A 57,671-nucleotide genomic window follows, 5' to 3' on the forward strand; every position below is an offset into this window, starting at 1 on the left:
GTGGGCGCCCCGCGGGCCCGCGCGCGGTCCCCCCGCCCCCGCCCCGCGCGCGGGCGGGGGGGGGGGGGCGCGGCCCCCCCCCCCCCCCCCCCCCGGCCCGGGGGCGCTTCCTTGACGGGACGGCTCCCCCGGGCCGGGCAGCCGGAACACCTATGGTGCCGACCGGGGCTGAACGGCGGGCGCGGCGCGCCCCTCCGGCCCTGATGCGGCGGCCGGTCGAACGTCGGGTGCGGGGTGCCCCTCCGGGCCCGAGCCGTCGGCCGGTCCGGACGCGCGGGCACGGGGCACCCCGCCGGCCCGAGGCGCGGGCCGGGCCGGATGCCACGTGTGGGGCATCCCCGAAACGCCGACCGGGCCGCTCCCTCCGGCCCCGAGGCGTCGCCCGGTCCGGGCCCCGCCGGGTGCGCCGCGGCTCTCCTCCGCCCCCTCCCCAGCCACCCCGCGTCCTCCCGCCCCACCCGAACACCTGCGGCACCCCCCTCCCACGAACGGGTGGAACGTTCGCCACCGGTGGCTACGCACCGTACCGGGAAAGTAACTTAGGGCTGCCTAATGGCTGTCCGTCGCGACGACGGAACGGCCGCTCTCACCCCAACTCTCCACATGGAAGGGCACGTTCATGCCTGTGCCCGCCGCCGACGCCGCCCTCGCGGGCGGTATCGAAGGCCCCCGCGCGCTCCGCCCCCTCCTCGGCACCGTCCTCGACGCCCTCGCCAACGGCGCCGCGGACCGCGCGGGCCCCCTCCCCGCCGGTGGACCGGACGCCGTCGCCCGTACCGTCCGCGCCACCTGCGCCCCCCTCCTCCCCGACGACGGCGACGGCGCGCACGCCGCGCTCGCCACCCTCGTCCGTACTCTGGCCGCCGGCGCCGCCGACCCGGCCGACCCGCGCTGCGCCGCCCATCTGCACTGCCCCCCGCTGGCCGTCGCCGCCGCGGCCGACCTCGCCGCGTCCGCCCTCAACCCCTCCATGGACTCCTGGGACCAGGCCCCCGCCGCCTCCGCCCTCGAAGCCCTCGCCACCCGCGAACTCGCCGCCCTCGTCTTCCCCGACGCCCCCCGGCGCGCCCGGACACCGGACGACACCTACGCACCCGGCGACGGCCCGGATGCCCTGCTCACCACCGGCGGCACCGAGTCCAACCAACTCGCCGTCCTCCTCGCCCGCGAGGCCGCCCGCACCACCCGGCACACCATGGGGTACACCGCGGGGGAGCGGCACGCCCGGGGAGAACGTCCCGCGGCAGCCGTCCGTACCCGCGCCGCCCACGCCGCGGGCCCCGCGCCGGTCGCCACCCTCACCCCGTTCATCGGCGCACCGCGCCGGCCCGCCGACGATCTCCCGCCCGTCACCGGCGCTGCGCCGGATGCGCCCCCGCTCCGTATCGTCTGCGGCGCCAACGCCCACCACAGCATCCACCGCGCCGCCTGGCTCCTCGGGCTCCCCGCGCCCGTCACCCTCCCCACCCCCGGTGGCGTGCTCGACCCCGCTGCCGTCGACGCCGCCCTCACCCGCCTCCACGGCCCCGTCCTCCTCACCGCCACCGCCGGTACCACCGACTCCGGCGCCCTGGACCCCCTCCCGGCCCTCGCCGACCTCGCCGCCCGCCACGGCGCCCGCTTCCACGTCGACGCGGCGTACGGCGGCGCACTCCTCTTCAGCGACGCCCACCGCGCCCTCCTCGCGGGCCTGGACCGCGCCCACACCGTCACGCTTGACCTGCACAAACTCGGCTGGCAGCCCGTCGCCGCCGGACTCCTCGCCGTCCCCGGCACCGCCGACCTCGCCCCCCTCGACCACCGCGCCGACTACCTCAACGCCGACGACGACACCGAAGCGGGCCTGCCCGACCTCCTCGGCCGTTCCCTGCGCACCACCCGCCGCCCGGACATCCTCAAGGCCGCCGTCACCCTCAAGGCCCTCGGCCGCCGCGGCATCGGTGACCTCGTCGACCGCACCCTGGCCGCCGCCGCCACCCTCGCCGACCTCATCGAGGACCACCCCCACCTCGAACTCCGCTCCCGCCCCACCCTCACCACCGTCCTCTTCCGCCCGATCGGCGTGGACGACGCCACCGTCGCCGCGATCCGCCGCACCCTCCTCACCGACGGGCACGCCGTCCTCGGCCGCGCCGCCACCCCCACCGGACTCTGGCTCAAGGCCACCCTCCTCAATCCGCACGCCGACGCCGGTGACCTCGCCCACCTCCTGAAACTCGTGGAAGGCCACATCCCCCGATGACCTCCGAGCACCCCACCGCCACCGCCCCCACCGACCCCCTCGACCTGGCGGGCATCGGCATCGGCCCCTTCAACCTCTCGCTCGCCGCCCTCGCCCAGCCCCTGACCGGACTGCGCACCGCCTTCTACGACCAGCGCCCCGCCTTCCACTGGCACCCCGGCCTCCTCATCGACGGCGCCACCCTCCAGGTCCCGTTCCTCGCCGACCTCGTCACCCTCGCCGACCCCACCAGCCCCTGGTCGTTCCTCAACTACCTCCGCAGCCGCGACCGCCTCTTCCCCTTCTACTTCGCCGAGCGGTTCCACACCCACCGCGCGGAGTACGACGCGTACTGCCGCTGGGTCAGCGAGAACCTCCCCGGACTCCACTTCGGCCACCAGATCGACGCCGTCCGCTGGAACGGCTCCCACGCCGTCTTCGAGATCGACTACACCCACCTCGACGCCGACGGCGAAGCCGAGGCCCTCGGCCGCGGATACGCCCGCAACCTCGTCCTCGGCGTCGGCACCGCCCCCCATGTCCCGGACGCCCTGTGCCCCCTCGCCGAGGCACCCGCCACGCCCGTCCTCCACTCCGCCGACTATCTCGACCACCGGGAACGGCTGCTCGCCGCCGACCATGTCACCGTCGTCGGTGCGGGCCAGTCCGGCGCGGAGATCTTCCTCGACCTGCTGCGCGCCCGCCCCGAGGGCCGCGAACGCCTCCACTGGCTCGCCCGTACCCCCGCCTTCGCGCCCATGGAGTACAGCAAGCTCGGCCTCGAACACTTCACCCCGGACTACACCCGCTACTTCCACGCCCTGGCCGAACCGGTCCGCGACGCCCTCGTCCCCGGCCAGTGGCAGCTCTACAAGGGCATCGACCACGACACCCTCGCCGCCATCCACGACGAGCTGTACCGCCGCACCCTGCACGGCGGCTGGCCGGATGCCGTCCTCACCCCCGGCGTCCGCGTGGAGGCCGCCGACCGCGCCCCCGGCGGTGGCGTCGAACTCCACCTCGCCCACGCCGAACAGAACGGCCGCACCCGCCTGACCACCGATGCCGTCGTTCTCGCCACCGGCTACCGCGAACGCCGCCTCGACACCCTCCTCGCCGCCCTCGACCCGCACCTGTGCCGCGACGCCGCGGGCCGCCCCCGCGTCGACGCCGATCACCGCCTGGTCCTCGACCCCGCCGTCACCGGCTCCGTTCACGTCCAGAACGCCGAACGCCACAGCCACGGCGTCGGCACCCCCGACCTCGGCCTCGCCGCCTGGCGCAGCGCCACCATCCTCAACTCCCTGACCGCCGCCACCCCGTACCCGCTCCCCGACCGCACCGCCTTCACCACCTTCGGCCTCCCGCACCCCACCGCCTCCGCGATGGCCGCCCCGCCCCGCCCGGCACCCGCCCAGCGCACCTGACGCAGCGTCATTCGAGGTCCGCACGCCCCGCCCGCCGCTCATCGGAGCGGCGGGCCGCGCATTTCCCTACTCGTCAACAACCTTTAAATCAGCGGTCGTTGAGGAGTCACCGCACCGCCGTTCTCTACCAGTGGGTACGGCATAGGGTCGCCCCATGCGCCGAGCAAAAATCGTTTGCACACTGGGACCGGCCACCGATACGTACGAGCAGATCAAAGCCCTCGTCGACGCCGGTATGGACATCGCACGCTTCAACCTCAGCCACGGCACCTACGCCGATCACGAGGCGCGTTACGCACGGGTCCGCGAGGCATCCGAGGACACTCACCGCAGCGTCGGCGTCCTCGCCGACCTTCAAGGCCCGAAGATCCGCCTGGGCCGATTCCGTGAAGGGCCCGTACTTCTCGAACGCGGCGACGCGTTCACCCTCACCGTCGAACCCTCCGTGGAGGGCGACCGTCACCTCTGCTCCACCACCTACGACGGCCTCGCTGCCGACGTCACCACCGGCGAATGCATCCTCGTCGACGACGGCAAGGTCGCCCTCGAAGTCACCGGCGTCGACGGGCCCCGCGTCCACACCCGGGTCATCGAGGGCGGCATGGTCTCCGACCACAAGGGCCTCAACCTCCCCGGCGTCGCCGTCTCCGTCCCCGCCCTCTCCGACAAGGACGAGGAGGACCTCCGCTGGGCGCTGCGCACCGGCGCCGACCTCATCGCCCTCTCCTTCGTCCGCAGCGGCCGCGACGTCGAGGACGTCCACCGCATCATGGGCGAGGAGGGCCGTTTCCTCCCCGTCATCGCCAAGGTCGAGAAGCCGCAGGCCGTCGAGAACATCGACGACATCGTTGCCGCCTTCGACGGGATCATGGTCGCGCGCGGTGACCTCGGCGTCGAAATGCCGCTGGAGGCCGTGCCGATCGTCCAGAAGCGCGCCGTCAAGCTGGCCAAGCGCAACGCCAAGCCGGTCATCGTCGCCACCCAGATGCTCGACTCGATGATCGACAACTCCCGGCCCACCCGCGCCGAGGCGTCCGATGTCGCCAACGCCGTCATCGACGGCACGGACGCGGTGATGCTCTCCGGCGAGACGAGCGTGGGGAAGTACCCCGCCGAGACCGTCCGCACCATGAGCCGCATCGTGGAAGCCGCCGAGGAGGACATCCTGGCCAAGGGCCTGCCGCCGCTGACCGACCGCAGCAAGCCCCGCACCCAGGGCGGCGCCGTCGCCCGCGCGGCCGCCGAGATGGGCGACTTCCTCGGCGCGAAGTTCCTCGTCGCCTTCACGCAGTCCGGCGACACCGTCCGCCGCCTGTCCCGCTACCGCTCGCCCATCCCGCTGCTGGCCTTCACCCCCGCCCCGGCGACCCGTTCGCAGCTCAACCTCACCTGGGGCGTGGAGACCTTCCTCGGCCCGACCGTCGACTCCACCGACGAGATGGTCGCGCAGGTCGACGAGCAGCTGCTGAAGATCGGCCGCTGCGAGAAGGGCGACCTGGTGATCATCACCGCCGGTTCACCGCCCGGAGTCCCCGGCTCCACCAACCTCGTCCGCGTCCACCGCATCGGCGAGGACGACGGCGACAGGTAGCGGGGATTCAGCAGCTCACCGAAGGAAAGAGCCGCCCGTGTACGGGCGTTGATGCCGGGCCGAGGTTCTGACTGCCGTTCCTGTCAGCACTTCGGCCCTCTGCGTGCCGTCACCGGCAGCCGGGGCGCGTACGTGGGCGTGGTACGAAGCGGGGAGCGCCGGTGCCTTGAGAAGAAGGGCTACGGGGCGCGATCACCATGACGGGTGAAGATCACCGATCGGCGGAGCGAGGTCCGGCCTTCGAAAGTGAGGCGAAGTGCCCTGGGTGGGATTCGAACCCACACTGTCGGTGGTTTGAGCACCGTCCCTCTAACCGGTTGGGGTACCAGGGCCTTGGGAATCGAAGGCTGAGAGGCCCCCGTCGTGCTCCCACCATACAGGAGCTGGGTAGGCTAAAGGGGCACCACCTGCCTGAACGAGGAGACCCGTGAGCGCCGCCGAGCCCGAGCAGCCCGCCGCCGATGATGACCGGTCGCACGTCCCCCCGCTGACCACGCGCGTCGTGATCGCCGAGGACGAGGCCCTCATCCGTCTCGACCTCAAAGAGATGCTGGAGGAGGAGGGCTACACCGTCGTCGGTGAGGCCGGTGACGGACAGAAAGCCGTCGAGCTGGCACGCGAGCACCGACCGGATCTGGTCATCCTCGACGTGAAGATGCCGATCCTGGACGGCATCTCCGCCGCCGAGCGCATCGCCGAGGAGAGCATCGCGCCCGTCCTGATGCTGACCGCCTTCTCCCAGCGCGAGCTGGTGGAGCGCGCCCGGGACGCGGGCGCGATGGCGTACCTCGTCAAGCCGTTCTCCAAGACCGACGTCGTCCCGGCCATCGAGATGGCCGTCAGCCGCTTCACCGAGCTGAAGACGCTGGAGAAGGAGGTCGCCGACCTCACCCAGCGGCTGGAGACCCGCAAGCTGGTCGACCGCGCGAAGAGCATTCTGCAGACGCAGTACGGGCTGACCGAACCGGCCGCGTTCCGCTGGATCCAGAAGACCTCGATGGACCGCAGGCTCTCCATGCAGCAGGTCGCCGAGGCGGTCATCGAGGACGCCGAGGAGAAGAAGCAGAAGGAACAGAAGGAACAGAAGGATCAGCCGGGGCAGTAGCCCGGCCCGTTCGCCTGCGTGGCCCCGTACCGGCGCACGGTACGGGGCCACGCGCGTACCCGGTGGGCGACACCGGTGCCGGGCGCGCGGGCGTGGGCAAGCGGGTCGGCACCGCCGCGGGGGCCGGGCGGGCGTGGCCTCAGCCGCGGTAGGCGTCCGCGGGCGCGTCCCGGAGCATGCAGGTCAGCCGCGCGGTGCAGACCCGCTTGCCCGCCTCGTCGCTGATCACGACCTCGTACGTCGCGGTGGAACGCCCCCGGTGCACCGGGATGGCGACGCCGGTGACCAGGCCCGAGCGGACACCGCGGTGGTGGGTGCAGTTCAGGTCCACGCCGACGGCCAGCTTCGACGGGCCGCCGTGCAGCATCGCGCCGACCGAGCCCAGGCTCTCCGCCAGCACCGCGGACGCGCCGCCGTGCAGCAGCCCGTACGGCTGGGTATTGCCCTCGACCGGCATGGTGCCGACGACGCGGTCCGGCCCGGCCTCCAGAAGCTGCACGCTCATCCGGCTGCCGAGGTGCCCGGCGGAGAAGAGCGCCGGGAGGTCGACGCCTAGCCCGGCCCATTGGCCGAGGACCTCCTGCGGAAACGTGGTGGTCTGCTGCGTGCCCAAGTGCTCGCTCCGTTCGCTCGTCGGTGATCGTCGGTGATCGTCGGTGATCGTCGGTGATCGTCGGTGATCCGGATGTTCTTATCAGCCCACCCCGGCGCCGCCGGCACGGGGTCACCCCTCCGCCGCCGCACCGTCCTCCTGCGGCCGCTCCAGGCGGATCACCACGGACTTCGACGCCGGGGTGTTGCTGGTGTCGGCGGTGTGATCGAGCGGGACGAGCACATTGGTCTCGGGGTAGTACGCGGCCGCGCAGCCCCGCGCGGTGGGGTAGTGCACCACCCGGAACCCGGGGGCGCGCCGCTCGCTGCCGTCCGTCCACTCGCTGACCAGATCGGCGTAGGTGCCGTCGGCGAAGCCGTGCTCCTGGGCGTCCTCGGGGTGGATCAGCACGACCCGGCGGCCGTTCCTGATGCCCCGGTAGCGGTCGTCGAGGCCGTAGATCGTGGTGTTGTACTGGTCGTGCGAGCGCAGCGTCTGCAGCAGCAACCGGCCCTCGGGGACGTGCGGATACTCCACGGGCGCGGCCGTGAAGTTGGCCTTCCCGGTGGAGGTGGGGAAGCTGCGGCTGTCCCGGGGGGCGTGCGGCAGCGTGAAGCCGCCGGGGCGGGCGACCTTGGCGTTGAAGTCCTCGAAGCCGGGGATGACACGGGCGATGCGGTCCCGGATCGTCCCGTAGTCGCGGGCGAACTCCTCCCACGGCGTACGGCTCTGCGCGCCGAGGACGCGGCGGGCCATCCGGGCCACGATCGCGGTCTCCGACAGCAATTGCGGACCGGCAGGCGCCAGCCGCCCCCGGGAGGCGTGCACCATCCCCATGGAGTCCTCGACCGTCACGAACTGCTCGGCGCCGCCCTGCACATCGCGCTCCGTACGGCCCAGCGTCGGCAGGATCAGCGCCCGCGCGCCGGTCACCGCGTGCGAGCGGTTGAGCTTGGTGGAGACGTGCACCGTCAGCCGGGCGCGCCGCACCGCCGCCTCGGTGACGTTGGTGTCGGGGGTGGCGGAGACGAAGTTGCCGCCCATCGCGAAGAACACCTTGGCGTCGCCGTCGCGCAGCGCCCGGATGGCCCGGACGGCGTCGTAGCCGTGCTCCCGGGGCGGCGCGAAGCCGAACTCCTTCTCCAGGGCGTCGAGGAAGGCGGGAGCGGGCCGCTCGAAGATGCCCATCGTGCGGTCGCCCTGGACATTGCTGTGCCCGCGTACGGGGCAGACCCCGGCGCCGGGACGGCCGATGTCGCCGCGCAGCAGCAGGAAGTTGACCACCTCACGGATGGTGGGCACCGCGTGCTTGTGCTGCGTCAGGCCCATCGCCCAGCACACGATGGTGCGCCGCGAGGCGAGCACCATCTCCAGCGCCGCATCGATCTCCTCCTGGCGCAGACCGGTGGCGCGCAGCGTCTCCTCCGGGTCGGCGCCCCGCGCAGCGGCCGCGAACTCCTCGAAGCCGTGCGTGTGCGCGTCGATGAACTCCTGGTCGACGGCGCCCTCGGTCTCCAGGATGCGGCGGCACAGGGCGCGGAAGAGCGCCTGGTCGCCGCCGATGCGCACCTGGAGGAAGAGGTCGGTCAGCGCCGTACCGCCGCCCGCCAGGCCACGCGGCGTCTGCGGGTTCTTGAACCGCTCCAGTCCGGCCTCGGGCAGCGGGTTGACGGAGATGATCCGCGCGCCCCCGGCCTTCGCCTTCTCCAGCGCGGTCAGCATCCGGGGGTGGTTGGTCCCGGGGTTCTGCCCGGCGACGATGATCAGGTCGGCCTTGTAGAGGTCCTCCAGCAGCACGCTGCCCTTGCCGACGCCGAGGGTTTCGGTGAGCGCCGAGCCGGACGACTCGTGGCACATGTTGGAGCAGTCGGGGAGGTTGTTCGTGCCGAACTCGCGGGCGAAGAGCTGGAAGAGGAAGGCCGCTTCGTTGCTGGTGCGGCCGGAGGTGTAGAACACCGCCTCGTCGGGCGAGGCGAGGGCCGTCAGCTCGTCGCCCAGGATGTCGAAGGCGTGCTCCCACGAGACCGGTTCGTAGTGCTCGGCGCCCTCCGCGAGGTACATGGGGTGGGTCAGCCGGCCCTGCTGGCCGAGCCAGTAGCCGCTGCGGTCGGCGAGGTCCGCGACGGGGTGCGCGGCGAAGAACTCCGGGGTGACGCGGCGCAGCGTCGCCTCCTCCGCGACGGCCTTGGCGCCGTTCTCGCAGAACTCCGCGGTGTGCCGCTGCTCGCCCTCGGGCCAGGCGCAGCCGGGGCAGTCGAAGCCGCTCTTCTGATTGACGCGCAGCAGCGTCAGGGCCGTGCGGCGGACGCCCATCTGCTGCTGCGAGATGCGCAGCGCGTGGGTGATCGCCGGGACGCCGACGGCGGAGTGCTGGGGCGCGCCGACCTCGGGCGCGTCCTGTACCGGATCAGATGCGGGCGGCTTGCCTGCCATGGCGATCTCCCTAGCTAGGGCCGTGTGCCACCCGGCGCACGAGGGCCGGGCCGGATCGTTGCCGTGCACATCGGATCCTGTCATGGACCGCGGCGGGCGGGCAGGGGCCTGTGGACAACGCCGCGACGGCCGGGCGGACGCCTGTGGAAAACACCGCGCCGGGGCCGCCGTGCGCGCGGTGGGGCCGCGTGCCGCCGCCCCTCTCCCGGCCGCCCGCCCGCCGCCCGTCACCGTCGCGGCGGGGATTGTCGGTGGGGCGTGGCAGGATCGGGGGCGTGGCAGCAAAGGCAGCGAAGAAGAGCGAAACGACCGGCACCGCAGCGGCGGGGGACGACCGTCCCCGCCTGCTCCTGATGGACGGGCACTCCATGGCCTACCGGGCGTTCTTCGCCCTGCCCGTGGAGAACTTCACGACCGCCACGGGGCAACCGACCAACGCGGTCTACGGCTTCGCGTCCATGCTCGCGAACACCCTGCGTGACGAGGCGCCCACCCATTTCGCGGTGGCCTTCGACGTCTCCCGCAAGACCTGGCGCTCCGAGGAGTTCCCCGACTACAAGGCGAACCGCTCCAAGACGCCCGACGAGTTCCGCGGCCAGGTCGAGCTGATCGGCGAACTGCTCGACGCGATGCACGTCAAGCGCTTCGCCGTCGAGGGCTTCGAGGCCGACGACGTCATCGCCACGCTCACCCAGCAGGCCACCGCCGAGGGCTTCGCCGTCTCCATCGTCACCGGCGACCGCGACTCCTTCCAGCTCGTCTCCGACGACGTCACGGTCCTCTACCCGACCAAGGGCGTCTCCGAGCTGACGCGCTTCACCCCTGAGAAGGTTGTCGAGAAGTACGGCCTCACCCCCGCCCAGTACCCGGACTTCGCGGCGCTGCGCGGAGACCCGTCGGACAACCTCCCCGGCATCCCCGGCGTCGGCGAGAAGACCGCCGCGAAGTGGATCAACCAGTTCGGTTCCTTCGCCGAGCTGGTGGAGCGGGCCGAGGAGGTCAAGGGCAAGGCGGGCCAGAACTTCCGCGACCACCTGGAGTCCGTCAAGCTCAACCGCCGGCTGACGGAGATGATCCGCGACGTGGAGCTGCCGTGCGGCCCCGGCGAGCTGGTCCGCGAGGCGTACGACCGCGACCAGCTCACCGCGTTCCTCAACGGCCTGGAGATCCGCAACCAGGGCCTGCGCGACCGGCTGCACGCCGTCGACCCGGGCTCCGGCCAGGGTGCGGAGGAGGCCGTCGCGGCGGGTGGCGTCGAGGTCGACGGCACCGTCGCCACCGCCGGTGAGCTGGCCCCCTGGCTCGCCGAGCACGGCACCGCCCCGCTGGGTGTCTCCACCGTCGACGTCTGGTCGCTGGGCAGCGGCAGCGTCGCCGAGATCGCGCTGGCCACGGCCGACGGACCGGCGATCTGGTTCGACCCGGCGCAGCTCGACGAGGCCGACGAGCGGGCCTTCGCCGCCTGGAGCGCCGACGCCGACCGCCCCAAGGTCATGCACAACGCCAAGGGCCTGATGCGGGTCTTCGGCGAGCACGGCTGGCGGATCGACGGCGTGACGATGGACACCGCGCTCGCCGCCTACCTCGTCAAGCCGGGCCGCCGCTCCTTCGCCCTCGACGCCCTCTCCGTCGAATACCTCGGCCGCGATCTGGCCCCGGCCGCCGAGGCAGGTGGCCAGCTGGCGTTCGGCGCCGACGAGGAGGCCGAGGCCGACGCCCTGATGGCCAAGGCCCGTACGGTGCTGGATCTCGGCGCCGCCTTCGAGACCCGGCTTGCGGAGGTCGGCGCCGCCGAGCTGCTGCGCGATGTCGAGCTGCCCACCAGCACCCTGCTGGCCCGTATGGAGCGCGACGGCATCGCCGCCGACCGCGGCTGGCTGGAGCGGATGGAGCAGCAGTTCGCCGGGGCGGTGCAGCAGGCCGTCCAGGAGGCGCACGCCGCGGCGGGTCACGAGTTCAACCTCGGCTCGCCCAAGCAGCTCCAGGAGGTCCTCTTCGGGGAGCTGGGCCTGCCGAAGACGAAGAAGACCAAGACCGGCTACACCACCGACGCCGACGCCCTCGCCTGGCTCGCCGCGCAGACCGAGAACGAACTCCCGGTGATCATGCTGCGCCACCGCGAGCAGTCCAAGCTGCGCGCGACGGTCGAGGGCCTGATCAAGACCATCGCCGCGGACGGCCGCATCCACACCACCTTCAACCAGACCGTCGCGGCCACCGGCCGTCTCTCCTCCACCGACCCCAACCTCCAGAACATCCCGGTGCGCACCGACGAGGGCCGCGCCATCCGCCGCAGCTTCGTTGTCGGCGAGGGGTACGACACCCTGCTGACGGCCGACTACAGCCAGATCGAGCTGCGGGTGATGGCGCACCTCTCCGAGGACGAGGGCCTGATCGAGGCGTTCACCTCCGGCGAGGACCTGCACACCACCGTCGCCTCGCACGTCTTCTCCGTCGCCAAGCACGAGGTCGACCCGGAGATGCGCCGCAAGATCAAGGCGATGTCGTACGGCCTGGCGTACGGCCTGTCGGCGTTCGGCCTCTCGCAGCAGCTGGGCATCCAGCCGGACGAGGCCCGCAAGCTGATGGACAACTTCTTCGAGCGGTTCGGCGGCGTACGGGACTACCTCCAGCGCGTGGTGGAGGAGGCCCGCGCCACGGGTTACACCGAGACGATCCTCGGCCGCCGCCGCTACCTCCCCGACCTCAACAGCGACAACCGCCAGCGCCGCGAGATGGCCGAGCGGATGGCGCTGAACGCCCCGATCCAGGGCACCGCCGCCGACATCGTCAAGATCGCGATGCTGAAGGCCGACGAGGCGCTGCAGGCGGCGGGGCTGACGTCCCGGATGCTGCTCCAGGTGCACGACGAAATCGTGGTCGAGGTGGCACCCGGCGAGCGCCAGCAGGTCGAGGAACTGCTCCGCCGCGAGATGGCGGGCGCGGTCGAACTGCGCGCCCCGCTGGATGTCTCCATCGGCGTGGGCGCGGACTGGGAGTCGGCCGCGCACTGACGGAACGTCGGCCGGGGGAGGGGCTCCGGCGGCCGGCGGATGATGAGTCCGCTGCTGCCGAACTCGCGGTGGTTCCGGGGCCGTACGCCGTGTGCGTACGGCCCCGGCGCGTATCCGATGGCGACGGGGGAGGGGCAGGGCGGATGCCGGGTGAGCGGGGTGCCGCACCCGCCCCGTTCGGCGTCGGTGGGATCGCCCACAGCAGGCCCGAGAGTGAACGATAAGCGTCTTTTCCCGACCGATACGGTTCACCATCTCGGCCGATGATGGCGGTAGATGTGCGTCTCCAGGTGTCGTAGTGTCGCGTGCGTTGGCGCGCAGCGGGGCACGCAACGGCGGCTCCGGCGCGGTGGTCCACCGCGGAGGGGAAGGCACGCATGGCAGCCACGTTCGGGCGACGGCTCCGCCGAGGAGCCGGGTCGGCGGCGATCGCGGCCCTGGTGGTGGCCGCCCTGACAGCCTCTCAGGCGCCGGGCGGCGCCGACCGCGCCCAGGCGGCCCCGGACCGCACCCCCGGGCCGCCCGCCGACTCCACCGTCGACGGCGGCTCGCCCTATTACACGGACCTGCCGCCCCTCAACAGCCCTGTACCGCCCGGTGGTTCACCGAAGAAGCCGGGCCGCCAGGCCGCCATCGGGCCCGCCGAAGCCGGAATCCCCGCCACCGTCCTCGCCGCGTACCGGAAGGCGGAGGCGAACGTCGCCGCCACCGACCCTGGCTGCCGACTGCCGTGGCAACTGCTCGCCGCGATCGGCCAGGTGGAATCCGGCCAGGCGCGCGGCGGCGCCGTCGACGCCGAGGGCACCACCCTGCGGCCCATCCTCGGCCCCCAGCTCAACGGCAAGGGCTTCGCCCGTATCACCGACACCGACCACGGCCGGTATGACGGCGACCTCACCCATGACCGCGCCGTGGGCCCGATGCAGTTCATCCCGTCGACCTGGTCCCAGGGCGGACCCGACGGCACCGGATGGGGCGCCGACGGCAACGGCGACGGCAAGAAGGACCCCCACAACGTCTTCGACGCGGCGCTCGCCGCCGGTCACTACCTCTGCGGCGGCGGCCGTGACCTGTCCCTCGCCCACGACCTGGACCGCGCCGTCCTCGCCTACAACCACTCCGAGGACTATCTGCGCACCGTCCTGTCCTGGTACGCCTTCTACCGCAAGGGCACCCACGAGGTCCCGGACGGCACGGGCGTTCTGCCCGTCCACCGCGGCGGCGGCACCGTCTCCCGCCGCGGGGTCGCCCCGGCGAAGCCGGGCCGCCCGGGGGACGACTCCGCGAAGGACGGCGGGAAGGGGGCCGGGAAGAACACCGACAAGGAGCAGGGGAAGAGCCGGCCAGGCGGGAACGGCCCCTCTTCGGGCGGCACTTCGGGCGCCACCGACGGCGCGCCGGGTACGGGCGGTACGGGCGGTACGGGTTCCACGGGCGGAACCGGCGGCTCCGGCACTGGCGGCTCCGGCGGCACCAAGCTCCCCACCGACCCGACCGACCCCACGGACCCCGCCAACCCCACCCCCCTCACCGTCCTCGAACGCACCGGCGACAAGGACCTCACCGCCACCACGGGCGACACCTTCACCACCCCGCCCCAGGTGCGCGCCAAGGACGGCGCGGGCAAACCCGTCGCCGGTGCCCCCGTGCGGTTCGCCGTCACCGGCACCACCGACGCCCGCTTCCCGGACGGCGCCACCGATGTCACCGTCACCACCGGCAAGGACGGCCTGGCCACCGCCCCGGCGCTGCGCGCAGGCAAGAGCACCGGCACCTTCACCGTCCGTGCCACCGCCGTCGGCCGCACCGTCCCGCCCGTCGATTTCTCCGCCACCGTCGAGGCCCCGCCCGCCCCGAAGGCCGACACCCTCACCCGCACCTCGGGCAAGGAACTGACCGTGACCGCGGGCGACAGCTACGCCGCCGACAGCATCGAGATCAAGGCCGGCCACCAGGGCGAGGCGGCCGCGGGCGTCCCCGTCATCGCCACCATGGTCACCGACGACCCGGACCACCCGGCCCCGAACACGGCCGGACCGTCCTTCACCGACCCGCGGACCACCGGCGCGGACGCGGACACCCCGCAGCGCACCCTGACCGACCTCACCACCGACGCCCACGGCCTGCTGAAACTCCCGGAGATCTTCACCGACGCCGACCACACCGGCACTTTCCGGCTCCGCCTCACCACCGCCGACGGCGCCGTCCTCACCCTCGAACTGAAGGTCACCGCCCCCACCGCCTGACCGTCACCGCGCCGTCCCGCCGTCCCGCCGTCCCGCCCGCCCCGGGCAGGGCGGCGGTGCCACGTGTTCTCATCTCGGCCGCCCGTTGCTACGGTGCCCCCTCCCTGACGAACCATCAGCTCTCCGGGAGCCGCCCATGCGCGCCCTCACCGCAGCCGCCACCGGCCTCGCCGCCGCCCTCCTCCTCGTCCTCACCATCACGGCGATCGGCGCCCCCAGCGGCACCACCTCCCCCAAGCCGCTGCGGACCACCGTCCCCGCACACCCCTGACGGCGGGGGCGCAGCACACCCCGGAAGAGAAGGGACGCACCGCCATGCGCCGCAAAGCCAGCCTGATACTCCTCGCCGTCGCCGTCTTCTTCACCGCGCTCTCCCCGCTGCTGCGCTGGTACGCCTTCCCGCGCCTCGCCAAGGTCCCGCCCAGCCAGTACCAGGACACCGTCCTCGTCGCCGAGCCCGCCACCCTCGTCGACTACAGCACCATGAAGGCCAAGAAGGTCCCCCGGCTCACCGTCGTCCAGACCCTCAAGGGCGACGTCGCCGCCTCCGACCGCATCGAGCGGACCGCGGACCGCGACGTCGTCGTCTGGGACGCGCTCACCTACGTCGCCGGGCCCGACGGCAAAATGGTCTCCCAGATTCCCGAGCGCTACATCTTCGACGCCCACAGCCAGGAGCCGGTCCACGCCACCGGCGAAAGCGTCGACGGTGACGCCGTGCGCCGCGACGGCATCGAGTACAAATGGCCGTTCCTCGTCGAGAAGCGCGACTACTCCTACTACGACCCGCAGACCCGCGCCTCCGCCCCCATCCACTACAAGGGCACTCGAACCTTCCACGGCCTGGAGGTTTACTACTTCGAGCAGACCATCCCCTGGACCAAGGTGCCGCTGCCCAAGAAACTGCCGGTCAAGGGCATCACCGCGGAATCCGTCCGGAAGATGGGCACCACCCGCTGGTACACCACCAAGCGCATGTTCTGGGTCGACCCCGTCACCGGCGCCCCCGTCAACGGCGAGGAGATCCACCAGGAGGAACTGCGCGGCGGCGACCTCCTCCCCGGCGGCGGCAAGGTCACCGCCTTCGCCGGACACGTCAAGATGCGCCCCGACTACGTCGAAGCCGTCGTCGCCCTCGTCTCCTCCCAGCGCACCCTGGTCCTGCTCCTCACCAGCTACCTGCCCTGGGGCTTCCTCACTCTCGGCGCCGCACTCCTCGCCCTCAGCCTCACCCTGGAGGCCCGCTCCCGCCGTCCGCGCCCCATCGGGCCGACGCCCGCCGCGCGGCCCGTTGTCAGTGGGGGACCGTAAGGTGAGAACAGGGCTGAACGAGCCGCCACCGCCTACGAGTTGACCCCGACCACGCCAACCCCACCACCTCATCCCCGACCGTCCGACCCTGTCCCTTGCCTCCCCCTCGCCCGTCTCCGCCCGGCCCTGCCCCGTCAGCCTCCCGCCCCACCCCGCACATCAGCTCCGGTCCCTCTTCAGCCGTGCCGTCGTATACCGAGTCGGCTCCGCCGTCGACGGATCCTCGGGCCACGGATGCTTCGGATAGCGGCCCCGCAGCTCCGCCCGCACGGACCGGTAGCCGTCCCGCCAGAAGGACGCCAGATCCGCCGTCACCGCGGCCGGGCGTCCGGCGGGGGAGAGCAGGTGGACGAGGACCGGCACCCGCCCGTCCGCCACCCGCGGCGATTCCTGCTGCCCGAACATCTCCTGCAGCTTCACCGCCAGCACCGGCTGCGCACCGCCGTAGTCGACCCGTACCCGCGAACCGCTCGGCACCTCGATACGCTCCGGCGCCAGCGCGTCGAAGCGCACCGCGTCACCGGAAGCCCACGGCAACAGCCGCCCCAGCGCCGCCCCGGCGTCGATCCGCTCCAGATCCGCCCGCCGCCGCGCCCGGCCCAGCTCCACGCCCAGCCACTCCCCGGCCCGCTCCAGCAGCGCCGCATCCGACACCTCCGGCCACGGCTCCCCCAACTCCCCGTGGAGAAAGGCCATCCGCTGCCGCAACGCCACCGCCCCCGCCGACCAGCGCAACAGCCCGACGCCCTCCCGCCGCAGCCCCTCCGCCACCGCCTCGCGCACCGCCCCCGCGTCCGGCGCCGCCAACGGACGCGTCACCAGCTCGATCGCCCCCAGCCGCGCCACCTCCCGCGCCACGACCTCACCGTCCGCCCACCGGACCTCCTCGCCCCGGGAGTACAGCGCCCCCGCCGCCGCAACCGCCGTCGCCTCGTCGATCACCGCCGCCAGCCGCACCCGCGCGGACGCCGACGCCACCGGACGGTCCGCCACCGCGACCGCCAGCCACCGCGCCTCCCGCAACCGCGAACCCGCCTCGCCCGACTCGGCCCGCGTCCCCGACGCCATCAGAAAACTGCCGCCGCCCCGTGCCCGCGCCACCCGCTCCGGGAACGCCAACGCCGCCACCAGCCCGGCCACCGCATCGTCGTCCCCCGCACCACCGGCACCCGACACCGCACCACCGGAGCGCCCGCGAACCCCCGCGGACCCGAACCCGGCCCCTGCCTCAGCGTCCCCGGCGTCCTCCGGCCCGAGCCCCGCCACCGCCGACGCCAGCCGCCGGGCCTCCTGCCGCCACCGCCCCGCATACGCGTCGCCGCCCCGCCGAGCCTGCCGCCACGCGGCCGCCAGATCGTCCCCGTACGACCGCGGCGGCTCCTCGCTCAGCAGCGCCACCACCTCGGCCGCCCGCCGCACGCCCACCTCCCGAGCACCGTCCAGCAACGCCCGCGCCAGCCGCGGATGCACCCCCAGCCGCGCCAGCCGCTGCCCCCGCTCCGTCACCCGGCCGTCCGCATCCACCGCGCCGACCGCGCCCAGCACCTCCCGCGCCGCCGCCATCGCACCCGCGGGCGGCGGATCCAGCAACGCCAGCCCCGCGGCCGACGGATCGCCCCAGCACGCCACTTGCAACGCGAACGCCGACAGCTCCGCCACCTTGATCTCCGGGTCGGGGAACCGCGGCAGCCGCCCGTCCTCCCCCTCCGACCAGCAGCGATACACCGCCCCCGGCGCCTCACGCCCGGCCCGCCCGGCCCGCTGCCGGGCCGCCGCCCGCGACGCCCGCACCGTCGCGAGCGCCCCCAGTCCCCGCGCATGATCCGTCCGCGGCACCCGCGCCAGCCCGCAGTCCACCACCACCCGGACCCCCGGAACCGTCAGACTGGACTCCGCGACCGCCGTCGCCAGCACCACCCGGCGCGCGACGTCACCACCGGCCAGCACCGCGTCCTGCACCTCCGCCGGGGCCCGCCCATGGACCTGCAACACCTCCGCGTCCACCCCGGCCAGCAGCCCCGCGACCCGCCCGATCTCCCCGGCGCCCGGCAGAAAACACAGCACATCGCCCGCCCGCTCCCGCAGCGCCCGCCGCACCACCCCCGCCACGTGCGAAAGCAACGCCGGATCCACCCGCATCCCGTGCGCCGGCCGCACCGGACGCTCCGGAGGCACCCACACGACCTCCACCTCGTACGAGACGCCCTCCGCCGTCACCACCGGAGCCGGTCCCTCCGCACCGCCCAGCAGCGCCGCCCACCCGGCCGCGTCCGTCGTCGCCGACGCCGCCACCAACCGCAGCTCCGGCCGCAACGCCGCTCGTACGTCCAGCAGGAACGCCGCCGCAGTGTCCGCGTCCAGATGCCGCTCATGGCACTCGTCGAGCACCACCACATCGACGCCCGCCAGCTCCGGATCCCGCTGCAACCGCTGCAGCAGCACCCCGGTCGTCACCACCTCCACGGCCGTACGCGGCCCCACCCGCCGCTCCCCGCGCACCGTGAATCCCACCCGCTCACCGACGCGTTCACCCAGCAGCCACGCCATCCGCCGCGCCGCCGCCCGCGCCGCGATCCGCCGCGGCTCCGCCACCAGCACCCGCCGCCCCGGGCCCGGCCCCACGAGCCCCGCCAGCTCCAGCGGCACCAGCGTCGTCTTGCCCGTACCGGGCGGCGCACACAGCACCGCGCTCCCCGGCCCGTCCAGGGCCTCACGCAGCGCGGGCAGCGCGGACCGGGCGGGCAGCAGACTCAGTACGTCATCGCGGATCACCCGCCCAGTCTGCCGCCCCGCCGACCGGGCGGGCCCGCCCCTGTCAGCGCCGTGGACTCACTCCGCCACACACACGAAGATCGCCGTCCCCGGGATCAGATGCCCGCGCAACGGCGACCAGCCGCCCCACTCCTGCGTGTTCTCGTCCGGCCACTCCGGCTCCACGAGATCCACCAGCCGGAACCCGGCCGCCACCACGTCCCGTACCCGGTCACCCACCGTCCGGTGATGCTCGACGTACACCGCGCGTCCGTTCTCGTCCTGCTCCACATACGGCGTCCGGTCGAAGTACGACGCGGCCACCGACAGCCCCTCGGGCCCCGGCTCGTCCGGGAAAGCCCAACGGATCGGATGCGTCACCGAGAACACGAACCGCCCGCCCGGCCGCAGCACCCGCCGCACCTCGCGCAACACCCGCACCGGGTCGGCGACGAACGGAATCGCGCCATACGCGGAACACGCCATGTCGAATGCGCCGTCCCGGAACGGCAACGCCCCCGCGTCCGCCTCCACCAGGTCCACCGCACCGCCCGCGGCCGCACCGTCCGCCCCGTCCCCGATCCGCAGCGCGTGCTGCAACTGCCGGTGCGAGAGATCCAGGGCCACCGGGCGCGCCCCCTGCGCCGCCAGCCAGCGCGCACACTGCGCCGCGCCCGCCCCGATCTCCAGGATCCGCAGGCCCGTCAGCCCCTCGGCCGGACCGAGCAGCCCGGCTCGCTCCTCGTCCAGCCCCTCCGGCCCCCAGATGAAACGGTCGTCCCCGAGGAACGCGCCGTGCTCGCTCTGGTACTCGTCGGCGTTGCGGTCCCACCAGCCGCGGCTGGCCTGGCTGCTTTCCGTTGCCGAGGCATGACGTCGGGTCGCCTCCGGCTCGTACTCTTGGTTCATTGCGCCCGTCGTCGTAGTCTTCGCTGAGCTTGCAGCAGTAAGGGACGTCGGGGCCCTGGGCCCCGCGGAACATCACGCGTGCCGGTAATCGGGCGGTCTGCCCTGGGTGTGCGGCTTCGCGCATTGACCCTGCCCGGCTGCCCCCGTATGCTACAAGTTGCGCTGCGGGCTTGTGCGCCTCAGACGGAGCAGGTCGCGCTCGCATCTGTATGTATGTCCCCTCGGTTTTCGAGGCGTTTCGGTTGGCTCTGGTCTGTACGGAGCTTCCAGGGAAGCGCCTTTGACGCTGTCCGGCTTGTGCAGAAGCGATAACGGCTCTCGGCGTAGCAGTACCTACGACTTCAATGTCCGTACCGGAGCCCTTTCCCACATGACGAGCAGCACCGAGACCACCGCCACCACCCCGCAGGTTGCGGTCAACGACATCGGTAACGAGGAAGCCTTCCTCGCCGCGATCGACGAGACGATCAAGTACTTCAACGACGGCGACATCGTCGACGGCGTCATCGTGAAGGTCGACCGGGACGAGGTCCTGCTCGATATCGGTTACAAAACCGAAGGCGTGATCCCCAGCCGCGAGCTGTCGATCAAGCACGACGTTGACCCCAACGAGGTCGTCGCCGTCGGCGACGAGATCGAGGCCCTTGTTCTCCAGAAGGAGGACAAGGAAGGCCGCCTCATCCTGTCCAAGAAGCGCGCTCAGTACGAGCGTGCCTGGGGCACGATCGAGAAGATCAAGGAAGAGGACGGGATCGTCACCGGTACCGTCATCGAGGTCGTCAAGGGTGGTCTCATCCTCGACATCGGCCTCCGCGGCTTCCTCCCGGCCTCCCTGGTCGAGATGCGCCGCGTCCGCGACCTCCAGCCCTACGTGGGCAAGGAGCTCGAGGCCAAGATCATCGAGCTGGACAAGAACCGCAACAACGTGGTCCTGTCCCGCCGTGCCTGGCTGGAGCAGACCCAGAGCGAGGTCCGCCAGACCTTCCTCACCACCCTCCAGAAGGGCCAGGTGCGCTCGGGCGTCGTCTCCTCCATCGTCAACTTCGGTGCCTTCGTGGACCTGGGCGGCGTCGACGGTCTCGTCCACGTCTCCGAGCTGTCCTGGAAGCACATCGACCACCCCTCCGAGGTCGTCGAGGTCGGCCAGGAGGTCACGGTCGAGGTCCTCGACGTCGACATGGACCGCGAGCGCGTCTCCCTGTCGCTCAAGGCGACCCAGGAAGACCCGTGGCAGCAGTTCGCCCGGACCCACCAGATCGGTCAGGTCGTCCCGGGTAAGGTCACCAAGCTCGTTCCGTTCGGTGCGTTCGTCCGCGTCGACGAGGGCATCGAGGGCCTGGTCCACATCTCCGAGCTGGCCGAGCGCCACGTGGAGATCCCGGAGCAGGTCGTCCAGGTCAACGACGAGATCTTCGTCAAGGTCATCGACATCGACCTGGAGCGTCGCCGGATCTCGCTGTCGCTGAAGCAGGCCAACGAGTCCTTCGGCGCCGACCCGACGGCCGTCGAGTTCGACCCGACCCTGTACGGCATGGCCGCGTCCTACGACGACCAGGGCAACTACATCTACCCCGAGGGCTTCGACCCGGAGACCAACGACTGGCTGGAGGGCTACGAGACCCAGCGCGAGGCCTGGGAGAACCAGTACGCCGAGGCCCAGCAGCGCTTCGAGCAGCACCAGGCGCAGGTCATCAAGTCCCGCGAGGCCGACGAGCAGGCTGCGGCCGAGGGCGCTGCGGCCCCGGCGGCCGGTGGCGGCAACGCTGGTGGCGGCAACGCCGGCGGCGGCTCGTACTCCTCGGAGTCGGCGGACAACTCCGGCGCCCTGGCGTCGGACGAGGCCCTGGCCGCGCTCCGCGAGAAGCTGGCCGGCGGCCAGAGCTGAGAAGCTCCCCGTTAGGCACTAGCCGATAGGCGAAGGCCCGCCCCCTCTCGGGGCGGGCCTTCGTCGTACCCGCACGGTGTGACGGAGCCCAGGGCCGAGCATCGTATGCCGGGGCCGCTGCTGCGGTCACGACCTGGTGCCACGGTGAGCGTACGGTTGCCGCAGGTCAGCCCACCGGAATGCCTGGGTTGGCGACGCCGCGTCCGCCGGTCACGGTGTTGTCGCCCGCGATCGTCACAGGGCACTTCTTCGCGTCGTAGTTCGTGACGTTGAAGCCGTAGCGGCCCTCGCCGGAGGCGCCGCTCAGGTCGGACTTGTTGCCCTTGAAGACCGTGCCGCAGCCCCAGCCGGACTCCTGGGTGTGCGTCTCGTAGCCGTTGTTGCTGGTGTGCCGACCGGTGTTCTTCTCGACCAGGACGTCGTTGCCCTTCACATCGACCCAGGAGTCGTCGAAGTGCGTGCCGGTCAGCCCGCTGCCGTCGAAGGTGTTGCCGACGATCTTCGTCCCCGTCGTGCCCTCCTTCACGTCGACGTTCTCGCCGCCGACGCCCGGACCGATGGTGTTGTCGAGGACCTGAACGTTGTCGCTGTGATCGTCCGTGCCGCCCGCGCTGCCGACGTACACGCCCTCGCCCATTCCGCTGCCGCCCTTGCCGGTGTCACGGATCGTCGAGTTCTTGATGACCCCGTTCTTGCTGGACTTACGGAAGTGGACGCCTTCCATGTCCAGATCGTGCACGGTCACCGAGTCGATCACGACGCCGTTCGCGCCGTCCATCATGATGCCCTTCTGTCCGCCGGCGACGGTGATGCCCTTGAGCGTCCAGTACGAGGCGCCGTTCAGGTGCAGGCCGTAGCCGCCCCCGGCGGTGAGGACCGCCTTGGACGATCCGGTGAGCGTGATCCGCGATCCCGAACTGCCCGCGGCCGACGTCTTGAAGTTGCCTTTGTACGTACCGTTGGCGAGCTGGATCGTGTCGCCCGGCTTCGCGTCCGTCAGCGCGGACTTGAGCTGCGAGGCGTTTGAGACGTCGATGACGCGGGTGGGGGAGGCGGCGGGCGAACCCGCGGGGGAGGCGCCCGCCGTGCCGGTCAGGGCCGCGCCGACGGCCAGTCCGAGAGCGGCCGAGGCGGTGAGGAGGGGTCCGGTGCGCATTCATCTGCCTTTCCGTATATGAACGTGGGGCGGAAATATGAATCGCGAGGGTGGTCGAGAAGCTAGGGGCGCAACAGTTCGAGCGTCAAGAGTCCTGCATGGGCATAGCTGGAGAAGCAGTTCATAAGAGTGAACGTAAGATGATGTGCGGGTGCACACGCCGCAGTCCGGTGCACCTTGTGGTTACACCGGTGCACCTTGTGGATACAGGGGTGCGCCGTGCCCTCGGAGGATGGGAGACTCCGGACCCTCCGTGCCCCTCCGGGGCGTGGTGATTCCCTGGCCGGAGCGCCGGATGCCTGAGTGAGGGAGCGCTGGAGCGCGTTGATCCGACGACTCGGAAGGCCGGCCCCGGCGCGGAACGATGGCGGGCACATCCTGGCCGGATGCTGTCGGGCCCCCGATCGCAACCGGGAATGTGGCATCCCGGCCGGACGTTGTCCCAGACGGACACAAGGAGGAGCGGACACTGTGTTGGATCCCCAGAGGTTGTACGAATGGGAGGCGAGCGGGCTCGCGGAGGTGGAGGCCATCGCCGCCGATGACTCCGCCGGACTGGTGCTGCTGTACCACTTCGACGGCTACATCGATGCAGGTGAAACCGGCGACCAGATCGTCGAACGGCTCCTTGACGACCTGCCGCACCGCGTCGTCGCCCGCTTCGACCACGATCGCCTTATCGATTACCGCGCCCGCCGCCCCCTCCTGACCTTCGACCGCCATCGCTGGACGGCCTACGAAACGCCGCGCATCGAACTGCGGCTCGTCGAGGACACCACCGGCGCGCCCTTCCTGTTGCTGGCCGGGCCTGAACCGGACGTCGAATGGGAGCGGTTCGCCGCCGCGGTCCAGCAGATGGTGGAACGCCTCGGCGTACGACTCTCCGTCAACTTCCACGGCATCCCGATGGGCGTCCCGCACACCCGCCCCGTCGGCATCACCCCGCACGGCAACCGCACCGACCTCATGCCCGGCCACGCCGACGTCTTCGAAGAGACGAAGGTCCCCGGGAGCGCCGAAGCCCTGATCGAGTTCCGGCTTGCCGAAGCGGGACACGACGTGCTGGGCGTGGCCGCGCATGTACCGCACTACATCGCCCGGTCGCCCTACCCGGACGCCGCGCTCACCGCGCTGGAAGCTGTGACCGCCGCCACCGGCCTGGTCCTGCCCGGCGCCGCGCATTCGCTACGCACCGAGGCGCTCCGCACCCAGGAGGAGATCGAACGGCAGATCTCGGAGGGGGACGAGGAACTGGTCGCGTTGGTCAGCGGGTTGGAGCACCAATACGACGCGGTGGCGGGCGCGGAAACCCGCGGCAACCTCGTGGCGGAAGCGGTCGATCTGCCGTCCGCCGAGGAGATCGGTGACGAACTCGAACGCTTCTTGGCGGAACGCGAGGCGGAGGGGGGGAGTGCTTGACGGGGAGGGGCGCGGCGCGGGGGTGGTTCGAAAGTCCGGACTTGGTCCGTGTGACCCCCGATCCAGGCGGCTCGCGGCGCAGGCGGTCCCGGATGCTGACGGCCCCCGAGCGGGCCGGTGAGCCCTGCGTATAGCGTGGGCCCATGGTGAAGGTGGGACTGACAGGCGGAATCGGAGCCGGTAAGAGTGAAGTCTCGCGGTTGCTGGCCTCCTACGGTGCGGTGATCGTGGACGCCGACAAGATTGCACGCGAAGTCGTCGCACCGGGGACACCCGGACTGGCGGCGGTCGTGGCGGAGTTCGGCGACGGCGTGCTGACGAAGGACGGAGCCCTCGACCGCCCCAAGCTCGGCGGCATCGTCTTCTCCGACCCCGCCAAACTGCAGGCCCTCAACGCCATCGTGCACCCCCTCGTCGGAGCCCGCTCCGCCGAACTGGAGGCCGCGGCCGGGCCCGATGCCGTCGTCATCCACGACGTACCGCTGCTCACCGAGAACGGCCTGGCCTCCCTCTACGACCTGGTCATCGTCGTCGACGCAGCCCCCGAGACCCAGTTGGACCGGTTGGTACGCCTGCGGGACATGTCCGAGGACGAGGCGAAAGCCAGAATGTCCGCCCAGGCCACCCGCGAACAACGCCTCGCTGTCGCCGACGTCGTTATCGACAACGATGGGCCACTGGATGCTTTGGAGCGGCAGGTTCGTGAGGTTTGGGAGCGGTTGGGGGAGGGGTGAGGGGGAGACGTTCTTCGGGGGCCTCCCCCACCCCCGCCCCTCCACTCCCTCCCCTCACCCTGCTTGTATCAGCGCCGCGTCCCTCTTCGCACTGCGCCGCCCACACCGAGGCGGCGACGCGATGACGACGGCGCCATGGTCTCCCTCGCCGACCTCACACCGGGAATGCAGTGGCGGGCGTCGTCGTTGTGCGATGTGAATCTGACCGGGTGGCCCAGGAGGACCGCTCGGTCCGCATCGGAAGGAGGCGGCCGTGCAACAGCGCAGCCCCGAAACCTATGTCATCGACTACCGTGCCGCGGAGCAGTTGCTGGATGCCCGCGACCCTCGCGGCGCGATCCGGCTGCTCGATTCGGTCATTGCCGCGCATCCGGAAAACACCGCTGCCCGGCTGCTGCGTGCTCGCTCCTTCTTCCTCGCGGCTCAGCTCCGCCCGGCCGAGCTGGAGTTCCAGATTGTGCTGGAGCGTGAACCGGACAACGCGTTCGCGCACTTCGTCCTGGGCCGTACCTTCGAGCGGGCCGGCCGTCCGGAAGAGGCGCAGCGCCATTTCCGTCTCGCCGCGGCCCTCGAACCGAGGCCCGACTTCCTCCAGGCGGCCCGCTTCGACACCGGCACCGACGACACCGGCACCGACGACGCGGGCCCCGATCTGCCGCCTGCTCCCGCTGCCTGATCCTGCGCTCCTGGTGCCCTGGGACGGGCCCGGACCCCGGGCCTTTCCTCCTTTCGCGGGTGACGACGTGGCTGGGGGCATCGGGGCGAGGGGCTACGGGGGACGCGCTCTGCCCCGTGGCCCCGACGGCCGAGGCCGGGTGATGGCATTGTTCCGCCCATGGTCGGGCTCGTAGGGCGGTATGTCCTTGCCCGGTTGGTAGTGGGGGCCCTGGTGGAGGTGCCGGATGACCATGGCCAGGTCCATGAGGGTCACCACGGCCAGGGCGGCGCAGGCGGCCGCCCAGCCGGGTCTGCCGACCATGACGAAAGCCACGGTTCCGGCGACAGCCCAGGCCAGCCCCCAGATGATCAGGCCGAAGCGGATCTTCAGCGGGCTACGTGCGTGAAGGGGCTCATTTCCCGTGCGCATTGCCATCCATCTCCCGCCTCCATGGTCCTCCCGAATCGTGGCGTCGTCACTCACCAATCCGTAGCGTCATGCCACCCTGCACAGCAGGTCGGAGTCCGTACGAGGGAGGGCTGGCGAGGCGCGGGCCGGTGATTCTCCGTATGCGGTTGGTTCGCTCTTCATGTCCTCCGGCGCACTCTCCGTGTCCGTCCACGCGGAGCACGGATGGGTGTCAGATATGGGGATCACCCGCCGGGCGTCTGTTGATCCAGGACAGGCCACCGATGTCGAGCCGGGAGCCTGCCCGGGGCACTGCTACGTAGGCGAGGCGGGACTCGTCGGGATCGACGGGGCCGGGGAGCGGTATCACCTCCCTCATCGCGCCCGCGTTGGACCGGCAGAGGATGGCTTGAGGGTCGTGGACCGCGGTGAGCTCCGTGGTGCGCCACGGCGCTCCGGTGAGGCGTAGTGGTGCGTTCGCCAGGGCCAGCCAGCGGTTCGCTTCGTGTGCGAGTGCCGGGCCGAAGTGGAAGGAGCGGGAGAGGCGGAGGAGTCGGCCGGGGGATCCGGTCATGATGTCGCGGGCTCCGCGCCAGCCGTAGACGGCCTGTGCGGAGTCGCCGACCAGCACCACCTGGGCGTGGTCCCGCTGTGCGTCAAGGACGCGTTCCACGACCGGGTTGGTGTCCTGGGCCTCGTCCAGGAGGAGAAAGTCGGCGGGGATGACGGGCTCCCGCAGCGCCCACATCTTGAGGTAGTGATCGTGAAGGAACCGCACCGCACCCCGGTCCGGATTCTGCAGGTCGGCCCAAGCCTTGCGGGTGTAGGGGAGGACGGCGCCGGCGAGTCGGCTGTGCAGCGGCTCGGCCTCGGCTCCGCGCATCGGAGGGACGTGGTGGTACGCGTGGCCGGGATCCGTGCACTGGCAGAAGCGGTTGACGGTGCGCAGCGCGGCACAGGACAGGGCCCGGTTGCTGATCTTGCGGAGGCCGAGGCGTAAGGACATTCCGGAGTCGATGCCGCGAGCAGCGCCGGTCCGCCATCCGGAGCGCCGGGGAGCGTCCATCCGGGCCCGGTATTTTCTGCCGACTTCGGCGTAGGCGAGGGCGCGCGCGGTGGTGCAGGCGGTCTCCGCGGGGAAGGCATGGGCGGCGTCCCGGACGATGGATCTGTCGAAGGCGAGGTAGCGGCCGCGTCGGCCTTGGGCTCGTGCCTCGTGCGCCAGCATCCCGAGCGTCGTGGTCTTGCCCGTCCCGGCGTCTGCCTGGATCACGAGGTGCGAGCCGGTCCGGAAAGCCTCCGCCGCCGCGGACTGTTCGGTGGTGGGCGTGGTGGTGCGGTGGGCGCGCATGAGCGTCTCCTCAACGGAATGGGTAGGTCACAGAAAGTAACTTCGTGACTCACTGTAACTCCTCGGTCGTCGTGGTGCGAGATCTTTCGCGAGCTGTGGACGACTCCCGCGAGGGAAGGCATGGCGTGGCGGGCGCGCGTGGAAGCTGATAGGGGAAATCGCAGCTCAGGGGCGATTGTCAGTGGCGTCTGGTTCCATCGGCGGTGGATCGACCGAATCGATCCGCGGACGGAGGATGCTCGCGTCGGAGCGGCGGAGAGCGGAAGGAAGTGGGGGCGGAGGGGCAGTGCGGACGACCGTAGACTCGCAGGCCGAAGCCGGGTGGCGGACCGAGGCCACCGAACCGGCGAGGTACGTGACAGCGAGTGATCAGTGGGCAGGGGTAGGCGTGGCGGCGGACGGCGAGCGGGCGGGACGCGCTGATTCTGCCGACAGTGCCTCGCCGAGCGCGTCCTCTCCCGTCGGGGGCGTGGCGCGCAGGGACTTGGCGGCGTGCGCCGCGCTCTTCCTGCCCGGTTCGCCGCCGCGTGCCGGGACCGTCGCGTTCTGGCAGCCGGACGGGGCCCCGCTCCCGTGCGGGGAAGCCGACGGAAGCGGAGAAGGGGGAGCCGGGGCGGCCACCGGCGGCGGTCCGCCCGGCGGCATCGCGCAACTGACCGTCGCCCGACGCCACGGCAACGGCGCGCGGAGCCGCACGGTCCCCGCCGTTCTCCTGCCGATCGCTGATGCGCTTCCCCTGCTGCTCGACGCCCGTAGCGACCCAGGGGCCCACCCGGCGACCGCCTGCTGGGGCGCCGCCGTCCTCCACACGCTGCACCTCGCGGCGCGTGGACGGCTGCTGCCCGGCCTCACCGAACAGGACATCGACGCCTGGCGCGCCGGGCCGCTCGACCCGGACGACGCCGCCCACCTCGCTGCCATCGCCGCGGCCATGCCCGGCGAGGCATACGCCACACCCCTGCCCGGCACCCGCCCGCTGCAGCTCCCCGACCCGGTCGCTCTCGTCCGGCTCTTCGTCGATGCCGTCACCGACACACTGCCGCGTACGCCGGGCGCCGCACTCCTCGCCGGACCCGCCTTCGCCGCCCGGGAGCCGCAGGCGATCCCCGGCATGCGGGAATGGGCGGCCGAAACCGCGGCCGGTGCGGACGCCGGAGTGCGCCTCTCCCTCCGGCTGGACCTTGCCCCGCACCGGCTCTTCGACGGCCCCGAGGCGCCGCTGCCCGCCACCGGAGGCGACACGGGCGGCCCGGCGCCGGAGCGGAATGCCGCCGCGGCCATCCTCCAGATCCACAGCCTCACCGACCCCACCCTGGTGACCGACGCGGCGGACCTGTGGGACGGCGCCGGGGCCGACCGCTTCGGCCCCCGCGCCCGCGTCGACACCCTCCTCGCGCTCCGCCGGGCCGCACGGATCTGGGCCCCGCTCGGTCGGCTCCTCGACCGGCCGGTCCCCGACGTCCTGCCGCTCGGCGAAGACGAACTCACCACCTTGCTGGGCGCGGTGGCGCCCCGACTGAAGGCCGCCGGAGTGGCCGTCCACTGGCCCAGAGAGCTGGCCCGCGGCCTCACGGCCACCGCCGTACTGCGCCCCGCCCCCGGCACCGCCGCCGACGGATTCGGCTTCTTCGACACCGACCAACTCCTGCAGTTCCGCTGGCAGATGGCCATGGACGGAGTGCCGCTCACCGAGGCCGAGATGGACGAACTCGCCGAGGCGCACCGCCCCATGGTCAGACTGCGCGACCGATGGATCCTGGTCGACCCCGCCCTCGTCCGCAAGGCCCGCAAACGTGAACTCGGCCTTCTGAAGCCGACCGATGCCCTCGCCGCCACCCTCAACGGCACCACGGACATCGACGGCGAAGAGGTGGAGGTCGTCCCCCTCGGGGCGCTCGCCGCGCTGCGCGACCGCCTCACCGACCCCACCCACATCCTGCCGCAGCCACCCGCGCTCCGCGCCACCCTCCGCGACTACCAGCTCCGCGGCGTGACCTGGCTCGACACCATGACCTCCCTCGGCCTCGGCGGCTGTCTCGCCGACGACATGGGCCTGGGGAAAACCGTCACCGTCATCGCCCTGCACCTCCACCGGCGCCCCACCGACCCGGTGCTCGTCGTCTGCCCCGCCTCCCTCCTGGGCAACTGGCAACGCGAGATCGAACGCTTCGCCCCCGGCACCCCGGTACGCCGCTTCCACGGCGCGGGACGCAGCCTCGACGGCGCGGACAGCGGATTCGTCCTCACCACCTACGGGACGATGCGGAGCAGCGTCGCCCAACTGGCCGACCACCCCTGGGCCTGGGTCGTCGCCGACGAGGCCCAGCACATCAAGAACCCCAGTTCCGGCACGGCCAGAGCGCTGCGCGATATCAAGGCACCCGCCCGCATCGCCCTCACCGGTACCCCCGTCGAGAACAACCTCTCCGAACTCTGGGCCCTCCTCGACTGGACCACCCCCGGGCTCCTCGGGCCCCTGAAGTCGTTCCGCGCGCTGCACGCCAGAGACGTCGAAGGCGGCGAAGTCCCCGGCGCCGCGGAGCGCCTCGCGCGGATGGTGCGGCCGTTCATCCTGCGCCGCAGGAAATCCGACCCCGGCATCGTCCCGGAACTCCCGCCCAAGACCGAGACGGACCACCCGGTGGCGCTCGGCCGCGAACAGGCCGCCCTCTACCGGGCGGTGGTCCGGGAAACCCTTGCCGCCATCGAGGGCGCGGAGGGCATCGCCCGCCGCGGTCTGATCATGAAGCTGCTCACCGCGCTCAAGCAGATCTGCAACCACCCCGCCCAGTACCTCAAGGAGGCCGCGCCGGGACTCGTCGCCCGCTCCGGGAAACTCGAACTCCTCGACGAACTGCTCGCCACCATCCTCGCCGAGGGCGGCGCAACCCTGATCTTCACCCAGTACGTCGAAATGGCCCGACTGCTCGAACACCACCTCCGCACCCGCGGCATCCCGAACCAACTGCTGCACGGAGCGACCCCCGTCGCCCGGCGCGAGGAGATGGTCGACCGCTTCCAGTCCGGCGACGTCCCGGTTTTCCTGCTCTCCCTCAAGGCCGCGGGCACCGGACTGAACCTCACCCGCGCCGGTCACGTGATCCACTACGACCGTTGGTGGAACCCGGCGGTGGAGGAGCAGGCCACCGACCGCGCCTACCGCATCGGCCAGACCCAGCCGGTCCAGGTGCACCGCCTCATCACCGAGGGCACCGTCGAGGACAACATCGCCGACCTCCTCACCGCCAAGAGAGCGCTCGCCGACGCGGTGCTCTCCACCGGGGAGACCGCGCTCACCGAACTGTCCGACGCCGATCTCGCCGACCTCGTCTCACTCCGGAGGCCCACGTGAGCCCCCGCCCCGCCTTCGGGTATCCCGACCCGTTCGCCGGTGGCGCCCGCCGTCGTCCGACGGGCCGACAGGCCGTCCCCGGCACCGCACCGTTCCGCGACCGGCACGCCGCCGGACGCAGAGCGGCCGCGGACCGCCTCGCCCGCGCCGACCGCTCCCGCACCTTCCCGCCACTGCCACCGCACACCGCGGGCGACACCTTCGCCACTACCTGGTGGGGCCGCGCCTGGCTCGACGCCCTCGAAACCACCGCGCTGGACCCCGCACGGCTGGCCCGCGGCCGCGCCTACGCCCGCGACGGCCATGTCGACACCGTCAACATCACCCCCGGACGCATCCTCGCCACCATCCGCGGCAGCCGACCACGCCCCTACAGCGCCGAGATCCGCCTCCGTCCCCTCCCCGACGAGGAGTGGGACACCCTCCTGGAGACCGTCGCCGCCGAACCGGCCCAACTGGCCGCGCTCCTGGCCAAGAAGCTCCCCGAAACACTCGCGGATGGCACCGTTCCGCTGCTGCCGGGGACCGGAGAGCTCGCGCCCCGTTGCTCCTGCCCCGACCACGGGCGCCCCTGCAAACACGCCGCCGCCCTCTGCTGCCATGTGGCCCGTCTCCTGGACGCGGACCCCTTCGTCCTGCTGCTCATGCGCGGCCGAGGCGAACGCGAACTCCTCGACGAACTCACCCGCCGCAGCGCCGTGCACACCGCGCGCGAGACCTACCCGAACCGCGGGAACCACAAAGCCCGCCAGGCCGACGCGCCCCAGGGGGCCGCCGACCCTCTCGTAGTACGCCGATCCCGCCCGGCGGCGCTGTCCCCGGCCGACGAGGTCCGCCCCGAAACCTCCGGCCCGGCCCACCCCACCGCCTCCGCGCCGGGCCGCACCCCACACCGAACGCCACCGGAGAGCCCCGCCCCGGCGGCACCGGAGGCCGCGGCCACCCCGGTACCCCACCAGGGCCCACCACAGGCCCCTGCGTCCCAATCCGCACACACCCGCCGCGGAGTGCTCGCTCGCGACGCCCTCGCCGCTCGGCCCCGCCCACCGCTCCCGCCACCCCCGCCGCTCCCCGACGGGCCCGGAAACACCCCGGCGCTCCCCGACGGCACGGGCCTCCCCTTCGACCCCGCCGCCCTCGAATTCCTCGCCACCGACACCGCCGCCCGGGCCCACGCCCGCCTGGCCGCCCTCGGGCAACCCGGCGCCCACCGCCGTAAGGACCCCGACCCGGCCGCCGCACTCACCCCCTGGCAGGACGCCCTCCGCCTCGCGGCCACCGCGCATCCCACCGCCGGGCTCACCTCCGCCACCCGCGCCCTCTTCCGCGACCTCGCCGCGGCCACCGGCCGCACCACCGAGGACGTCGCCCGCTCCGTCGCCGCATGGCGCCAAGGAGGCCACGAAGGACTGGCCCTCCTCGAAGCCCCCTGGGACCCACCCGCCGGAGACTTCGACCGCGCCCGCAGCGCCCTGCTCGCCGCAGGCCACCCGCCCCTGCGCCCCGAGCACAACCGACTCACCGACCCCGGCCGCCGCCACCAGCTTCGCTTCGGCCACGACGGCCTCTGGTACCCGTACGAATCCGACCCCGGAGCCGAGGTCTGGTGGCCCACCGGCCCCGCCGACCCCGACCCCCTGACCGCCCTCCGCGACCTCCTCACGCGATGACTGACCTCAATACGGTGGAAGGACTCAATACGGTGGAAGGACTCGACACACTCACCTGCTCCCTCGCACAGCGCACCCCCGAGCAGCTCGCTGCGCTCCTCACCCGGCACGCGGCACCCCTCTCCCTGCGCCCCGCAGCCACCGGACTACGGGACCTCGCCACCGCGCTGTGGTCGTACGAAACCCTCCACCACCTGGTGCTGCACCTCGACCACCCGAGACTCCAGGTCCTCGCCACCACCGCCCGCATCAGCCAGGACCGGGCCCGTCAGGACGCCCCGGTCCCCGCCGCCCCCTCGTCCGGCGCCGGCTACCAGTCCCTCATGGCGCACCGGCTCTCCTTCGCCCGCCTGGCCAGCGAACCCGTCCCACCCGACGCCACCTACACCGCCCTCGGAGCCACCCCCGGACCCGCCCGGGCCACGGCCGAAGCCGCCCTGCGCTCCCTCTGCGACGACGGGATCGCCGCCCTCACCGCCGACGGCCACATCGTCGTCCCGCCCCGGACCGCCCAACTCCTGGCAGCCGCCCCTCTCGGGCCGTTCGCCGTGGCACCGCCACGCCCCACCCCGCACCCCGTCCGGCCCGGCACAGGCGCCCTCACCCCCACCGCCCTCCACGACGAATCCGCCGCCGCGGCAGCTACCCTCGCCACCACCGCCGAACGGCTGCTCGCCGCACTCGCCACCCAGCCCGCCGCGCTCCGCAAAACCGGCGGCCTCACCGTCCGCGAGACCAAACGCCTCGCCAAGACCGCCGGAGCCACCGAGCCCCATACCCGTCTCCTCCTCGATCTCGCCCTCGCCGCGGAGCTCATCGCCCTGACCCGCACCCCCTCAGGCATCACCGCACTCCCCACCGCCGCCTACGACGACTGGCTCACCCGCACCCCCGGCGAACGCCTCGCCCCGCTGCTCACTTCCTGGTCATCCCTGTGGGGCCTCCCCACCCACACCCCGTACGGCGAAACCCCGACCGCCCTCGTCCGCGGTCACGACCGGCACGCCCCCGCCCTCCGGCACGCGCTGCTCGCCGCACTCGCCACCGTTCCCCTCGGCACCGGAGCCCCCCTCCCGCCGCTGCCGGACGCCTCGCAACCGGCCGGTGACACCACCGCACCCACCCCGCTGCGGGAACTCCTCGACACCGCCCGATGGCACCGCCCCCTCGCCTTCGACGCACAGCCACAGATCGAGGACCGCGCCGCCCACACCCTCCACGAAGCCGCCTACCTGGGGCTCATCGCCCACGGCACGCTCACCCCGCTCGGCGACGCCGTCCTCGCCGACCCCCGGCACCTCGAAGCGGCTCTCCACGACCTGCTGCCGACGCCCCTCGACCACGCCCACTTCCAGGCCGACCTGACCGCCGTGGTCCCCGGCCGCCCCACCGTCACCCTCACCGACCTGCTCGCCGCCATCGCCGACCGCGAATCCGAGGGTCACGCCGTCACCTGGCGCTTCACCCCCGCATCCGTACGCCGAGCCCTCGACGGCGGCCACCGCCCCGCTGACCTCCTCGACGCCCTTACCGCGGCATCGGCCGACGGCCGCCTGCCCCAACCCCTCACCTACCTCATCGAGGACACCGCGCGCGCCCACGGCCGGATGCGGGTGGTCCCCGCCGCCTGCTGTCTCCGCTCCGACGACGAGACCCTCATCGCCGAACTCGCCGCCCACCGCGCCCTCCGCCACCTCGGGCTCCGCACCATCGCTCCCACCGTGCTCGTCAGCAACCGCCCGCCCGCCGACACCCTCGAAGCCCTCCGTGCGTCCGGTTACGCCCCCGCCCTCGAATCCGACACCGGCGCCACGGAGGTGGAACGCCTCCCCACCCACCGCACCCACGCCCCCGTACCCACCCGCAACCCCGATGCCAGGCTGGCCCTCGCCCGCCGTCTCCTCGGCGCGCCCGACCCCGCCGCCGCGGGTTATCCACAGCCCTGACGTGCCGCCGCCCGCGTCAAGTAGCGTTTCACCGTACGGAGTCGAGCACGGCACAACGGGGAGGGTGAGGCCGGAATGGGGACACACGGCGTGAGTGACGGAAACGTGTCGAACGGCGTCTCGGGCAATATCCAGGGCACGGTGATCCAGGCCGGATCGATCGGGAGCGTCTGGCAGGCCCCACCGCCTCCGAAAGCCCCCACCCCGCGCCAGGTCCCGGCCGAGCTCCCCCAGTTCGTGGACCGCGAGCCGGTGCTGAAGGCCATCGACCGCTGGACCGGGGACCACCACGGCGCCCCGCGCGTCGCCGTCCTGAGCGGCATGGCCGGCGTCGGCAAGACCACCACCGCACGTCGATGGGCGCACCGGGACGCAACCCGCTTCCCCGGCGGAGCCTTCTACGTCGACTTCGCCGAGTTGCGGAGAGAAGCCGGAGGAGACGTCTCGGCAGGCGTGAGCCAGTGCCTGCGGGCCCTCGGCGTGGAAGACCCGTACCTGCCCCGCACCCTCGGCGAGCTGTCCGCCATGTTCCGCACCCGCACCGCCGGTGACCGGGTGCTCGTGGTGCTCGACGACGTGACCGAGCCTGCCCAGGTCCGGGCCCTGATTCCGGGCGCCCCCGGAAGCGTGGTCCTCGCAACGAGCCAAGGGCAACTCGGTGAGCTGACGATGGACGGAGCACAGCTGATGCCCCTGAAACCCTTCACCCCGGAACACGGCCTTGAACTGCTGCGACGCCTGTGCGGGGAGACACGCATCGCCCCGGACGACGAGGATGCCCGGCGCATCGTGGAGTACTGCGGCGGCTTCCCCGTGGCCCTCCATGTCGCGGCCGCCCGGCTCATGACCCACCCCCGGCTGACCACCACGGCCCTCGCCGCCGAACTCGCCGACGAACACCACCGCCTGCAGGCCCTGCGCATCGGCAAGGAACGCACCGTCTCCGCCGTCTTCTCCATCGCCTATGACGGACTCCCCGCAGAAGAAGCCCGGCTCTACCGGCTCCTGGGCCTGCACCCCGGACGCAGCTGGGACGCCACCTCCGCTGCCGCGCTGGCCGGAACGACACCCGCCGAGACCCAGGAACACCTCGACAGCCTGGAGAGGGCGAGCCTGGTCGACGCCGCAGCCGACGGCCGCTACACCTTCCACGACCTCGTCCGCCTCCACGCCCGCGAACAGGCCACCCACACCGACCCCGGCCCCGAACGCACGGAGGCCGTACGGCGGGTGGTGGACCACCTCCTGGCCCGCGCCGCTCAGGCCGACCTCTCCGTGATGGCCGCAAGGATGCGGATCGGGACGTACGTCGAGCGGCTGGACGGCACCGGGGAAGCCCCGGCCTTCGGCGACCGGCAGCAGGCGCTGGACTGGCTGGACACCTGGCGGAGCGAACTCCTGGCCGCCCAGCGCACCGCCGCGGAGCACGGCTGGCACCGTCCTGCCTGGGAACTCGCCGAGGCCCTCACCGCGCTCTACCTCAACAGGCGTTACCTCCACGACTGGGTCCGGTCCGGGGAGTTGGGCGCCGCCCACGCCGCCGCCGACGGTAATCCGGCGGCCGAGGCCCGGCTGCGTGCCCTCCTGTCCCGCCCGCTGATGGACCGGGACGAACCGGAGCGCGCCCGCGGTGAGCTGGAGACCGCCATCGCCAAGGCCGACGCATCCGGCCACGCCCTGCTCCGCGCCTCCGTCCGGGAGTTCTACGGCCGGTACTGGGACCGCTGCGATCCGGCCCGGGCCATCGCGACATACGAGGAGGCGATGGTGTTCTACCGCGCCGCGGGGGACGCCCGCGGCATCGCCATCGGCCTCTACTTCATGGGCTGCGCCGAAGACGCCGCCGACCGCACCGAACAGGCCCTCGGCACGCTGCGGGACGCCTACGACCGGTTCATGACACTGGACGACCGCAGGATGGGCGCCCGCGCCCTGGCCGCCATAGGGAGTGCCGAGCACAGGCTCGGCCGGGGCGACGAGGCCGTCGCGTCCCTGGAAGAGGCTGTCGGCATGCTGCGGGAGCGAGGCGCCGTCCACTACGAGGCACCGGCCCGCGAGACGCTGGCCGCGATAGCCGAGGAGCGGGGCGACCGCGAGCTGTGGCGGCGCCACCTGACCGCGGCGCTGGCCATCTACGAAGCGGGCGGAGCGCCCCGAGCGGAAGACCTGCGTCGCCGCTTGGCCCACAGCAGGGAGGAAGCCGAGGAGCCGCCCCGGACCTGACCCCGGCGCCCGACGGCGCGGGCAGTGCGCGCAGCCCCGCCCCGCCCCGGGCGGCCGCCGGTCTCCCGCCCTGTCGGTCACCGGGCCGTGGTACCGCCGCCGACAGGCGGTCGTGCTCAGGGCCGTTCCGCGAACTCCTCGGCGACCGGTGCCGTGCCGTACGTATCCGGTTGCGCGGCGGAGCCCAGGTCCTCCGCACCGTCCCGGTGGACGACCCGGAGCACGGTGGCCCCGGCGCGGTCGCCGAGCGTGAAGGTGACGGCTTCCAGGGGGCGCCCCGAGCGCAGCAACGCGTAGACGAGCGCCGCCGCGACCATGGCACCGTGACGGTCAGCCGAGAGGGGGGCCATGACAGTCCGGCCGTCGCGGAGCGCCACCCGGCAGCCCCCGTCGGCGACGGACGTCGAGGCGAGCAGACAGCCCGGATAGCGCGAGAACACGTCCGCGATCCATCGGTCGGCGGCGGCGATGGAACCGGCGACGGCGTCACGGACCAGCACGGACGCGTTCTCCGTCAGCGCCCGGTCCCGTTCCAGATCGCTGCAGGAGAGATGACGGAACGTGTCAGCGGAGAGCGACGGGCCCACGGAAGGAAATCCGTCCTCGGTCGCGTTCGTGATCTCCGGGTCTCCCGGGTCCGCGAAGTGGCCGACCGCGGCGGGCGTCCGGCTGATGGCCACCTGTGGCCCGACGGGGGTGTCGCGGACCCCGGTCGTGACGTGGACCGCGGTGATGTCCGGACGAGGGTCCGCCGGGCACGGGTCCTCGGGGGCGAAACGCGGCAGGGGAGAAGGCCGTTCGGGGAGGTCGAGGCGGAGAAGGCCGTAGACCGCGGTACGCAGTCGGCGTAGTGCGTGGCCCGGGGCGATGAGGGCCTTCGCCCCGAGTCGGCTGAGGGATTCGCTGTCGGCCGGCCCGTGGACGCTGTCGGTCAGGGCGCGTTCGACCTGCGGACGGAGCGGAGCACCCGGTTCGAGCCGTGGCACTTGCTTACCCAGCTCCGCCATGGGCGTGCCGGGGACCGCCTCGTCCTCGCTGAACGCGCCGAGCAGCAACGGCTTGCCCAGCGCGGCACCGTAGAACGTCACCGAGCCGTGGTCACCGATCAGCAGATCCCCGGCGATCAGCGCGGCCTGCCAGCCGTCCGTCGGCGGGATGCGCAACAGGCCCGCGCTCAGGGGCGAGGCGAGCAGGGACCGGAGCTGGTAGACGCCGTGTGCGGAAACGATGTTGGGGTGGGTCACCAGCGCCACCGCGTAATCGTCCATCGGCAGCTCGGCGAGCAGCCGGGCGGGAAGCGCCGGATTCCGGCCGAGGAGCGACCGGTCACGCCAGGTCGAACTGAGTACGATCAGACGCCGGTTGCCGGTGACGCCGAGAGCCTCGCGGTACGCGGCGCGCAGGCCCACGCCGTTGACCAGTGTGTCGTGGCAGGGATCGCCGATGAGCAGCGTTCGGTCCCTGGTCAGGGGATGAGCGGCCGCCAACTGCTCGGCCTGGTCGGGGTGGGAGACGGCGAGCCACGCCCGGCCGCTGCGCAGCAACGCGTCGGGTACGACACCGGCGAGACGGTCCTGGTCACTCCGGGAATCCGGAACGACCTTGTGGAACCCGACGCCGTGCGGCAGGACCAGGACGGGGGCGGTGTGGCCCTCGACGGCGAGATCGGCGTTCTCGGTGGCCGTGATGACCAGGTCGGGGGAGAGGTCCCGGTACTGGTGCCAGGGCAGCACCCGGGCGCCCACCGACCGGATCAGGTCATGTACCCCGTCGTTGAAGGCGGAACTGGGGTCGAAGGCGAAGACCAGGTCGACACGCGACTCGTCACGGAAGACCGGTCCCAGGACATCGAGCACCCGGACGGTGGAGGTGACGGTCCGGGCGATGACCACGACGGTGCGCTCGGTGGGGAGCGTGCGCCAGCGCTCGGGATCCGCGCCGACCGGCACCCGCAGCGGAGGTATCAGACCGTGGCTGGTGTCGAGCATGTCCCCGCACCCCCACTCGCACGCCTCGCGGTTCGCGGTTCGCGGTTCGCGGTTCGCGGTTCGCGGTTCGCGGTTCGCGGTTCGCGGTTCGCGGTTCGCGGTTCGCGGTTCGCGGTTCGCGGACAGCCTGCCATTAGCGCCTTTCACCGGTTCCCGCAACCCCTGTCCGTCCTTGACGTTTCCGTGAATCCACCACCGTAAGTCAGTGGCTGAGACGCCGTCGGAGTAGGTCCGTCCGCCCGTTCCCGCACGGGACCACGCCAAGGGGAACGGAACGGACCGGAAGGCGCTGGTCAACGGTAGATGACGCCGGGGAGTGGTGAGGTGCGGTCAGGACGGCGGCCACCTCTCACCGTTCCGCCGCCGGTTCGGCCCCAGGCCCCGAAGACGGTCCCGGAGGTGAGTCCGGCGGGGGCGGTGCGTTTCCGTCCGTGGGCGGCGGGCAGGGCGGCGTCTCGCCGTCGGTGGCGCGTGGCCCGTTGGGGAGCGGGTCGGTGGGGGACACCGAGCGGCCCGGTGGCAGGGCAGTTGACGGGAGGGAAGCCGAGGGCGGCGGGGTGATCAGGGGGCGCGGGGAGACGACGGGCAGTCGGCCCCCGGGCAGAGGTGAGCGCCCCGGGCGGGTGCCGAGCGTGGCCGGAGGCGCGGGGTCCGGGCGGCCGCCGCGTGGAGCGGACCTGTTCGTGGCCGAACGCAGCATGCGGTGCACCGACCCCCGGGCGAGGCGGGCGACCGCCGAAGGGCGTGGCCCGGTGCCGCCCGGACGGTGCGTGTCCTGGCCGGTGGCGAGCGCCCACGGCGCGTGGACGAGACGGCCGACGGTCCGTTGCAGACCGTGGGCGAGCGCCGGGTCGTCCAGACCGTGGCGCCCCAGCCCGTCGCGCAGTGCCACCGCGGCGTGCGCGGCGACCGACAGCCCCTGGCCGTAAGCGGGAGGCAACGAGGCCACTGCGTCGCCCAGCACCACGAACCCCGTGGGCCAGGACGCCAGCTCCTCGTACCAGCGCCGGTGGCTGGTCGCGTGCCGTGAGAGTCGCACTTCGCTCAACGGCTCGGCATCGGCGATGAGTTCCCCGATGGAGCCGTCCCCCACCTCACGTGCGAAGGGCACGAACCGGCCGGCGGTGTGCGACGGCTCCTCGCCCGGCGCGCCCGCGAGCGTGACCAGCCAGCAGCCGTCCTCGATCGGGACCAGGCTCGCGTACCGGCTGAGCGCGTGCCCGGCGGCGTCGCGGCCCGCGCTGAGCACCGCGGGATTGCTGCCGGAGGGGGCGCGGAAGACACGGGTGGCGCAGGTGAACCCGTCGTCCACGACCACCTGGCGGACCTCCGGCAGACCCAGCGCGACCAGGCGCTCCGGGGTCCTGGAACGCCGCCCCGTGGCGTCGACCACCAGATCCGCGTCAAGACGACGGGCCTCGCCGCCGAGCGTCTCCCGGACCCGTACGCCCGTGACATCCTCCGGTGTGCCCGTCAGGCTCTCGGCCTCGGCCCCGTCGAGGAGGGTGACGCCGGGCAGGGTCAGCACCTGCTCGCGGACCACCCGTTCCAGCAGGTCATGGGAGGAGGACAGGAGAGCGCCGGGCGGTGTCCGGCGACGGATCCGGCTTGCCGTGGGGGCGGGATCCGCGGCCGGTGGCAACCGGCGGGCGCCGACCTCCAGCAGCCGCCCGGTCACGCCCGGCAGCAGCTCCTCGATCGTTTCGGTGATCTCGGTGGTGAGCAGCGGTGCCTGCCGTGGATGGGGGAGCGCGCGCCGCGACGCCGGTCCCCGGGACACCGTCTCCTCCTCGACGACCACCACGTCCGCGTGCCCGGACAGCGCCGCCGCCGCGAGCATGCCCGCGACGCCGCCACCCATCACCACGGCGAGATACGGGTGGGTGAAGTGGAGTCCGCCGCTGCTCGTACCGCTCGGCGTGTTCATGGACAGCCTCTTTCTCCGCAGGTGCGCGCGACGGCCGGGCGGGCGAGAGACGCCGGGAGGAACGGAGACACCACCACCGGGCGTGCCCGGCGCCGCGCGGCGGCCACCAAGGCCCAGGAAGCGGCCGCGAACGAGGCCGAAACCGAAGGGAGGGCGGACAGCCTCGCACGCACGCGGCGGACCTGCGCCGCCAGGGGTAACTCCGGTTGCTGAACGTCCTGACATCGCGGCGCGAACGCCGGTACACCGACGGATTTCCGCATCATGACCCCCCTCAGCCCGTGCACACCCCGCAACCCGCCCGGTGGTGCGCCCCGCCGTCCGCCCGTCGCGCACCCGGTGGGCGGACACCGCCCCGTGGCGGAGTGCGCGCAGCCCCGGGGAGCGCGGCCGTCCCGACCTGGCGACGGCGGACACGACTCCGGATCGTAGGCCGCGGAGATCACATGCGATACCCGCAAGTATCCGAGGGTCCTACGGGAGCCACCCCGCCGATACCGGTGCGTAGATCTGATGCAAAACGACGCAATGGGGGGAAAGCGTACGGGCAGTTTCTCGCGAGGAGAGAAAACCCGGCGTGCTTTCTCGTTTGATGCTGCACAACGGGCCGGGAATCCCACCGGGGTTGGCGTGAAATGGTCGGACAGCACCCCGAGCACCGACGGCGTGCCTACCCTGTCCGGGCACAGCACCGAGACCCCTGAGGGAGAGTCGTGCAGGCGATCGTGATGCGAGAATTCGGCGGCCCCGAGGTGCTGCGGACCGAGGAGGTCCCAGAACCCGAACCCCGCGCCGGTCACCTGGCGGTCGAGGTGAGCCTCGCCGGGATCAACTACGCGGACATACACGTCCGGGGCAACACCTACCTGGCGCCGGTCGACCTGCCGTATGTCCCCGGCAACGAGGTCATGGGCACGACGGACGACGGGCGCCGGGTCATCGGGCTGTCCCGGGGCGGCGGCTACGCCGAACGCGCCCTGCTGCACCGCCGCGTCACCTGGGACGTCCCCGACGGCATCGGCGACGAACAGGCCGTGGCCCTGGCACTCCAGGGCAACAGCGCCTGGCATCTGCTCTTCACCACACTGCGTGTCACCGCCGGGGAGACGCTGGTGGTGCCTGCCGCCGCGGGTGGCGTCGGCTCGCTGGCCGTCCAACTCGCCGCGTACGCCGGGGTCAAGGTCATCGCGCTCGCCGGAAGCGAGGAGAAACGGAAGCTCGCCGTGGACCTCGGCGCCCACGCGGCCGTCGACTCCACCGCCGACGACCTGACCGAACGGATCCTGGAAGCCGCCGGCGGACCCGTCCACGCGGCCCTGGAGATGACAGGTGGCGACACCTTCCACCGCACCCTCGACGCCGTCGCCCCGCGCGGCCGCCTCGCGGTGTACGGGTACGCGAGCGGCGAGATGGCGCAGGTGCCCACCCGCCACCTGATGGAACGGTCCCTGACCGTCTCCGGATTCTGGCTCCCGCAGCTCTACGGCGACCGGACCGCCCTGCCGACCTCGATGCGGGCGCTGTTCGACGCGGTCGAGGCGGGTACCCTCACCCCGCTCACCGGCGCCCGCTACCCGCTCGACCGGGCGGCGCAGGCCCACCGCGATCTGGCCGCCCGCACCCCCACCGGGAAGCTCATGCTCGACGTCCGGCGCAGGTCCACCGAAGCCGCGCCGGGCAGCGCGATCTGAATCCGGCCCGGGCCACCACCGGTGAACCGCGCGGCACCCGGCGGCACCGGGCGCCGCGGACGGCACCACCACCGTGCGCCTGCGGGCGCTGACCACTGCCAGGGGAGAGAGCACACGATGGGCAACCGCAGCACCGCGCCCGACGCCGCGGCGGCGGCGACCACCGCCACGCCCGCGGGCCCGCCCCCGGCGGGTGCCGCCGTCCGCAGGAAGCCCGCGCGACGGCCGCACGTCACCGCGGGCACCGCGCGGGCGACAGGATCCAGCCATGCGGAGCGGGTCTTCCTCGTCCAGACCGCCTTCGCCGAACTCGGCGGCTCCGCTCACGGGCCCGGCGAGATCGCGGAGTTCACCGGCCTGGACGACTCCGTCGTCTACCGCATCCTGCAGTCCGGCATCTACCAGCGGATCTTCGAACGCGTCGACCGTGGCCTCTACCGGCTGCGCACCTCGGCGGCCCAGCTCGCCTTCACCGCCCTCGACCACCGTCTCGACGGCGCCGCCTCGCAGACGGTGCTGCGCGAACTGCGGACGGCTACCGACGGCGGCCTGGCGTTCCTCTACATGGTGGCGCCGTTCTCCGGGGCGCAGCGGCAGTGCGTCGATATGGCCGTCGGCGACTCCGACCTCGCCGAACTCGGCATGACGCCCCGCGATGTGCTGTCCGTGACCCGCTCCCTGCGCACCGGCGCCTCCGGCCGGACGATCCTCGCGTACCTGCCGCAGAAAGTGCAGCAGCGGGTGCTGGCCGAGCCCGTGCCCGACCAGGCGGGGCCTGGGGTCTACCGGGACAACGACGCGCTGACCGCCTCCCTGGCCGAGATCCGCGACCTCGGCCACGCCCTGGGCTACGAGGAGTGCATGGCCGGGTGGAACTCCTGCGCGGCGCCCATCATCTGGGACGGCGCCGTCATGGGGGCGGTGCTGCTGCTCAAGCTGAAGTCGGTGATGCCGGACGCGCCGGACGGCGTCATCGAGGCGACGAAGGAGGCGGCGGCCGAACTCAGCCGCCACGGCGCGGCCCGTCCGGCGGCCGACGAGGTCTGAGCCGCCGCCCGGTACCGCCCCGGGACACCCCGCCACCCGCCGGCCGCTCGGCAGGCGGGACTCCGTGACGCGGGTGGTCGGAGCAGCGTACGGTCGGACGGCCGCCGCGCCGACGGCGGCACCGGAACGGCAACGGGGACAAGGGGAACCGATGGACGCGGAGTTGACGGCACTTGCCACGGCCGGGGCGACGGCACTCGTACAGCAGATGGTGACCGACGGCTGGGCGCAGGTGCGGGGGCGGGCCGCCGCCTTCCTCGCCCGGAGGCGCGGCACGGACGACGAAGAAGCCGTCCGGGACGGACTCGACGCGTCGCGGGACGAGCTGATCGCCGCCCGGCAGGACGGGGACGAGGATTCGGCCGCTGACGTCACCGCCGCCTTGCGGGGACAGCTGCGCCGTCTGCTGCGCGAGGACCCGGGCGCCGCCGGGGAACTGGCGGCGCTGGTGGAGGAGTGGCGGCCCGCACAGGGCGGTCTGTCGGTCCGGGATGTGCACAACTCCATGAGCGGCACCGTGCAGCAGGGCATCGTGATCCAGGCCGGGGTGATCTCCCACCTCAACAATGGGAACGGCCCCTTCCCGCGCTGATCCCCGGGCGGCCGCGCCCCGTCGGCATGCACAATGACGGGGTGCGGCTCCAACCGATCACCTGGGAACGACTGACCGACGCGCTCGCCGAGCGCATCGCCGCCACCCCGGCGCAGGACGGCGGCCCCTGGCTGCGGATCGCCGTCGACGGGGCGCCCGCCGCCGGCCCGGGGCAGCTCGCCGGACGGCTGGCGGAGGCGCTGCGGCTGCGCGGCCGGGCCGCCCACCGCGTCGACGCCCACGGTTTCCTGCGCCCCGCCTCGCTGCGGCTGGAGTACGGGCACACCGACCCGGACGCCTACCACGACGACTGGTTCGACCGGCGCGCCCTGTGGCGGGAGGTGTTCCAGCCGCTGGACCCCGGCGGCACCGGGCGGGTGCTGCCGGACCTGTGGGACCCGGTCGCCGACCGGGCCACCCGCAGCGACTACGTGATACTCCCGCCCGGCGGCGTACTGCTGCTGCACGGACCGCTGCTGCTCGGCCATGGGTTCCCCTTCGATCTCACGGTGCACCTGAAGCTGTCCGCCGCGGCCCTCGCCCGCCGCACTCCGCAGAACGAGCGGTGGACGCTGCCGGCCTTCGCGCGCTACGAGGACGAGACCCGCCCGGCCGACGCCGCGGACGTCGTCGTACGGGCCGACGATCCGCGCCGCCCGGCCTGGAACGGACCGGCCTGACCTGGGCGTCCCGGGGTGCTCCGTGCCGGGGGCCGGCTCAGACCAGCTGCCGGATCTCGCCCCGTACGCGGTAGAAACCCCCGGACGCCGGCGCGAGGCCGTCGACGACATAACGCGTTCCCGGGCGGCGTATGTGACGGGGGAACTGCACGTTCCAGGACGGTTCGAAGCCGTCCGACACGACGTGCACCCGCAGCCGCCCGGTCTCCTGGACGCACTCCACGACGATGCCGGAGGCGGCGGTGGCCGTCACCGTCTGCACCGTGGCCGACGGGGTGTAGGTGGGCAGCGCGGCGGCCGACTTCACGTCCCGGGCGACCGGGACCGTACCGGTCCGCGCGGCCGCCACGGCGGCGTCGCTCGCGTCCACGCACACCAGCGAACCGTCGGTGGTCACCATGTACAGCTTCTCGTCGAGGTACTGCATCGACAGGGCGGAGCCGCCACCGGTGCCGAGCTTCCACAGCCGGGTGCCGTCCGCGGCGAAGCAGTACACCGAGGACGCCGAGTCGCCCGCGAAGACGTAGCGGCCGCCCGGTGCCGTGGCGCAGGAGTAGACGACCGTGTCGCAGGCGTAAGTCGCCTCGATCGCGCCGTCCTTCTTCGCCAGCCGCTGCACCACACGCCGGTCGGTTCCGGCGTAGACCGAAGCGTCCTCCTGCCAGCCGAAGAGCACCGCACCCTGGGTGGGGGTGTGCCACAGCTCCCGGCTGCCGTCGGCGGCGTACGCGGTCACGCCGCGGCTGTGGCCGTGGTGGACGGCACGGTCGTCGCGCCGCACCATCCAGGCGGCGCTGCCGCTGCTGCGGCGCGACCACTGGTACTCGTCCTCGTGGTCGATGACCGTCAGGCCGCCGTCGCGGTCCGCGACATGCAGGATGCCCTGGTGGATGTCCAGCCAGAAGATGTCGACGTCGGGGGCGATGTCGTACGCGGCGAACGGCAGCTTCGAGGAGAGGTCGTACACCGAGCCGTCGTCGCAGCCCGCGTAGATCCAGAAGTCGTCCGCCACCAGGCACTTGACGCCCGCCGGGAGCTGATAGCGGGCCAGCACCTCGCCGTCGTGGCCCAGGGTGTGGACGTCGCCGTTCTGGTTGCCGACCCAGCAGCGGTCGGCGTCGACATGGATGCCGAACGCGGCGGAACCGGTGCGGAACCGCCACAGGACGGGGGCGACCGCGCGCGCCGTCGACGGCGCCGAGGCGACCTGGCGGTGCGTCACCGGCCGGGCCGCGCGCTGTCCCCGGACCGCCGGGGCGTACCCCTTGCGGACCTTCTCACCGATCTTCCTGGCGGCCGCCGCCTGCGCCTTCTCCGTCGTCGGGAACGACGAGCGCTGCGACTGGCCGGCTGCGCCGATCCGGCCGTAGCGGACCGCGACCTCCGTCCCGCTGACCGACACCTCGTAGAACTTGTGCGCCCCGCCGCCCTCCTGGGACAGCTCCAGATACGTCGTGGATACGGACATGGCGATCCCCTCCCCGGGCGGTCCCGCTGACCTTCCCCGCTGCTGAAAACCGTACGGCCGACCACTGACAACGAGCCTGGGCCGAGGCCGCCGCCCGGCCCCTGACGGGCGCTCACCGGGCTGCCGTTAGCGTGAGTCCGTGACGTTTTCGAGCAACGCGACCGGCGACAGCCCGGCGCTCCCCGGCAGCCACGGCCCCCACGCGACGACGGACGCCCTGCCCGCCTCCGTCGGCGCCGTACGGATGTCCTACGCACCCGACCCCGACGGCGATCCGGACCCGGGCGAGATCGTGTGGACCTGGGTGCCGTACGAGGAAGGGGACGGGCGGGGCAAGGACCGGCCGGTGCTGGTGGTCGCCCGGGAGGCGGCGGGGACGCTGCTCGCCGTGCGGCTGTCCAGCAAGCCGCACGACCAGGACCGGGAGTGGATAGCCATCGGCACCGGGCCGTGGGACCGCGCGGGCCGTGACTCCTGGGTCGACCTGGACCGGGTCCTGCGGCTGCACCCCCAGGGGATGCGCCGGGAGGCGTGCGCCCTGGACCGGGCCCGCTTCGGCCTCGTCGCGCGGCGCCTCCAGGAGCGCTACGGCTGGCGCTGAACCGCCCGGCCCGCCGCGACCGGCCGCTCAGACGGTGGCCGGTCACGGCCGGGCCGTGACCGGGGCGGTCCCGAACCGGCAGGTCAGGACCCGGCCAGCGCCAGGATCTTGGTCACGGTGTTCCAGTTCCGGGTGGTGGCGACGACACCGAGCGGGGCCCGGCTCACCGCCTGCGCGAGCTTGGAGCGGCCGATGCCGCCCGGGCAGCACAGATACAGCTCCCGGGCGATCAGCCGGAAGCTGTCGGGGGCGAACGCCGCCTGGTCGAGGGCGTCCAGCCGCGAGGTGTCGCCGGGCGCCTCGGACAGGAACGTGACGTGCAGGGTCCGCGGCTCCGCCACCGCCTGCGGATACGGATTCGCCGCCACGCCCGCGGCGAACTCCGCACCGGTGCGGACCACCACCGGCACCGTCAGCCCCAGATCGGCGAGGATCCGCTCGCGCAGCAGGCGCGCGGTCTCCTCGGGCGGGGTCCCCGGATCGGCGAAGACGAGGTTGCCCGTCTGCAGGAGGACGGTGACCTCCCGCAGTCCCAGCGACCGCGCCAGCTCCAGCTGGCGGGCCTTGGGGAAGGAGTTGTGGCCGCCGACGTTGATGCCGCGCAGCAGCGCGATCTGCGTGGACATGGTGCCGCCTTTCGTGGGCCCGCTCGCGGCCGCCCGGTCAGAACAGGGGAGCGGGCAGGACGCCTTCCAGGGCCAGCAGGACGCGCTTGGCCTCCAGACCGCCGCCGAACCCGCCGATGCCGCCGTCGCTGGCCACCACCCGGTGGCAGGGAACGACGACGGGCAGCGGATTGGCACCCATCGCCGCGCCGACCGCCCGCGCGGCGCCCGGCTCACCGACCCGGTCGGCGAGGTCCTGATAGCCGACGACGCTGCCGTACGGCACGCCCGCGTCGAGCGTGTGCAGCACCCGGGCGTGGAAGCCCGAGGTCAGCGACCAGTCCAGGGGCACGGTGAAGGCGGTCAGCTCGCCGGAGAAGTACGCCGTCAGCTCCGCCACGGCCACGGCCAGGTGCGGTATCTCCGCGCGCGGGGCTGTGCCGAAGATCCCCTTCAGCCGGGCCAGGGCCCGCCGGGTGGTCCGCTCGTCGGCATGGAAGACCACCTGTACCAGCCCCCGTTCCGTCGCGGCGAGCAACAGCGGTCCGATGGGCGAGTCCGTCCGCGTCCACGCCCAGTCGCGCCGCGGGGTGTTCCGCGCTGATTCCTGCGCTGCATCCGTCACACCTTCAGCGTAGGGCGTGGCACCGACAACGCGGCGGCGGGCGGACCCGGGAGCTGGTCCCCGGATCCGCCCGCCAGGCCGTACGGCCAGGTCAGAGGCCGCTCTTATGCAGCGCGGCGCGGATCGTGTCCGCGGTGTTGCTGATGACGCCGTCCGCGCCGGCCCCGGCGAGCTTCACCGCCGTGGCGGTGTTGTCGACGGTCCAGGTGTAGACCTCCATCGGACGGCCGTGCGGCCCGCGCAGCGCGTGCACCGCCTTGATGTACTCCGGGGTGGTCACCGTGTACGACGGGTTGATCTGGTCGCAGAACCGGGCGTACTCGGGAAGCTCGGCGACGGTGGGGTTGCCGAGGAATCCGGTCTTGATGTCCGGCCGCAGCAGGTGGACGGTCTTCACCGCGTCACCGTCGAAGCTCTGGATGATCAGGCGGTTCTTGACGTGCTCACGGTCGAGCCACCCCTGGTGGCGCAGCTCGAACAGGGTCTGCAGCTCGATGCCCGGGTACAGCTCCGGCGACTTCAGCTCCAGCAGAAGCCGCTGGTGGTTGTGGGTGACCGCGCTCATGTACTGCTTGAGGGTGGGCACCCGCTCGCCGGTGAACTTCGGGCTGAACCAGCTGCCCGCGTCCAGCTTCTTGATCTCCTTCAGCGTGAAGTCGGCGACCTTCCAGGGTGCGCGGTCCGGGAACACCTTCTCGACGTCGGTCGTTCGGTTGAGCGTCGTGTCGTGCAGGACGATCAGCTGGCCGTCCTTGGTGCGCTGCACATCGTTCTCCACCCAGCGGGAGCCGCGCCGGTGGGCCTCGTCGATGGAGGCGAGGGTGTTCTCGGGCGCGTGGGTGGGGGCGCCGCGGTGGGCGACCGTCACAGTTCTGTGGCCGCCGGTGGCGGCCTGTGCGGTGGCTGAGGGGAGGGCGAACGTGGACAGACCCAGGAGTGCGCCGGTGAGGGCGGTGGCGACGGTGCGAAGACGCATACGGACTCCTCGTGGACGTCGTGGACGTGACCGGATGTGAGTGTGCGGAGAGCTGGTGCGACGTGGCCTGACACCGTGCCGGACGGCCAGAGGTTCGCAGCCGGGTGGGACGGAGAGGGAGGCGAGGGATGGACAGAAACTGAACGAGAAGTGGCCGGTGTTCCGTGTTTGAGGCGCGCGGTGACGGGCTGTCCGGAATCGCCGTGCAACAGATGGACGCTCCGGCGCCGTCCAACTTGCCGGAGTGACGGCGAACCCGCATCCCGGCCGACGGTTCGTCACCCCTCGTGCCTGTGACCGGTTTTGGTCTTCCCAGAAGAACGGAGCGTGCGACTCCGGAAGCCGGGTGGGGAACGGGGCGGTCACGGGGGCGGACGAGGCCCACGGGGCCCGGCGGACCTGGCCGTCGCGGCAGGGCTCCGGAGGGCTCAGGCGGCGGCCACACCCGCGCCGCCGGGATGCTCTCGTGCGGTCGGTCCGCTCCGCCGTACGGGCGTCCGGCCGGGCCGAGGCCGCGTGCGGGCCCGACGGCCGCCCCGGCCCGGGCCCCCACCCGGCCGTCCCGCACCGGCAGCCGCGCCCACCGGAAGAACGCCCTGGTCGGACGGGTTTCCCGGCCGGATGTCAGTGGTGGGTCGTACCGTGGTTTCCATGCGGCCCGTATCGAAGATCGAACGCACGGTGGCGCCTTTCGAGGTCGTCAGCCCCTATCAGCCCAGCGGCGACCAGCCGACGGCCATCGCCGAGCTGGAGCAGCGCATCCGCGGCGGTGAGAAGGACGTCGTCCTGCTGGGCGCGACCGGCACCGGCAAGTCGGCGACCACCGCGTGGATGATCGAGAAGCTGCAGCGCCCGACGCTCGTCATGGCGCCCAACAAGACCCTCGCGGCCCAGCTCGCCAACGAGTTCCGCGAGCTGCTGCCCCACAACGCCGTCGAGTACTTCGTCTCCTACTACGACTACTACCAACCCGAGGCGTACGTACCGCAGTCCGATACGTACATCGAGAAGGACTCCTCGATCAACGAGGAGGTCGAGCGGCTGCGGCACTCCGCGACGAACTCCCTGATCACCCGGCGGGACGTCATCGTGGTCGCCTCCGTGTCCTGCATCTACGGCCTGGGCACGCCGCAGGAGTACGTCGACCGCATGGTGCCGCTCAAGGTCGGCGACGAGATCGACCGCGATCAGCTGCTGCGCCGCTTCGTCGACATCCAGTACACGCGCAACGACGTGGCGTTCACCCGCGGCACCTTCCGGGTGCGCGGGGACACCATCGAGATCTTCCCGGTCTACGAGGAGCTGGCCGTCCGGATCGAGATGTTCGGTGACGAGGTGGAGGCGCTGTCCACTCTTCACCCGCTGACCGGCGAGGTGATCAGCGAGGACCAGGAGCTGTACGTCTTCCCCGCCAGCCACTACATCGCCGGTCCCGAGCGCATGGAGCGCGCCATTGCCGGGATCGAGGCGGAGCTGGCCGACAGCCTCGCCACGATGGAGAAGCAGGGCAAGCATCTGGAGGCCCAGCGGCTGCGGATGCGTACCACCTACGACATCGAGATGATGCGCCAGGTCGGCTCCTGCTCCGGCATCGAGAACTACTCCATGCACATGGACGGCCGTGAGCCCGGCTCCGCGCCGAACACCCTGCTGGACTACTTCCCCGACGATTTCCTGCTGGTCATCGACGAGTCGCATGTGACGGTGCCGCAGATCGGCGCGATGTACGAGGGTGACGCCTCGCGCAAGCGGACCCTCGTCGAGCACGGCTTCCGGCTGCCGTCCGCGATGGACAACCGCCCGCTGAAGTGGGAGGAGTTCCTGGGGCGCGTCGGCCAGACCGTCTACCTCTCGGCGACCCCGGGGAAGTACGAGCTGGCACGGTCTGACGGCTTCGTGGAGCAGATCATCCGCCCGACGGGGCTGGTGGACCCGGAGGTGGTGGTCAAGCCCACCGAAGGGCAGATCGACGACCTGGTCCACGAGATCCGGGCCCGGACCGAGAAGGACGAGCGCGTCCTGGTCACGACCCTCACCAAGAAGATGGCCGAGGACCTGACGGACTACTTCCTGGAGCTGGGCATCCAGGTCCGCTATCTGCACAGCGACGTGGACACCCTGCGCCGGGTGGAGCTGCTGCGCGAGCTGCGGGCGGGCGAGTACGACGTCCTGGTCGGCATCAACCTGCTGCGCGAGGGCCTGGACCTCCCCGAGGTCTCCCTCGTCTCCATCCTCGACGCCGACAAGGAGGGCTTCCTGCGCTCCGGTTCGGCGCTGATCCAGACGATCGGGCGCGCGGCGCGGAACGTCTCCGGCCAGGTTCATATGTACGCCGACAAAATCACCCCGGCGATGGAGCGGGCGATCGACGAGACCAACCGCCGCCGGGAGAAGCAGCTCGCCTACAACAAGGCCCGCGGCATCGACCCGCAGCCGCTGCGGAAGAAGATCGGCGACATCGTGGCGACCCTCGCGCGCGAGGAGATCGACACCCAGGAGCTGCTGGGGTCGGGCTACCGCAAGGGCGCCTCCGGGGCACCGGCCAAGGCTCCCGTCCCGGAGCTGGGCGGCAAGGCGGCGAAGGGCGCCAAGGCGGGCAAGGGAGCCAAGGCGGGCAAGGGCGCGACGCCGACCGACCGGCCCGCCGCCGAGCTGGCCGAGCTGATCGAGGAGATGACCGAGCGGATGCGGGCGGCCGCCGCGGACCTGCAGTTCGAGGTCGCGGCGCGGCTCCGGGACGAGGTGGGCGAGCTGAAGAAGGAGCTGCGCCAGATGCGGGAGGCCGGTGTGAGCTGACACCGGGGGCCGCGCCGTCACGCCGGACACCTGCCGGGCGCGGCGATAGGCCACCTCACCAGGCGCTTTACCTTTTCATTTACTTTGCCTTGGTATTCCTTTACTCTTACTCCGCGGAGGGGAGTACTCCTGCAACGACGTCCCCGTCATCACGGATCACGAGCGTGACGAGATCCCGGGGCGTCGGCCCGGCGGCCTTCGGGAGCCGGGCGGAAGAGACCTCCGGCAGCGACGACGCTGTATGTGCCGTACGACTTTGCCGGAGGAGCAGTGGACGTTTCCCTGACCCTGTGGGCGCTGACCATCCTTGGTCTCAGCGCCCTGATCGCCGCCGATTTCTTCATCGGCGGCCGTACCCCGCATGAGGTCTCCCTCAAGGAGGCCGGAATCTGGACCGGCGTCTGGGTGACGCTCGCCGCGCTCTTCGGGCTCGGGCTGCTGCTGTTCGGCGGCTCCGGTCCGGCCGGTGAGTTCTTCGCCGGTTTCATCACCGAGAAATCCCTCAGCGTCGACAACCTCTTCGTCTTCGTTCTGATCATGGCGAAGTTCGCGGTCCCGGCGATCTACCAGCAGCGGGTGCTGATGGTCGGCGTGCTGATCGCGCTCGTGCTGCGGGCTGGTTTCATCGGCGCCGGAGCCGCGGTCATCGCCCATTTCTCCTGGGTCTTCTACTTCTTCGGCGCGTTTCTCATCTGGACCGCGTGGAAGCTCGTCAAGGAGGCCATGGCCGGAGCGGAGGACGAGGAGTTCGAGGAGAACCGCTTCCTGAAGACCGTCGAGAAGCGCTTCCCGTCGACCGACACCTACCACGGTACGAAGCTGTTCATCGTCGAGAACGGCAAGCGGCTGATGACGCCGATGCTGGTCGTCATGCTGGCGATCGGCACCACCGACGTCCTCTTCGCCCTGGACTCCATACCGGCGATCTTCGGCCTCACCCAGGACCCGTACATCGTCTTCACCGCCAACGCCTTCGCCCTGATGGGGCTGCGGCAGCTCTACTTCCTCATCGGCGGGCTGCTCAAGAAGCTGGTCCACCTCTCGTACGGCCTGTCGGTCATCCTCGGCTTCATCGGGGTGAAGCTGGTGCTGCACGCGCTGCACGAATCGGGGGTCGCCGTGCCGGAGATCGGCATCCCGGTCTCGCTGGGCGTCATCTGCGCGGTCCTCGTCGTCACCACCGTCACCAGCCTGCTGGCCGCCAGGAAGCAGGCGGGCCGGGAGACGGAGCCGCGGGAGACCACGGGCGTCTGACCGGCGGCACCGTACGGGCCGGAGCGGGCGACGTGCTCCCGCCACCGGACGGCGCGGCGGGCCCCGCACGCCTGAGCGCGGGGCCCGCCGCCACGGGCGGCTACCAGCCGCGCTCGCGCCACTCGGCGAGATGCGGCCGCTCCGCGCCGAGCGTGGTGTCGGCGCCGTGCCCCGGATAGACCCAGGTCTCGTCGGGAAGCTGGTCGAAGAGCTTGGCCTGGACGCCGTCGATCAGGCTGGCGAAGTGCTCCGCGTCGCCCCAGGTGTTCCCCACGCCGCCCGGGAAGCCATAGGGGCCGGATGACGGCGGAGGCCGCCGCCGAGGTGATCGAGCGCCTGGCCGTCGCCGCCGGACTTTCCGGCGGCTGGTCCGGGCACTCCCTGCGCCGCGGCTTCGCCACCGCCGCCCGGGCCGCCGGACACGACCCGCTGGAGATCGCCCGCGCGGGCGGATGGGTCGACGGCTCCCGTGTCCTCGCCCGATACATGGACGACGTCGACCGCGTGAAGAACTCTCCGCTCGTCGGCATCGGCCTGTGACTGTCAGCCGAAACACGGAGGAGTGGCCGGGTTCCGCGGCAGAGTTCCATGACGGTGTCGTCGGAGTCGGGGAGCTCCCGCGTGGCCAGCTCGATGATGCCGGCGGCCGGGCGGCGATGGGGCGGCACGAAGCGTTCCGCGGTGGCCGTCAGATCGTGGTCGGGCGCGGGATCCGGGCGGCGGCTACCCGACCGGGGGTTATCCCCATCTCGCATGGGCCCGCTGCCCGGATGGATCGGTGGATCTCAAACGCCCAGGCTGAAGGCCTACGGATTTCCGATGCACCCGGCAGGGTGCACAAGGAGGGTTCCCCCATGACCGATCGTTCTCACTCGTTTCGACGTGCCCGCGCCTCGTCGTCCGGGCCGCGGCGAGGGATCGCGACGGTGCTGGTGATGGCCGCCACCGGTCTGGCCGTGGGAGGCGCTCTGCCCGCGTCCGCGGCGCAGCCCCGCGGCTCCGGTCAGGTCGTGCGGCAAGGCCTGGACCACCTGGTGCACGACGACGGGTACCCCGCCGCCCTGGCCGCCGACCTCGGCCGCGACGGGCGCACCCACAACTACGCTGCCGGCGTCGCAGACTTGAGCACCGGGGTGAAGGTGCCGGTCGACGGGCAGGTACGGGCGGGGAGCAACACCAAGGCGTTCACCGCCACGGTCGTCCTGCAACTGGTCGGCGAAGGCAAGGTCGCTCTCGACGCCCCGGTCGAGCAGTACCTGCCGAACCTGGTGCGCGGCGAGGGCATCGACGGCCGCCACATCACGGTACGTCAGCTGCTGCAGCACACCAGCGGACTGCCTGACTACGCCGAATTCGTGGGCGACCTCGTCGGCACGCAGCGCCACACCTACCTCCAGCCCCGAACCCTGCTCGATCTGGCGCTGGCGCACAAGGCGCTGTTTGCTCCCGGGACCAGCTGGGCGTACAGCAACACCAACTACCTCCTGGCCGGCCTGATCATCGAGAAGGTCACCGGCCGCCCGCTGGCCGAGGAGATCACCCACCGGATCGCCGAACGCATCGGGCTGCGCCACACCTACTTTCCCGGCGCGGGCGACGAGGGCATCCGGGAAGCGCACCCGAAGGGCTACTACGCGCAGCCCGGGGGGCCGTTGAAGGACGTCACCGAGTTGGACCCCTCCTGGGCCTGGGCCGCCGGGCAAATGATCTCCACCCCGAGCGATTTGAACCGATTTTTCTCCGCCCTGTTCGGCGGCGGGCTCCTGGAGCCCGCGCAGCTCGCCCAGATGCGGACCACCGTCGAGGTCCCCGCCGGTGAAATGTGGCCCGGTGCCCGGTACGGGCTGGGAGTGACCAGTACGGCGCTGAGTTGTGGCGGCCTGATGTGGGGACACGGCGGTGACATCCCCGGTTACCAGACGCGCACCGGCGTCACCGATGACGGCCGCGCCGTCACGGTTGCCGTCACCGCCGACATTGCGCCCGCCAAGCAGGGCCCCTCCGATGTCCTGGCTCTCCTCGACGCCACCTTGTGCAGGTGACGGCCGACGCTCCGTAGTGAGAGTGGCTGTGGTTGGCGTCGCCCAGTTCCAGGATCGCGCTGGTGGTCGCGGCCACGCTCCGCGCCTGTAGGGCCTGCCCTCGTGCGGTAGCCGGGTGCACATCATGCTGGGTTTTGACCCCGGATGTTGGACACCAGAGACACTTGGATCTTGTTGGTTCGACACCCACTGGACTTGGCACGAGAGGCAGGAGTTCGCCCGCAACCACCAGGCCCGTTACCGCGACCACCTCACACTCGCGGCCTGATCAGCAGCACCCTCATCAGATCTGCACCCGTTCCGGTTTACCAGCCTCGGGCTCTCCACTCCGCTAGGTGCGGGCGTTCCGCACCGAGCGTGGTGTCATGGCCGTGGCCCGGATAGACCCACGTCTCGTCCGGCAACTGGTCGAAGAGCTTCGCCTCGATGTCGTTCATCAGCGAGTCGAAGTCCTTCGGAAGTGTTGTCCTTCCAGGACCGCCCGGGAAGAGGCAGTCCCCGGTGAATACATGGGGAGCGCCGTGCGGGTCGTCGTAGATCAACGCGATGCTGCCCGGGGTGTGGCCGACCAGATGCCGCGCGGTCAGCTCGACCCGGCCGACGCGCAGCACATCGCCGTCCTCGACCGGTACGTCCGTGGGCACCGGAATCCCCTCGGCGTCGTACCGCCCCGCGTACGTCCGGGCGCCCGTCGCGTCGACCACCTCGCGCAGGGCGCCCCAGTGATCGCCGTGCCGGTGCGTGGTGACCACCGAGGCGAGACCGCTGTCCCCGATCAAGGTGAGCAGGGTGTGCGGCTCCGCTGCCGCGTCGATCAGCAGCTGCTCGTCGGTCGCCCGGCACCGCAGGACATAGGCGTTGTTGTTCGTCGGACCGACCGCGACCTTCGAGATCATCAGGTCGGTCAGCTCGTGCACGTCGGCCGGTCCGCCGACCTTCACTGCTCCGCTGTAGGCCATGACGCCAGCTTAGAGCGGGGGTACGACAGGCAGCGCGCCGCCGTCGGCGGTCAGCTCGTCGCCCTCGCCGCGCCCGGTGAGCCAGCCGAGCAGCGCCGTGGCCGGGCCCGTCACCACCAGCGGCGCGGCCCCCTCGGCCGCCCGGCCCGTGCGCCGCGACCGCCCGTCGGCGGTCCGTAGCTCCAGCGCCGGAAGCCTGGCGTGTCCCGCGAACTTCACGCCGGTCAGAAAGTCCAGCTCGGCGGCGACGAAGGCGGCGGGCAGCCGGTCGAGGGTGTAGCCGACCCCCAGGTCGACGTGGTGCAGTTCCACCTCGCCGAGCCGCCGCAGCGGCAGCCGGTCGGCGCGTTCCACCACGCCGTTGCGCATCTCCACCCGGAAGTCACGCCGGTCCGCCGGGAGCGCCCGCGCGGCGGCGGTGAACCGTTCCCCGCTCTCCCGCAGATCGTCCAGCTGCGCCGCCAGCGGCCGGACCGCGTCCCGCCGGATGTCGGCGTCACGGGTCGCCGCGTCGGCGTACATCGGCGTGGGGACATCCGTACGCGCCCAGGTGAGGAGGTTGACCAGGGCGTCCGCGTTGCGGGACAGATGGGCCAGGACATGGCCGCGGGTCCAGTCGGGGAGCAGGGACGGTTCGGTGACCGCGGCATCGTCGAGACCGGCGACGGCGGTGAGCAGCCGCTCGGTGGCCTCGTGGACGGCGGCCACATCGTGAGCGAAATCAGGCGCGGTATCGGTCATGGCCCCGACGCTAGCGCCGGAGCGGCGGCTGCGGGAGACCGCCGGAACCGCCACGCCGCGCCCCCGCGCGCCCCGGGACGATACCGGTGCGCCCCGGGGAGAACCACTGCGTACGGGCCGCCCTCGGGGCGCGGCGCCATGACCTGCCGTGCCCCTGGGGCTTCATACGTATCCGGCCGCCCAGGGGCCGCACCGCGTACGCCGATCGGAGTGAGCCCCCGCCTACGGGAGTGCGCCTCACCGGGCTCCGGATGCGCCGCTACGCCGGGTCGTCGCAGGGGGCGCCGAACCACCGGCGCAGCGCGTCGTCCAGCCCGTCCAGCGACGCCGGGGAGCCGTCCCCGGGGGCCGCGTCCACGGCCCACGCCGTGCAGCCGTCGGGGCGTACCAGCAACCCGGCGGGCGCGGGCCCGGTGGTGCGGGCGGTCAGCACCCGCACCCGGTCCGCGTACCCGGCGGCACGGGCGCGCAGCGCGGCGTCGTCCGTCAGGTCGAGCAACAGGCCGCCCCCGGAGCGCAGCCGGTCACCGAGCCGGGTGCCGTCGGAGAACAGCAGGTCGGGGGCGCTGCGGCCGGTCAGGGGATGGTCGCCGGGCAGCTGCTCGCGGCGGAGCTGGGCCGGGCCGCCGGCGCGGCGCCGGGTGATCCGGAACCCCGGCTCGCGGCCGCGCTGATCGTCGCCGGGTGGCGGGCCGCGTATGCGACGGCGGCGCGGCGGCAGCTCGACGGTGACCCCGCGGCGGCGGTCGCCGTTGAGCAGGCGGCGGTGCTGGAGTGCACCTTCGACGCACTGGAACGGGCCCTGCCGGTGCTCGGGCGGGAGCGGCGGCCCGGCTGACCTGCGCGGGTGTGGGCGGGGGCGGGGGCGGCGGTGGTCGGGAAGGATCCGGCGCCGCCACACGTTCGAGTGAAGCAGGGCAGCGACGACCAGAATTCGAATGCGCGTGCTATAGGCTCGTGTGTGGCATCACTCAGACAGTGCCGTGGCGGTCCCCATACCCTTGGGAAGGGGTTCCGTTCCGCACCGCCGCCTCTGCTCATCACTGAGCGGCGGACGCGGTACCGCGGCTCCCCGCCCACTCCAGAAAGGTGCCGACCGGCGTGGCCGACCGTCTCATCGTCCGTGGCGCTCGCGAGCACAATCTCCGTAACGTCTCGCTCGACCTCCCCCGCGACTCCCTCATCGTCTTCACGGGGCTCTCCGGGTCGGGCAAGTCCTCGCTCGCCTTCGACACGATCTTCGCCGAGGGGCAGCGGCGCTACGTCGAGTCGCTGTC

General features: G+C 72.3%; 42 protein-coding genes, 1 tRNA gene and 1 pseudogene (1 of these 44 running past the window's edge). 26 read left to right on the forward strand and 18 right to left on the reverse strand.

Annotated elements, in window-relative coordinates; translation table 11 throughout:
• Positions 1–619 precede the first annotated feature (619 nt).
• The 3 genes from ACFWWQ_RS03320 (at position 620) to pyk (ending at position 5,239) form a co-directional block, all read left to right on the forward strand.
• Positions 620–2,242 (forward strand): pyridoxal phosphate-dependent decarboxylase family protein, encoded by a 1,623-nt coding sequence (locus ACFWWQ_RS03320; RefSeq protein WP_384589253.1) that lies wholly within the window; start codon positions 620–622, stop codon positions 2,240–2,242.
• Entirely contained in the window at positions 2,239–3,648 is a 1,410-nt protein-coding gene (locus ACFWWQ_RS03325) for a lysine N(6)-hydroxylase/L-ornithine N(5)-oxygenase family protein (protein WP_384589256.1), read from the forward strand. The genes ACFWWQ_RS03320 and ACFWWQ_RS03325 overlap by 4 nt, the downstream gene beginning before the upstream one ends.
• 154 nt (positions 3,649–3,802) lie before the next feature.
• Complete coding sequence (gene pyk, locus ACFWWQ_RS03330; RefSeq protein WP_384589259.1) at positions 3,803–5,239, forward strand: pyruvate kinase; 1,437 nt, start codon at positions 3,803–3,805, stop codon at positions 5,237–5,239.
• 257 nt (positions 5,240–5,496) lie between these two features.
• On the opposite strand, the gene ACFWWQ_RS03335 is transcribed toward pyk, so the two are convergent.
• Positions 5,497–5,571 (reverse strand) — tRNA-Leu (locus tag ACFWWQ_RS03335).
• 95 nt (positions 5,572–5,666) lie between these two features.
• Here ACFWWQ_RS03335 and ACFWWQ_RS03340 point away from each other — a divergent pair.
• Complete coding sequence (locus ACFWWQ_RS03340) at positions 5,667–6,344, forward strand: ANTAR domain-containing response regulator (protein ID WP_384589262.1); 678 nt, start codon at positions 5,667–5,669, stop codon at positions 6,342–6,344.
• 139 nt (positions 6,345–6,483) lie between these two features.
• On the opposite strand, the gene ACFWWQ_RS03345 is transcribed toward ACFWWQ_RS03340, so the two are convergent.
• Together ACFWWQ_RS03345 and ACFWWQ_RS03350 are read right to left on the reverse strand one after the other, a co-directional pair.
• A complete protein-coding gene (locus ACFWWQ_RS03345) occupies positions 6,484–6,957 on the reverse strand; it encodes a PaaI family thioesterase (protein ID WP_384589265.1) in 474 nt (157 codons plus the stop codon).
• A 111-nt stretch (positions 6,958–7,068) separates the two neighbouring features.
• Positions 7,069–9,369 carry an FdhF/YdeP family oxidoreductase gene (locus ACFWWQ_RS03350; RefSeq protein WP_384589268.1) on the reverse strand — a complete coding sequence of 767 codons (2,301 nt, stop codon included), beginning with the start codon at positions 9,367–9,369 and terminating at the stop codon, positions 7,069–7,071.
• Positions 9,370–9,644: 275 nt separating this feature from the next.
• Between ACFWWQ_RS03350 and polA the strand changes: the two genes are divergently transcribed.
• The 4 genes from polA (at position 9,645) to ACFWWQ_RS03370 (ending at position 15,940) form a co-directional block, all read left to right on the forward strand.
• Entirely contained in the window at positions 9,645–12,383 is a 2,739-nt protein-coding gene (gene polA, locus ACFWWQ_RS03355; RefSeq protein ID WP_384589271.1) for a DNA polymerase I, read from the forward strand.
• 377 nt (positions 12,384–12,760) lie between these two features.
• Positions 12,761–14,629, forward strand: coding sequence for a lytic transglycosylase (locus tag ACFWWQ_RS03360; protein ID WP_384589274.1), 1,869 nt, complete (start codon positions 12,761–12,763; stop codon positions 14,627–14,629).
• A gap of 136 nt (positions 14,630–14,765) precedes the next feature.
• Complete coding sequence (locus ACFWWQ_RS03365) at positions 14,766–14,900, forward strand: SPW_0924 family protein (RefSeq protein ID WP_384589277.1); 135 nt, start codon at positions 14,766–14,768, stop codon at positions 14,898–14,900.
• Between the two features lie 44 nt (positions 14,901–14,944).
• A complete protein-coding gene (locus ACFWWQ_RS03370; RefSeq protein ID WP_384589280.1) occupies positions 14,945–15,940 on the forward strand; it encodes a DUF3068 domain-containing protein in 996 nt (331 codons plus the stop codon).
• Between the two features lie 159 nt (positions 15,941–16,099).
• On the opposite strand, the gene hrpB is transcribed toward ACFWWQ_RS03370, so the two are convergent.
• Positions 16,100–18,712 (reverse strand): ATP-dependent helicase HrpB, encoded by a 2,613-nt coding sequence (gene hrpB, locus ACFWWQ_RS03375; protein ID WP_384589283.1) that lies wholly within the window; start codon positions 18,710–18,712, stop codon positions 16,100–16,102.
• A 57-nt stretch (positions 18,713–18,769) separates the two neighbouring features.
• Positions 18,770–19,600, reverse strand: coding sequence for a class I SAM-dependent methyltransferase (locus ACFWWQ_RS03380; protein WP_384589286.1), 831 nt, complete (start codon positions 19,598–19,600; stop codon positions 18,770–18,772).
• A gap of 370 nt (positions 19,601–19,970) precedes the next feature.
• Here ACFWWQ_RS03380 and rpsA point away from each other — a divergent pair, with 370 nt between their 5' ends.
• Positions 19,971–21,485 (forward strand): 30S ribosomal protein S1, encoded by a 1,515-nt coding sequence (gene rpsA / locus ACFWWQ_RS03385; protein ID WP_384589289.1) that lies wholly within the window; start codon positions 19,971–19,973, stop codon positions 21,483–21,485.
• 166 nt (positions 21,486–21,651) lie between these two features.
• On the opposite strand, the gene ACFWWQ_RS03390 is transcribed toward rpsA, so the two are convergent.
• The gene (locus tag ACFWWQ_RS03390) at positions 21,652–22,641 is read right to left on the reverse strand and encodes a right-handed parallel beta-helix repeat-containing protein (RefSeq protein WP_384589292.1); all 990 of its coding nucleotides are present in this window, start codon (positions 22,639–22,641) and stop codon (positions 21,652–21,654) included.
• A 471-nt stretch (positions 22,642–23,112) separates the two neighbouring features.
• Between ACFWWQ_RS03390 and ACFWWQ_RS03395 the strand changes: the two genes are divergently transcribed.
• From ACFWWQ_RS03395 to ACFWWQ_RS03405, 3 genes are all read left to right on the forward strand, one after another.
• Positions 23,113–24,060 carry a PAC2 family protein gene (locus ACFWWQ_RS03395; RefSeq protein ID WP_384589295.1) on the forward strand — a complete coding sequence of 316 codons (948 nt, stop codon included), beginning with the start codon at positions 23,113–23,115 and terminating at the stop codon, positions 24,058–24,060.
• Positions 24,061–24,203: 143 nt separating this feature from the next.
• Positions 24,204–24,794 carry a dephospho-CoA kinase gene (coaE, locus tag ACFWWQ_RS03400; RefSeq protein WP_384589297.1) on the forward strand — a complete coding sequence of 197 codons (591 nt, stop codon included), beginning with the start codon at positions 24,204–24,206 and terminating at the stop codon, positions 24,792–24,794.
• Positions 24,795–25,047: 253 nt separating this feature from the next.
• Complete coding sequence (locus ACFWWQ_RS03405) at positions 25,048–25,470, forward strand: tetratricopeptide repeat protein (RefSeq protein ID WP_384589300.1); 423 nt, start codon at positions 25,048–25,050, stop codon at positions 25,468–25,470.
• Positions 25,471–25,563: 93 nt separating this feature from the next.
• Here the strand turns inward: ACFWWQ_RS03405 and ACFWWQ_RS03410 are convergent, their stop codons facing one another.
• Positions 25,564–25,887: a DUF6343 family protein gene (locus tag ACFWWQ_RS03410; RefSeq protein WP_384589303.1), complete on the reverse strand. Its 324-nt coding sequence runs from the start codon at positions 25,885–25,887 to the stop codon at positions 25,564–25,566.
• Positions 25,888–26,092: 205 nt separating this feature from the next.
• A complete protein-coding gene (locus tag ACFWWQ_RS03415) occupies positions 26,093–27,211 on the reverse strand; it encodes a UvrD-helicase domain-containing protein (RefSeq protein WP_384589306.1) in 1,119 nt (372 codons plus the stop codon).
• Between the two features lie 469 nt (positions 27,212–27,680).
• Between ACFWWQ_RS03415 and ACFWWQ_RS03420 the strand changes: the two genes are divergently transcribed.
• The 4 genes from ACFWWQ_RS03420 (at position 27,681) to ACFWWQ_RS03435 (ending at position 36,402) form a co-directional block, all read left to right on the forward strand.
• Positions 27,681–30,563 (forward strand): DEAD/DEAH box helicase, encoded by a 2,883-nt coding sequence (locus tag ACFWWQ_RS03420; RefSeq protein ID WP_384589309.1) that lies wholly within the window; start codon positions 27,681–27,683, stop codon positions 30,561–30,563.
• Complete coding sequence (locus ACFWWQ_RS03425) at positions 30,560–32,233, forward strand: hypothetical protein (RefSeq protein ID WP_384589312.1); 1,674 nt, start codon at positions 30,560–30,562, stop codon at positions 32,231–32,233. Before ACFWWQ_RS03420 ends, ACFWWQ_RS03425 begins: the two co-directional genes overlap by 4 nt.
• Positions 32,230–34,179 (forward strand): helicase-associated domain-containing protein, encoded by a 1,950-nt coding sequence (locus ACFWWQ_RS03430; protein ID WP_384589315.1) that lies wholly within the window; start codon positions 32,230–32,232, stop codon positions 34,177–34,179. Before ACFWWQ_RS03425 ends, ACFWWQ_RS03430 begins: the two co-directional genes overlap by 4 nt.
• A gap of 90 nt (positions 34,180–34,269) precedes the next feature.
• On the forward strand, positions 34,270–36,402 hold the full coding sequence (locus tag ACFWWQ_RS03435) for an ATP-binding protein (protein ID WP_384589318.1): 2,133 nt from the start codon (positions 34,270–34,272) through the stop codon (positions 36,400–36,402).
• A 116-nt stretch (positions 36,403–36,518) separates the two neighbouring features.
• Here ACFWWQ_RS03435 and ACFWWQ_RS03440 read toward each other — a convergent pair whose 3' ends face one another.
• Positions 36,519–38,390: a CDP-glycerol glycerophosphotransferase family protein gene (locus tag ACFWWQ_RS03440; RefSeq protein ID WP_384589322.1), complete on the reverse strand. Its 1,872-nt coding sequence runs from the start codon at positions 38,388–38,390 to the stop codon at positions 36,519–36,521.
• A 349-nt stretch (positions 38,391–38,739) separates the two neighbouring features.
• Positions 38,740–40,317 (reverse strand): FAD-dependent monooxygenase, encoded by a 1,578-nt coding sequence (locus ACFWWQ_RS03445; protein ID WP_384589325.1) that lies wholly within the window; start codon positions 40,315–40,317, stop codon positions 38,740–38,742.
• Positions 40,318–41,030: 713 nt separating this feature from the next.
• Here ACFWWQ_RS03445 and ACFWWQ_RS03450 point away from each other — a divergent pair.
• The 4 genes from ACFWWQ_RS03450 (at position 41,031) to ACFWWQ_RS03465 (ending at position 44,327) form a co-directional block, all read left to right on the forward strand.
• Positions 41,031–42,008, forward strand: a complete 978-nt coding sequence (locus ACFWWQ_RS03450; RefSeq protein WP_384589328.1) for a zinc-binding alcohol dehydrogenase family protein — start codon at positions 41,031–41,033, stop codon at positions 42,006–42,008.
• A gap of 117 nt (positions 42,009–42,125) precedes the next feature.
• Complete coding sequence (locus ACFWWQ_RS03455) at positions 42,126–43,055, forward strand: IclR family transcriptional regulator C-terminal domain-containing protein (protein ID WP_384589331.1); 930 nt, start codon at positions 42,126–42,128, stop codon at positions 43,053–43,055.
• Between the two features lie 151 nt (positions 43,056–43,206).
• Complete coding sequence (locus tag ACFWWQ_RS03460) at positions 43,207–43,647, forward strand: hypothetical protein (RefSeq protein ID WP_384589334.1); 441 nt, start codon at positions 43,207–43,209, stop codon at positions 43,645–43,647.
• Between the two features lie 41 nt (positions 43,648–43,688).
• On the forward strand, positions 43,689–44,327 hold the full coding sequence (locus tag ACFWWQ_RS03465; RefSeq protein WP_384589337.1) for a uridine kinase: 639 nt from the start codon (positions 43,689–43,691) through the stop codon (positions 44,325–44,327).
• A 37-nt stretch (positions 44,328–44,364) separates the two neighbouring features.
• Here ACFWWQ_RS03465 and ACFWWQ_RS03470 read toward each other — a convergent pair whose 3' ends face one another.
• Entirely contained in the window at positions 44,365–45,795 is a 1,431-nt protein-coding gene (locus ACFWWQ_RS03470) for a WGR domain-containing protein (protein WP_384589340.1), read from the reverse strand.
• A 139-nt stretch (positions 45,796–45,934) separates the two neighbouring features.
• On the opposite strand from ACFWWQ_RS03470, the gene ACFWWQ_RS03475 reads away from it, so the two are divergent.
• Complete coding sequence (locus ACFWWQ_RS03475; RefSeq protein ID WP_384589343.1) at positions 45,935–46,396, forward strand: type II toxin-antitoxin system PemK/MazF family toxin; 462 nt, start codon at positions 45,935–45,937, stop codon at positions 46,394–46,396.
• Between the two features lie 83 nt (positions 46,397–46,479).
• On the opposite strand, the gene ACFWWQ_RS03480 is transcribed toward ACFWWQ_RS03475, so the two are convergent.
• The 3 genes from ACFWWQ_RS03480 to ACFWWQ_RS03490 all read right to left on the reverse strand — a co-directional run bounded on the left by ACFWWQ_RS03480 (position 46,480) and on the right by ACFWWQ_RS03490 (position 48,602).
• Complete coding sequence (locus ACFWWQ_RS03480; RefSeq protein ID WP_384589346.1) at positions 46,480–47,022, reverse strand: DUF1697 domain-containing protein; 543 nt, start codon at positions 47,020–47,022, stop codon at positions 46,480–46,482.
• 37 nt (positions 47,023–47,059) lie between these two features.
• Positions 47,060–47,626 carry a methylated-DNA--[protein]-cysteine S-methyltransferase gene (locus ACFWWQ_RS03485; protein ID WP_384589348.1) on the reverse strand — a complete coding sequence of 189 codons (567 nt, stop codon included), beginning with the start codon at positions 47,624–47,626 and terminating at the stop codon, positions 47,060–47,062.
• Positions 47,627–47,717: 91 nt separating this feature from the next.
• Complete coding sequence (locus ACFWWQ_RS03490) at positions 47,718–48,602, reverse strand: glycerophosphodiester phosphodiesterase (protein ID WP_384589351.1); 885 nt, start codon at positions 48,600–48,602, stop codon at positions 47,718–47,720.
• Positions 48,603–49,253: 651 nt separating this feature from the next.
• Here ACFWWQ_RS03490 and uvrB point away from each other — a divergent pair.
• Both uvrB and ACFWWQ_RS03500 read left to right on the forward strand, forming a co-directional pair.
• On the forward strand, positions 49,254–51,398 hold the full coding sequence (gene uvrB, locus ACFWWQ_RS03495) for an excinuclease ABC subunit UvrB (RefSeq protein WP_384589354.1): 2,145 nt from the start codon (positions 49,254–49,256) through the stop codon (positions 51,396–51,398).
• A 270-nt stretch (positions 51,399–51,668) separates the two neighbouring features.
• Positions 51,669–52,652, forward strand: a complete 984-nt coding sequence (locus tag ACFWWQ_RS03500) for a TerC family protein (RefSeq protein WP_384589357.1) — start codon at positions 51,669–51,671, stop codon at positions 52,650–52,652.
• A 100-nt stretch (positions 52,653–52,752) separates the two neighbouring features.
• Here the strand turns inward: ACFWWQ_RS03500 and ACFWWQ_RS03505 are convergent.
• Positions 52,753–52,944: pseudogene (locus ACFWWQ_RS03505) on the reverse strand (MBL fold metallo-hydrolase); the annotation flags it as partial.
• Positions 52,945–52,952: 8 nt separating this feature from the next.
• On the opposite strand from ACFWWQ_RS03505, the gene ACFWWQ_RS03510 reads away from it, so the two are divergent.
• Together ACFWWQ_RS03510 and ACFWWQ_RS03515 are read left to right on the forward strand one after the other, a co-directional pair.
• Positions 52,953–53,192: a tyrosine-type recombinase/integrase gene (locus tag ACFWWQ_RS03510; RefSeq protein WP_384589360.1), complete on the forward strand. Its 240-nt coding sequence runs from the start codon at positions 52,953–52,955 to the stop codon at positions 53,190–53,192.
• A gap of 314 nt (positions 53,193–53,506) precedes the next feature.
• Positions 53,507–54,694 (forward strand): serine hydrolase domain-containing protein, encoded by a 1,188-nt coding sequence (locus ACFWWQ_RS03515; protein ID WP_384589363.1) that lies wholly within the window; start codon positions 53,507–53,509, stop codon positions 54,692–54,694.
• 305 nt (positions 54,695–54,999) lie between these two features.
• On the opposite strand, the gene ACFWWQ_RS03520 is transcribed toward ACFWWQ_RS03515, so the two are convergent.
• The 3 genes from ACFWWQ_RS03520 to ACFWWQ_RS03530 form a co-directional block, all read right to left on the reverse strand.
• On the reverse strand, positions 55,000–55,653 hold the full coding sequence (locus tag ACFWWQ_RS03520) for an MBL fold metallo-hydrolase (protein WP_384589366.1): 654 nt from the start codon (positions 55,651–55,653) through the stop codon (positions 55,000–55,002).
• A gap of 9 nt (positions 55,654–55,662) precedes the next feature.
• The gene (locus tag ACFWWQ_RS03525; protein ID WP_384589369.1) at positions 55,663–56,394 is read right to left on the reverse strand and encodes a maleylpyruvate isomerase family mycothiol-dependent enzyme; all 732 of its coding nucleotides are present in this window, start codon (positions 56,392–56,394) and stop codon (positions 55,663–55,665) included.
• A 259-nt stretch (positions 56,395–56,653) separates the two neighbouring features.
• Positions 56,654–57,295, reverse strand: a complete 642-nt coding sequence (locus ACFWWQ_RS03530; protein WP_384589372.1) for a hypothetical protein — start codon at positions 57,293–57,295, stop codon at positions 56,654–56,656.
• 200 nt (positions 57,296–57,495) lie between these two features.
• On the opposite strand from ACFWWQ_RS03530, the gene uvrA reads away from it, so the two are divergent.
• Positions 57,496–57,671, forward strand: the 5' portion of a protein-coding gene (gene uvrA / locus ACFWWQ_RS03535) for an excinuclease ABC subunit UvrA (protein WP_384589375.1). The gene runs 2,842 nt beyond the window's last position; 176 of the gene's 3,018 nt are visible here — the first part of the coding sequence; its start codon is at positions 57,496–57,498; its stop codon lies beyond the right edge, outside the window.

The organism is Streptomyces sp. NPDC059080 (assembly GCF_042739975.1).
Taxonomy (GTDB): domain Bacteria; phylum Actinomycetota; class Actinomycetes; order Streptomycetales; family Streptomycetaceae; genus Streptomyces; species Streptomyces benahoarensis.

What these genes read in the sequence shown, in the direction of transcription:
- ACFWWQ_RS03490 (WP_384589351.1), bottom strand. Translation starts at nt 48,602, where the DNA reads ATGCGTCTTCGCACCGTCGCCACCGCCCTCACCGGCGCACTCCTGGGT.
- ACFWWQ_RS03415 (WP_384589306.1), bottom strand. Translation starts at nt 27,211, where the DNA reads ATGCGCGCCCACCGCACCACCACGCCCACCACCGAACAGTCCGCGGCG.
- rpsA (WP_384589289.1), top strand. Translation starts at nt 19,971, where the DNA reads ATGACGAGCAGCACCGAGACCACCGCCACCACCCCGCAGGTTGCGGTC.
- ACFWWQ_RS03410 (WP_384589303.1), bottom strand. Translation starts at nt 25,887, where the DNA reads ATGGCAATGCGCACGGGAAATGAGCCCCTTCACGCACGTAGCCCGCTG.
- ACFWWQ_RS03365 (WP_384589277.1), top strand. Translation starts at nt 14,766, where the DNA reads ATGCGCGCCCTCACCGCAGCCGCCACCGGCCTCGCCGCCGCCCTCCTC.
- ACFWWQ_RS03370 (WP_384589280.1), top strand. Translation starts at nt 14,945, where the DNA reads ATGCGCCGCAAAGCCAGCCTGATACTCCTCGCCGTCGCCGTCTTCTTC.
- ACFWWQ_RS03460 (WP_384589334.1), top strand. Translation starts at nt 43,207, where the DNA reads ATGGACGCGGAGTTGACGGCACTTGCCACGGCCGGGGCGACGGCACTC.
- uvrB (WP_384589354.1), top strand. Translation starts at nt 49,254, where the DNA reads ATGCGGCCCGTATCGAAGATCGAACGCACGGTGGCGCCTTTCGAGGTC.
- ACFWWQ_RS03325 (WP_384589256.1), top strand. Translation starts at nt 2,239, where the DNA reads ATGACCTCCGAGCACCCCACCGCCACCGCCCCCACCGACCCCCTCGAC.
- ACFWWQ_RS03380 (WP_384589286.1), bottom strand. Translation starts at nt 19,600, where the DNA reads ATGAACCAAGAGTACGAGCCGGAGGCGACCCGACGTCATGCCTCGGCA.
- ACFWWQ_RS03480 (WP_384589346.1), bottom strand. Translation starts at nt 47,022, where the DNA reads ATGTCCACGCAGATCGCGCTGCTGCGCGGCATCAACGTCGGCGGCCAC.
- pyk (WP_384589259.1), top strand. Translation starts at nt 3,803, where the DNA reads ATGCGCCGAGCAAAAATCGTTTGCACACTGGGACCGGCCACCGATACG.
- ACFWWQ_RS03510 (WP_384589360.1), top strand. Translation starts at nt 52,953, where the DNA reads ATGACGGCGGAGGCCGCCGCCGAGGTGATCGAGCGCCTGGCCGTCGCC.
- ACFWWQ_RS03320 (WP_384589253.1), top strand. Translation starts at nt 620, where the DNA reads ATGCCTGTGCCCGCCGCCGACGCCGCCCTCGCGGGCGGTATCGAAGGC.
- ACFWWQ_RS03350 (WP_384589268.1), bottom strand. Translation starts at nt 9,369, where the DNA reads ATGGCAGGCAAGCCGCCCGCATCTGATCCGGTACAGGACGCGCCCGAG.
- ACFWWQ_RS03445 (WP_384589325.1), bottom strand. Translation starts at nt 40,317, where the DNA reads ATGAACACGCCGAGCGGTACGAGCAGCGGCGGACTCCACTTCACCCAC.
- ACFWWQ_RS03455 (WP_384589331.1), top strand. Translation starts at nt 42,126, where the DNA reads ATGGGCAACCGCAGCACCGCGCCCGACGCCGCGGCGGCGGCGACCACC.
- ACFWWQ_RS03360 (WP_384589274.1), top strand. Translation starts at nt 12,761, where the DNA reads ATGGCAGCCACGTTCGGGCGACGGCTCCGCCGAGGAGCCGGGTCGGCG.
- ACFWWQ_RS03520 (WP_384589366.1), bottom strand. Translation starts at nt 55,653, where the DNA reads ATGGCCTACAGCGGAGCAGTGAAGGTCGGCGGACCGGCCGACGTGCAC.
- coaE (WP_384589297.1), top strand. Translation starts at nt 24,204, where the DNA reads ATGGTGAAGGTGGGACTGACAGGCGGAATCGGAGCCGGTAAGAGTGAA.
- ACFWWQ_RS03440 (WP_384589322.1), bottom strand. Translation starts at nt 38,390, where the DNA reads ATGCTCGACACCAGCCACGGTCTGATACCTCCGCTGCGGGTGCCGGTC.
- ACFWWQ_RS03470 (WP_384589340.1), bottom strand. Translation starts at nt 45,795, where the DNA reads ATGTCCGTATCCACGACGTATCTGGAGCTGTCCCAGGAGGGCGGCGGG.
- ACFWWQ_RS03525 (WP_384589369.1), bottom strand. Translation starts at nt 56,394, where the DNA reads ATGACCGATACCGCGCCTGATTTCGCTCACGATGTGGCCGCCGTCCAC.
- ACFWWQ_RS03515 (WP_384589363.1), top strand. Translation starts at nt 53,507, where the DNA reads ATGACCGATCGTTCTCACTCGTTTCGACGTGCCCGCGCCTCGTCGTCC.
- ACFWWQ_RS03430 (WP_384589315.1), top strand. Translation starts at nt 32,230, where the DNA reads ATGACTGACCTCAATACGGTGGAAGGACTCAATACGGTGGAAGGACTC.
- ACFWWQ_RS03390 (WP_384589292.1), bottom strand. Translation starts at nt 22,641, where the DNA reads ATGCGCACCGGACCCCTCCTCACCGCCTCGGCCGCTCTCGGACTGGCC.